This is a genomic window from Lachnoclostridium sp. An76 (assembly GCF_002161355.1).
In the GTDB taxonomy this organism is placed as follows: Bacteria; Bacillota; Clostridia; order Lachnospirales; family Lachnospiraceae; genus Mediterraneibacter; species Mediterraneibacter caccavium.
Genome location: NZ_NFHL01000010.1, coordinates 55,845 through 106,953, shown reverse-complemented (window position 1 = coordinate 106,953; position 51,109 = coordinate 55,845). Strand labels below are relative to the sequence as shown.

General features: G+C 52.0%; 51 protein-coding genes and 1 riboswitch (1 of these 52 running past the window's edge). Of the genes, 10 read left to right on the top strand and 41 right to left on the bottom strand.

The window, feature by feature from the left end; translation table 11 throughout:
* Positions 1-227: 227 nt before the first annotated feature.
* Positions 228-1,340: an alanine dehydrogenase gene (gene ald / locus B5G27_RS14340; protein WP_087179524.1), complete on the bottom strand. Its 1,113-nt coding sequence runs from the start codon at positions 1,338-1,340 to the stop codon at positions 228-230.
* Between the two features lie 208 nt (positions 1,341-1,548).
* Here ald and B5G27_RS14335 point away from each other — a divergent pair, with 208 nt between their 5' ends.
* From B5G27_RS14335 to B5G27_RS14315, 5 genes are read left to right on the top strand one after another with little or no spacing between them, the layout of a single operon-like run.
* Positions 1,549-1,893, top strand: a complete 345-nt coding sequence (locus tag B5G27_RS14335; protein WP_087179523.1) for a DRTGG domain-containing protein — start codon at positions 1,549-1,551, stop codon at positions 1,891-1,893.
* Positions 1,894-2,316 carry an ATP-binding protein gene (locus B5G27_RS14330; protein WP_087179522.1) on the top strand — a complete coding sequence of 141 codons (423 nt, stop codon included), beginning with the start codon at positions 1,894-1,896 and terminating at the stop codon, positions 2,314-2,316.
* A 48-nt stretch (positions 2,317-2,364) separates the two neighbouring features.
* Positions 2,365-3,759 (top strand): [Fe-Fe] hydrogenase large subunit C-terminal domain-containing protein, encoded by a 1,395-nt coding sequence (locus B5G27_RS14325; protein ID WP_087179540.1) that lies wholly within the window; start codon positions 2,365-2,367, stop codon positions 3,757-3,759.
* Between the two features lies 1 nt (position 3,760).
* Positions 3,761-4,093: a hypothetical protein gene (locus B5G27_RS14320; RefSeq protein WP_087179521.1), complete on the top strand. Its 333-nt coding sequence runs from the start codon at positions 3,761-3,763 to the stop codon at positions 4,091-4,093.
* Positions 4,090-4,851 carry a PHP domain-containing protein gene (locus B5G27_RS14315; RefSeq protein ID WP_087179520.1) on the top strand — a complete coding sequence of 254 codons (762 nt, stop codon included), beginning with the start codon at positions 4,090-4,092 and terminating at the stop codon, positions 4,849-4,851. Before B5G27_RS14320 ends, B5G27_RS14315 begins: the two co-directional genes overlap by 4 nt.
* A gap of 96 nt (positions 4,852-4,947) precedes the next feature.
* On the opposite strand, the gene B5G27_RS14310 is transcribed toward B5G27_RS14315, so the two are convergent.
* The 38 genes from B5G27_RS14310 to ybaK form a co-directional block, all read right to left on the bottom strand.
* Positions 4,948-6,819: a tetratricopeptide repeat protein gene (locus tag B5G27_RS14310; protein WP_087179519.1), complete on the bottom strand. Its 1,872-nt coding sequence runs from the start codon at positions 6,817-6,819 to the stop codon at positions 4,948-4,950.
* Between the two features lie 104 nt (positions 6,820-6,923).
* Positions 6,924-7,394, bottom strand: a complete 471-nt coding sequence (locus B5G27_RS14305; RefSeq protein WP_242958330.1) for a precorrin-2 dehydrogenase/sirohydrochlorin ferrochelatase family protein — start codon at positions 7,392-7,394, stop codon at positions 6,924-6,926.
* 42 nt (positions 7,395-7,436) lie between these two features.
* Positions 7,437-8,090, bottom strand: a complete 654-nt coding sequence (locus tag B5G27_RS14300) for a precorrin-8X methylmutase (RefSeq protein ID WP_087179517.1) — start codon at positions 8,088-8,090, stop codon at positions 7,437-7,439.
* Complete coding sequence (locus tag B5G27_RS14295) at positions 8,087-9,082, bottom strand: bifunctional adenosylcobinamide kinase/adenosylcobinamide-phosphate guanylyltransferase (RefSeq protein WP_087179516.1); 996 nt, start codon at positions 9,080-9,082, stop codon at positions 8,087-8,089. The genes B5G27_RS14300 and B5G27_RS14295 overlap by 4 nt, the downstream gene beginning before the upstream one ends.
* 67 nt (positions 9,083-9,149) lie before the next feature.
* A complete protein-coding gene (locus tag B5G27_RS14290) occupies positions 9,150-10,793 on the bottom strand; it encodes a peptide ABC transporter substrate-binding protein (RefSeq protein ID WP_087179515.1) in 1,644 nt (547 codons plus the stop codon).
* Between the two features lie 31 nt (positions 10,794-10,824).
* Positions 10,825-12,627, bottom strand: coding sequence for an ABC transporter ATP-binding protein (locus B5G27_RS14285; RefSeq protein ID WP_087179514.1), 1,803 nt, complete (start codon positions 12,625-12,627; stop codon positions 10,825-10,827).
* Positions 12,624-13,463 (bottom strand): ABC transporter permease, encoded by an 840-nt coding sequence (locus tag B5G27_RS14280; RefSeq protein WP_242958329.1) that lies wholly within the window; start codon positions 13,461-13,463, stop codon positions 12,624-12,626. Before B5G27_RS14280 ends, B5G27_RS14285 begins: the two co-directional genes overlap by 4 nt.
* Positions 13,464-13,567: 104 nt before the next feature.
* A complete protein-coding gene (locus tag B5G27_RS14275; RefSeq protein WP_087179538.1) occupies positions 13,568-14,494 on the bottom strand; it encodes an ABC transporter permease in 927 nt (308 codons plus the stop codon).
* Between the two features lie 36 nt (positions 14,495-14,530).
* The gene (gene cobA, locus B5G27_RS14270) at positions 14,531-16,090 is read right to left on the bottom strand and encodes a uroporphyrinogen-III C-methyltransferase (protein WP_087179513.1); all 1,560 of its coding nucleotides are present in this window, start codon (positions 16,088-16,090) and stop codon (positions 14,531-14,533) included.
* Between the two features lie 23 nt (positions 16,091-16,113).
* On the bottom strand, positions 16,114-16,995 hold the full coding sequence (gene hemC / locus B5G27_RS14265; RefSeq protein ID WP_087179512.1) for a hydroxymethylbilane synthase: 882 nt from the start codon (positions 16,993-16,995) through the stop codon (positions 16,114-16,116).
* On the bottom strand, positions 16,983-18,584 hold the full coding sequence (locus B5G27_RS14260) for a cobyric acid synthase (RefSeq protein ID WP_087179511.1): 1,602 nt from the start codon (positions 18,582-18,584) through the stop codon (positions 16,983-16,985). The genes hemC and B5G27_RS14260 overlap by 13 nt, the downstream gene beginning before the upstream one ends.
* A gap of 30 nt (positions 18,585-18,614) precedes the next feature.
* Complete coding sequence (locus B5G27_RS14255) at positions 18,615-19,718, bottom strand: pyridoxal phosphate-dependent aminotransferase (RefSeq protein WP_164488456.1); 1,104 nt, start codon at positions 19,716-19,718, stop codon at positions 18,615-18,617.
* Between the two features lie 148 nt (positions 19,719-19,866).
* Positions 19,867-20,826 (bottom strand): adenosylcobinamide-phosphate synthase CbiB, encoded by a 960-nt coding sequence (cbiB, locus tag B5G27_RS14250; protein ID WP_087179537.1) that lies wholly within the window; start codon positions 20,824-20,826, stop codon positions 19,867-19,869.
* A 38-nt stretch (positions 20,827-20,864) separates the two neighbouring features.
* Entirely contained in the window at positions 20,865-21,476 is a 612-nt protein-coding gene (locus B5G27_RS14245; protein WP_087179510.1) for a histidine phosphatase family protein, read from the bottom strand.
* Positions 21,467-22,237 carry an adenosylcobinamide-GDP ribazoletransferase gene (gene cobS / locus B5G27_RS14240; protein ID WP_087179509.1) on the bottom strand — a complete coding sequence of 257 codons (771 nt, stop codon included), beginning with the start codon at positions 22,235-22,237 and terminating at the stop codon, positions 21,467-21,469. Before cobS ends, B5G27_RS14245 begins: the two co-directional genes overlap by 10 nt.
* Positions 22,238-22,275: 38 nt before the next feature.
* Positions 22,276-23,334 carry a nicotinate-nucleotide--dimethylbenzimidazole phosphoribosyltransferase gene (gene cobT, locus B5G27_RS14235; RefSeq protein ID WP_087179508.1) on the bottom strand — a complete coding sequence of 353 codons (1,059 nt, stop codon included), beginning with the start codon at positions 23,332-23,334 and terminating at the stop codon, positions 22,276-22,278.
* Between the two features lies 1 nt (position 23,335).
* Positions 23,336-24,781 (bottom strand): cobyrinate a,c-diamide synthase, encoded by a 1,446-nt coding sequence (locus B5G27_RS14230; RefSeq protein ID WP_087179507.1) that lies wholly within the window; start codon positions 24,779-24,781, stop codon positions 23,336-23,338.
* On the bottom strand, positions 24,781-26,025 hold the full coding sequence (gene cbiE, locus B5G27_RS14225; protein ID WP_087179506.1) for a precorrin-6y C5,15-methyltransferase (decarboxylating) subunit CbiE: 1,245 nt from the start codon (positions 26,023-26,025) through the stop codon (positions 24,781-24,783). The genes B5G27_RS14230 and cbiE overlap by 1 nt, the downstream gene beginning before the upstream one ends.
* Positions 26,018-26,749, bottom strand: a complete 732-nt coding sequence (cobJ, locus tag B5G27_RS14220) for a precorrin-3B C(17)-methyltransferase (protein ID WP_087179505.1) — start codon at positions 26,747-26,749, stop codon at positions 26,018-26,020. Before cobJ ends, cbiE begins: the two co-directional genes overlap by 8 nt.
* Positions 26,746-27,537 carry a precorrin-4 C(11)-methyltransferase gene (cobM, locus tag B5G27_RS14215; RefSeq protein ID WP_087179504.1) on the bottom strand — a complete coding sequence of 264 codons (792 nt, stop codon included), beginning with the start codon at positions 27,535-27,537 and terminating at the stop codon, positions 26,746-26,748. The genes cobJ and cobM overlap by 4 nt, the downstream gene beginning before the upstream one ends.
* The gene (cobI, locus tag B5G27_RS14210; RefSeq protein ID WP_087179536.1) at positions 27,534-28,304 is read right to left on the bottom strand and encodes a precorrin-2 C(20)-methyltransferase; all 771 of its coding nucleotides are present in this window, start codon (positions 28,302-28,304) and stop codon (positions 27,534-27,536) included. The genes cobM and cobI overlap by 4 nt, the downstream gene beginning before the upstream one ends.
* A 67-nt stretch (positions 28,305-28,371) precedes the next feature.
* Complete coding sequence (gene cbiD, locus B5G27_RS14205; protein WP_087179535.1) at positions 28,372-29,649, bottom strand: cobalt-precorrin-5B (C(1))-methyltransferase CbiD; 1,278 nt, start codon at positions 29,647-29,649, stop codon at positions 28,372-28,374.
* A 94-nt stretch (positions 29,650-29,743) separates the two neighbouring features.
* Positions 29,744-30,514 carry a sirohydrochlorin cobaltochelatase gene (locus tag B5G27_RS14200; RefSeq protein ID WP_087179503.1) on the bottom strand — a complete coding sequence of 257 codons (771 nt, stop codon included), beginning with the start codon at positions 30,512-30,514 and terminating at the stop codon, positions 29,744-29,746.
* The gene (locus B5G27_RS14195; protein ID WP_087179502.1) at positions 30,511-31,371 is read right to left on the bottom strand and encodes an energy-coupling factor ABC transporter ATP-binding protein; all 861 of its coding nucleotides are present in this window, start codon (positions 31,369-31,371) and stop codon (positions 30,511-30,513) included. Before B5G27_RS14195 ends, B5G27_RS14200 begins: the two co-directional genes overlap by 4 nt.
* Positions 31,353-32,126, bottom strand: a complete 774-nt coding sequence (cbiQ, locus tag B5G27_RS14190; RefSeq protein WP_087179501.1) for a cobalt ECF transporter T component CbiQ — start codon at positions 32,124-32,126, stop codon at positions 31,353-31,355. The genes B5G27_RS14195 and cbiQ overlap by 19 nt, the downstream gene beginning before the upstream one ends.
* A complete protein-coding gene (locus B5G27_RS14185; protein WP_087179500.1) occupies positions 32,123-32,467 on the bottom strand; it encodes an energy-coupling factor ABC transporter substrate-binding protein in 345 nt (114 codons plus the stop codon). Before B5G27_RS14185 ends, cbiQ begins: the two co-directional genes overlap by 4 nt.
* A 1-nt stretch (position 32,468) precedes the next feature.
* Positions 32,469-33,224, bottom strand: a complete 756-nt coding sequence (locus B5G27_RS14180; protein ID WP_087179534.1) for an energy-coupling factor ABC transporter permease — start codon at positions 33,222-33,224, stop codon at positions 32,469-32,471.
* Positions 33,225-33,323: 99 nt separating this feature from the next.
* A riboswitch (cobalamin riboswitch) is annotated at positions 33,324-33,510 on the bottom strand.
* 79 nt (positions 33,511-33,589) lie between these two features.
* Entirely contained in the window at positions 33,590-34,117 is a 528-nt protein-coding gene (locus B5G27_RS14175) for a cob(I)yrinic acid a,c-diamide adenosyltransferase (protein ID WP_087179499.1), read from the bottom strand.
* Between the two features lie 482 nt (positions 34,118-34,599).
* The gene (locus B5G27_RS14170) at positions 34,600-35,319 is read right to left on the bottom strand and encodes a TatD family hydrolase (RefSeq protein WP_087179498.1); all 720 of its coding nucleotides are present in this window, start codon (positions 35,317-35,319) and stop codon (positions 34,600-34,602) included.
* A complete protein-coding gene (qatC, locus tag B5G27_RS14165) occupies positions 35,303-36,688 on the bottom strand; it encodes a Qat anti-phage system QueC-like protein QatC (protein WP_087179497.1) in 1,386 nt (461 codons plus the stop codon). The genes B5G27_RS14170 and qatC overlap by 17 nt, the downstream gene beginning before the upstream one ends.
* A 2-nt stretch (positions 36,689-36,690) precedes the next feature.
* Positions 36,691-37,374, bottom strand: a complete 684-nt coding sequence (locus tag B5G27_RS14160) for a hypothetical protein (protein ID WP_087179496.1) — start codon at positions 37,372-37,374, stop codon at positions 36,691-36,693.
* Position 37,375: 1 nt separating this feature from the next.
* Complete coding sequence (locus tag B5G27_RS14155; protein ID WP_087179495.1) at positions 37,376-39,211, bottom strand: KAP family P-loop NTPase fold protein; 1,836 nt, start codon at positions 39,209-39,211, stop codon at positions 37,376-37,378.
* A gap of 15 nt (positions 39,212-39,226) precedes the next feature.
* Positions 39,227-40,144, bottom strand: coding sequence for a BsuBI/PstI family type II restriction endonuclease (locus B5G27_RS14150; RefSeq protein ID WP_087179494.1), 918 nt, complete (start codon positions 40,142-40,144; stop codon positions 39,227-39,229).
* Positions 40,137-41,624, bottom strand: a complete 1,488-nt coding sequence (locus B5G27_RS14145) for an Eco57I restriction-modification methylase domain-containing protein (protein ID WP_087179493.1) — start codon at positions 41,622-41,624, stop codon at positions 40,137-40,139. Before B5G27_RS14145 ends, B5G27_RS14150 begins: the two co-directional genes overlap by 8 nt.
* 106 nt (positions 41,625-41,730) lie before the next feature.
* On the bottom strand, positions 41,731-43,707 hold the full coding sequence (locus B5G27_RS16820) for a precorrin-6A/cobalt-precorrin-6A reductase (protein ID WP_330399080.1): 1,977 nt from the start codon (positions 43,705-43,707) through the stop codon (positions 41,731-41,733).
* A gap of 53 nt (positions 43,708-43,760) precedes the next feature.
* Positions 43,761-44,942, bottom strand: a complete 1,182-nt coding sequence (locus tag B5G27_RS14135; RefSeq protein WP_143449742.1) for a hypothetical protein — start codon at positions 44,940-44,942, stop codon at positions 43,761-43,763.
* Positions 44,878-45,645, bottom strand: coding sequence for an EFR1 family ferrodoxin (locus B5G27_RS14130; protein WP_087179491.1), 768 nt, complete (start codon positions 45,643-45,645; stop codon positions 44,878-44,880). Before B5G27_RS14130 ends, B5G27_RS14135 begins: the two co-directional genes overlap by 65 nt.
* A gap of 38 nt (positions 45,646-45,683) precedes the next feature.
* Positions 45,684-46,163 (bottom strand): Cys-tRNA(Pro) deacylase, encoded by a 480-nt coding sequence (gene ybaK / locus B5G27_RS14125; protein WP_087179490.1) that lies wholly within the window; start codon positions 46,161-46,163, stop codon positions 45,684-45,686.
* 207 nt (positions 46,164-46,370) lie between these two features.
* On the opposite strand from ybaK, the gene B5G27_RS14120 reads away from it, so the two are divergent.
* The 3 genes from B5G27_RS14120 to B5G27_RS14110 are packed head-to-tail and all read left to right on the top strand — an operon-like array spanning position 46,371 to position 48,696.
* Positions 46,371-47,171, top strand: coding sequence for a MerR family transcriptional regulator (locus tag B5G27_RS14120; protein WP_087179489.1), 801 nt, complete (start codon positions 46,371-46,373; stop codon positions 47,169-47,171).
* The gene (locus tag B5G27_RS14115; protein ID WP_087179488.1) at positions 47,168-47,983 is read left to right on the top strand and encodes an ABC transporter ATP-binding protein; all 816 of its coding nucleotides are present in this window, start codon (positions 47,168-47,170) and stop codon (positions 47,981-47,983) included. Before B5G27_RS14120 ends, B5G27_RS14115 begins: the two co-directional genes overlap by 4 nt.
* A complete protein-coding gene (locus B5G27_RS14110; protein ID WP_087179487.1) occupies positions 47,980-48,696 on the top strand; it encodes an ABC transporter permease in 717 nt (238 codons plus the stop codon). Before B5G27_RS14115 ends, B5G27_RS14110 begins: the two co-directional genes overlap by 4 nt.
* Before the next feature lie 26 nt (positions 48,697-48,722).
* On the opposite strand, the gene B5G27_RS16955 is transcribed toward B5G27_RS14110, so the two are convergent.
* Positions 48,723-49,343, bottom strand: coding sequence for a sugar O-acetyltransferase (locus B5G27_RS16955; RefSeq protein WP_087179486.1), 621 nt, complete (start codon positions 49,341-49,343; stop codon positions 48,723-48,725).
* 170 nt (positions 49,344-49,513) lie between these two features.
* On the opposite strand from B5G27_RS16955, the gene B5G27_RS14100 reads away from it, so the two are divergent.
* Together B5G27_RS14100 and B5G27_RS14095 are read left to right on the top strand one after the other, a co-directional pair.
* The gene (locus B5G27_RS14100; protein ID WP_087179485.1) at positions 49,514-49,768 is read left to right on the top strand and encodes a hypothetical protein; all 255 of its coding nucleotides are present in this window, start codon (positions 49,514-49,516) and stop codon (positions 49,766-49,768) included.
* Positions 49,769-49,777: 9 nt separating this feature from the next.
* Positions 49,778-50,194 carry a hypothetical protein gene (locus B5G27_RS14095; RefSeq protein ID WP_087179484.1) on the top strand — a complete coding sequence of 139 codons (417 nt, stop codon included), beginning with the start codon at positions 49,778-49,780 and terminating at the stop codon, positions 50,192-50,194.
* Positions 50,195-50,345: 151 nt separating this feature from the next.
* On the opposite strand, the gene B5G27_RS14090 is transcribed toward B5G27_RS14095, so the two are convergent.
* A protein-coding gene (locus tag B5G27_RS14090) for a hypothetical protein (RefSeq protein ID WP_143449741.1) crosses the window boundary here: on the bottom strand, positions 50,346-51,109 show its 3' portion. The gene runs 280 nt beyond the window's last position; 764 of the gene's 1,044 nt are visible here — the last part of the coding sequence; its start codon lies off the right edge, out of view; its stop codon occupies positions 50,346-50,348.

The following is a 51,109-nucleotide window of genomic DNA, read 5'->3' as shown; positions in this document are numbered from 1 at the left end:
GGAAGTGGGGATTTTCTCTGCTTCCCTTTTTATTTAGGAATAATTCCTATTTTTGCCAATAATAATTATACACTAACATTATGAATTTTTTGTATACTTTCACCATACCGTTTCCAGATTTCGGTCTCCTTACCTGATTGAAATATATAAAAAGACTGAAACCTCAGTCATTCAGGTTTCAGTCTTCTACATTTATGACAAATCCTCGCATACAGCTCCAAGGCCATTCAGACCAGTGTCCTGATATCCGTATATTCTCTGCCGAAGCTGTCCGCAACATTCCTGCATGTCAGCTTTCCTCCGTAAGTGTTGACTGCTGAGTAGATCACATCATTTTCCCGGCAGGCATCCTCCAGCCCTTTGTCCGCGATCTGAAGCCCGTACTTCAACGTCGCGTTCGTCAGGGCGATCGTCGATGTCCTCGGCACAGCTCCCGGCATATTGCCCACGCAGTAGTGCACGACCCCGTCCACCGTATATACCGGATCGTCATGGTATGTCGCTTTTGTCGTCTCACAGCATCCGCCCTGGTCCACGGCGACGTCTACGATCACGCTTCCCGGCTTCATATTTTTGAGATATTCTTTTTTCATAAGCTTTGGCGCTGATTTCCCGGGGATGAGCACTGCCCCGACCACCAGGTCCGCGTCAGATACTTCTTTTTCGATGGCAGCGTCCGTGCTGTACAGCGTCTGGATCCGTGCCCCGAAGATGTCGTCCAGATAAGCAAGCCGCTCCAGGTTCACGTCCAGTATTGTCACGTCCGCTCCCATGCCGACTGCTGTCCTGCACGCGTTTGTCCCTACGCCCCCCGCTCCCAGGATCACGACTTTTGCCTTCGGAGTGCCCGGCACTCCCGAGAGCAGGACTCCCCTTCCGCCGAAGGGTTTCTCCAGATATTTTGCCCCTTCCTGGATACTGAGCCGCCCTGCGATCTGGCTCATCGGCGCGAGCAGCGGGATCGACCCGTTCTTCTCGATCAGCGTCTCGTAAGCCACGCTCTTCACTCCCGCGTCAAGGAGCGCGTCCGTGAGCTTCTCGTCTGCCGCGAGATGGAAATATGTGTACAAAACAAGCCCTTCCCTGAAATATCCATATTCTTCCGGGAGAGGTTCTTTGACTTTGATGACCATATCAGACTTTTCCCACACTTCCCCCGGGTCTGCGCACAGCAGCGCGCCCGCTGCGCTGTACTCGCTGTCCTCAAAACCGGATCCTTCCCCGGCCCCGGCCTCAATATATACCGTATGCCCGGCATTCACATAACTTTTCACATTGTCCGGAGTCATCCCGACACGGTACTCCTGCTTTTTGATCTCTTTTACACATCCTACTTTCATGCTGCGTTCCCTCCTGCTGCGCTCCATGTCGTGCCGTAGCCGCCACGTCGCGCTGTTTTCTGATAGTTTATCCCCATTCTAATCGAATTCCTTCAAAAAAGCAATTCATTGCTTTTTGAATATGCAAATGTTATACTGGCAGTACATATCGCAGCGTTTCTGCTGCATGGACCAGTATATCATCTACTATCTTTTTCAGGAGGTTTTTATGACGATCAGAGAAATGAAGGAAGCCCTTGACGCAAAATTCCTGTACGGGGAAGAACTGGCGGATCTTGACGCCCAGTTCGTCTTTTCCGCTGACATGATGAGCGATGTGCTCGCATACTGCGGCAAATGTTCCGTGCTCATCACCGGGCTGTGCAATCCCCAGGTCGTGCGCACTGCCGAGATGCTGGACATTGTGTGCATCATCTTTGTCCGGGGGAAACTGCCGGACGAAAACATGCTCGCCCTCGCCCGGGGGAAAAGCATCGCTGTGCTCGCCACTGACCACTATATGTTTACCACATGCGGCATATTATACGAGCATGGGCTCCGGGGAGGTGCTTAAATGAGCGAACAGCTTACATTTACCTACACCATCGACGGCGACGATTTCACCCGGGCCGGGGAAGCCAGCAGTTCCGTAAAAAATAAGCTCAAAATGCTGGGAGTCAGCAGCGACGCCATCCGCAAAGTCGCCATCGCAATGTACGAAGGGGAGATCAATATGGTGATCCACGCGGAAGGCGGGACGATCAGCGTATCCGTCTCCGACGATGCGGTGACCATGGTGCTGGCGGACCGGGGACCGGGGATCCCTGACATTGACAAAGCCATGCAGGAGGGGTATTCCACCGCGCGCGAAGACGTCCGTTCCCTGGGGTTCGGAGCCGGCATGGGCCTGCCGAACATGAAGCGGTTTACGGATGAAATGCAGATCGACACTGTGATCGGGGAAGGCACAACGATCACCATGAAGGTATACCTCTGAGCCTGACAGATAAGAAGGGAGGCATGTCCTTTGGATAAGAATAAATTCATGCGCTCGGTCCGGCTGAAGGAATCCGCCTGCCAGGGCTGCATCAACTGCATCAAGCACTGCCCGACCCAGGCGATCCGCGTACATAACGGGAAGGCGCATATCATCGACAAATTCTGTATCGACTGCGGCAGATGCATCCAGTCCTGCCCGCACCACGCGAAGATCGCGGTCTATGACCCGCTGTCCGTGATCAATAATTTCAAATACACGGTTGCGCTGCCCGCTCCGTCCCTGTATGCGCAGTACAATAACCTGACCAATGTGGATATCGTGCTCAACGCTCTCCTCAGGCTGGGCTTTGATGACGTGTATGAGGTCAGCGCCGCTGCGGAACTGGTATCCGAGGCATCGCGGGAATATATCAAAGAGCACAGGGATGAAGCTCCGTTCATCAGTTCAGCCTGTCCCTCAGTGATCCGGCTGATCCGTGTGAAATTCCCGTCCCTGATCTCCCGTCTCCTGCCGATCAAAGCGCCTGTGGAAGTCGCTGCCGAGATCGCAAGGGCCAGGGCAATGGAGAAGACCGGGCTGAAACCGGAGGAGATCGGGATCATCTTTATCTCCCCCTGCCCGTCCAAAGTCTCTTATGCGAAATCTCCCTTAGGGATCGAGAAGAGCAGCATTGACAATGTGGTGGCGATCAAAGATATCTATCCTCTGCTCCTGCCCCACATGCGGCATGACGAGAGCCAGCTCTCCCATCTGTCCCACTCCGGCAGGATCGGCATCGGCTGGAGCAGCGCAGGCGGAGAATCTGCCGGGCTCTTCTCGGACAACTACCTGGCAGCGGACGGCATCGTCAACATCCTCCGCGTCCTGGAAGAACTGGAGGACGAGAAGCTGCACGGGCTCATCTTTGTGGAGCTGAACGCCTGCGACGGCGGCTGCGTGGGAGGCACGCTCACTGTGGAAAACGCCTACATCGCCGCCACCAAGACAAAACGGCTCGTCAAGTATCAGCCGGTATCCAAAAACCACCTGGCAGACAACCCGGAACTGAAGAATGTCTACTGGGCGGACGATGTGGAGTACGAACCTGTATTCCGCCTTGGCAGCACATTTAAGGAGAGCCTGAAGATGATGAACGATGTGGAAAGCCTGACCGCCAGGTTCCCGGGACTTGACTGCGGATCCTGCGGGGCGCCCACCTGCCAGACGCTGGCAGAGGATATCGTGCGCGGCGACGCCACTCCGAATGACTGCATCTATGTACTCAGGGCAAATATCGCAGACCTGTCCCGTAAGATCGAAGATCTGACCGTAAACAGAAAAGGGAAGGACAGCCTGACAGAAGAGGAGTCGCAGCTTCTCGACTCCTATATACGGACACTGACCGCGGATCTCGCCTCCTTCGGCGTGCCGTCCCGGTCCGGAAAGGGGGACACAGAGTAATATGAAACTGAAAGACATTTTCGCAGTCCCGGAATGCCGGGTCCTGGCAGAAGGAGACCCGCAGCGGGAGATCTCCCGCATCTTCTGCTGTGACCTTTTGAGCATTGCCATGGGGAAGGCGCCTGCGGACGGGGTCTGGGTGACTGTAATGGGGAACAGGAATACCCTGGCCGTAGCATCTCTTACGGATACTGCCTGTATCGTACTCGCTGAGGGGGTCTCTCTCGATGAAGGGACGCTTGCCAAGGCAGGGGACGAAGGGATCGCTGTGGTTGCCACAGAGCTGCCTGCCTTTGACATCGCGCTTGAGATCTATCAGGCGGGGCTGGAATGATCCCTCTGTATTATGATCTCCACATCCATTCCTGCCTTTCCCCATGCGGGGATGATGATATGACTCCGGCAAACCTTGTAGGCATGGCTGCCGTAAAGGGGCTGGATGTGATCGCGCTGACAGACCATAATTCCTGCGCCAACTGCCCTGCCGCCATGTATCACGGCGAAAACTACGGGGTCACCGTGATCCCGGGCATGGAGCTGACCACAGAGGAAGAGGTCCATGTGATCTGCCTGTTTGCCCGCCTTGAGGACGCGCTCGCTTTTGACCGGCTTGTCTATGAGCGCCTTATGCCCGTGCCCAACCGGGAGGAAATCTTCGGGAAGCAGCAGGTCATGAACGAAAAGGACGAGGTCACCGGCACAAAAGAGTATCTCCTCATCAATGCGGCTTCCATCTCCTTTGACGAAGTCTTCCCACTGGTCCGGTCTTACGGCGGTATCGCTTATCCGGCGCATGTGGACAAGAGCTCCACGAGCCTGCTCTCGAACCTGGGCTCCGTCCCGCCGGAGAGCACGTTTGCCTGCGCGGAATTCCATGATTTTAAGAACCTGCACCGGATCCGCAGGGAGCACCCGTATTTTGAAGGATGCAATGTGATCTGCTGCTCGGATGCGCATTATCTGGAGGATATCCACGAGCCGGAATATCAGATCTACGCCAGGTCGAGGGGAGCTGCGGATGTGCTGGATGCGTTGGAGAACAGGATGAGTGATGCGGACGGACCGGCCAGCGTAAGCGGCGGCATGAAGTAAGCCCGCCGCAGCGGCATAGTCCAGACGCCGGGCCTTCTTCAAAGCGGCATAAAAACTGCAGCAAAACAGACATCTTCTGCCTGCTTTGCTGCATTCTTATTTTTGTTCAAGCTCTTTTATCTCTTTAGCTTTCTGCTCATCCGCCTCGGCTTTTTCTGCGTCTCCGAGTTTGCGGTATGTTTTGGCTCTGTTTTGATAATATAAGGCTTCTCCCGGATTAATTTGGATCGCCTGAGTATAATCTGCTATTGCTTTCTCGTAGTCTCCCATCGAATCGTATGTATTGCCACGGTTATTGTATGCATATTCATATTTCGGGTCCAATTCCAACGCTTTACTATAATCAGCCAACGCTTCTTCATATTTGCCCACAGCCTGATATGCATTTCCCCGGTTATAATAGCCAATTACATACTCAGGATCCAACCCTATCGCTTTATCATAATCTGACACCGCTTTCTCATATTCGCCCAGTGCCTGATATGTATTTCCTCTTCCGTTATATACATATACAGATTCTGGATCCAGCTCCAGCGCTCTATCATAATCTGACACCGCTTTCTCATATTCGCCCAGTGCCTTATATGCATTCCCTCTTCCGTTATATGCATTTACATGTTCCGGATCCAGCTCCAACGCTTTGGCATATGCTTCCAGCGCCTTTTCGTATTCTCCCATTCTCTGATGCGCATTCCCGCATCCAAGGTACGCGCCTGCCTGGCTGCTGTTGATCCCAGCTGCCCTTTTATAAGCTTCCAGCGCTTTCTCATATTCCTTATTATTAAAACATGCATTTCCCTCTCTGATATAATCCCACTCAGTCAGGCTTGTGTTTTTCTTTCTCTCCTCCCTGTCCTTCTCCTCATTTTTCGAGAATTCTTTCACCTCTGATTTCAGTTCTTTACTGTCTGCTTTTGCCTCGCTCAGTTTCTGATACTGTTCATTATAACGGCTGATCCTTTCCTCCGTACGCTTTCTCAGATAAGTTTCCGTGGCATTTGTGCTGATCTTTGAGAAGAACATCTTCCCACCCATTGTCAGCATGATATGGTCAAATCCGTCTGTCCTGACAAAAAAGCCTTCATTTTTCTTTCTGATCAGGTCCCTTATCCTTTCATCCGGAAGACCGTATCTGTTTACATAACACCAGTATATCTTTGGGATCAGATTCTGTTCCCGGAGCAGGAACTCCATAAAGCTCCGATCCCCGCCGCCGTATCCGATCACAACAGGGATATACCTGTAGAAAATCTGTCTTAAAATATCTTCCCAGTCCCCGCTTAATCCTGTCGTGTCCGCCGGGTTATTAAAGGGTTTGAAAAAAAGCCCTCTGTGCAGCTTCGCTATGATCGGTCTGCGGATACTCTGATCCCGGATGAACCCCGCCTCAAATTCATGATTAATGATCAGCGGTTTTTTCCCGGTGTATAAAAACAGCGCATCCTCTGCCAGACTGTCAAAGTTTGTAGTGATCACCAGGTTATTATTGTATTCATCTGTCAAAAGCTGTGCCAGCGTGTGATAGCCGAAGCTTGGTTCCGCTGATTCCATTATATTTTCCAGATATCTGTCCCCGTTCAGTTCATCCCCGTAGAACCGAAGCTTATAAATATCAAAATAATACTCACTGGGGAGTGTATTGCGCCCCGCTTTCCGCGCCTTCTTCCACTCTTCGACGACTTCATTAAAATCATACTGCAGCTCATCCGAAAGATTTTCCGCACATTCCAATGTCTCTCCACGGTCTTTTGCCGGTGTCTCCCGGTCACTCTCCTCTCCCATCAGGCAGTTCATCCATCTGTACTCCAGTGTGCCGCCCATGGGGATCCCTGATTCCACAGAAGCGCCTGACCCCAGGATGAAGCAGTATCTCTGACCGTTGATACATCCCTCTTTATAGATTTCCGTAAATTTCCCTGCGGATAAGATCCGCTTTCTGGGGAATTCTTTCTCTTTTGTCTCTGCCATTTTCTATTACCCCTTGGCTGTCGTTGTCGTATATGCAGAAGTATAGCACGTCTGTCCTCTGAGGGCAATATGCTCTAAACTTTCCGGCCGTATGTCCTGTGCCACTACTCGTACCACCCACGCTCTCCCAGCGTCTCCTCGATCTTACGCCTCAGCTCTTTTGTTCTCCCCGGATCTTCTCCCCCGGAGCTGATCCCGATGACCGCATCCTCTGTCATCACCACAGACGGGAAATAAAAATCGCAGAGTTCCCGGTTATCCGATACGTTGACCGGGATCCCTTTTTCCCGGCAGTCGCCCCAGATCTGCCGGTTCACCTCCCGGCTGTCCGTGGCAGCCAGCACAAACGATACCCCCTCAAGATCTCCCGTCTCATATGCTCTGTGCACAGCGCAGATCTGCCCGCTCCTCTCCATCTCTGCAAGTTCAGGACAGAGTTCAGGCGCAGCCACGCGGACCTGCGCCCCGAACCGAAGCATAGTCCTCACCCTGCGAAGCGCGATCCTGCCGCCCCCTGCCACCAGGACGGACTTGTCTGTCATATCGATAAACATGGGAAAATACGGTCTCTCCATCTCTGCCGCCTCCTCTCTTCTCCTGCCCCTTTGCTTCATCTGTTACATCATATACAAGAGGGCATTGCAGATGCATGCTGCGATATTGCTCCCGCCTTTTCTTCCTCTTGCCACAATATAAGGCGTATCCTTAAGATCCAGGATCATCTCCTTGGACTGCACAACATTGACAAACCCCACGGGCACGCCGATGATCAGCTCCGGGGCGAGCCTTCCTTCCCTGATCAGCTCATAAAGGCGGATGAGGGCCGTCGGTGCATTGCCGATGGCGAAGATCAGGCCCGGAGTTTCATCTCCCGGAGCTTCCTGGTACAATCCCGCAGCCTTCTCCATGCTGGCGGCTGCCCGCGTAGTCCCATTTTCCCGCGCTGCCTCCGCCACATCCTCATCCGACATAAAGCAGTACACCTGACCGCCGTACTGCGCCAGTTTCTTTTTATTGATGCCAGCCTTTGCCATCTGGGTGTCCGTGACAATGGACGCGCCTCTTCTGAGCGCTCCCAAAGCCTTTTCTACTACCTTCTCGGAAAAGACCAGGTTCTCGGCATAGTCGAAATCCGCGCTTGTGTGGATACAGCGCTTTACGATAGGCTCTGTGCCCGGGACGAATACCCTTTCCCCGAGTTCTTCTGTTATGATCTCAAAGCTCCTCTTCTCGATCTGGGCGGGGAGCACCTGTTCAAGTTCTGTGTTCATTTTATCCTCCTTCCGATGCCGCACACGACCCGGTCCACCCGCTCCGCCTGCTCTGCCAGTGCGTTCATGACCCTGCCCGTGCTCTCCCGGTATTCCCTCTCAAAAGCATCCACCGGCACAAGCCCGCATCCGATCTCATCACAGATCAGGATCAGGTCTCTGTTTTCCTCCAGCATAAGGGATGCCAGTTCTTCCCAGCTTTTCCCCTGCTCAAGCCACCGTTTTACAAACTCGTGGAAACCGTATACCGCCCGGCATGTGCGGATCTCATCCAGGGCGCATCTGCCACCGTCTGTCCATTCCACACCGGGATACAGCTTCTCTGCAAAAGCGCGCTTCCCCTGGAACGCCCCTCCTGTTATGATCCTCATGCCGCCATCACCTTCCTTTTCCTCTTCTGTCTCCCTGCCGGTTTCCGGCTTTACCGTACAGGGGATGCCGCAGACCACCTCAGTCACCCGGTCCGCCGCTTCCGCCAGAGCGCAGTTGATCCTGCCCAGTGTTTCCTTATAGATCCTCATCTCAGGGGAATCCTCCGCGGACTCGCTGAATACATCGTTGGTCACCACGACCAGATTCCTGCACCTGTCCCTCAGGCAAAGGATCCCGCGGATGACTGCGTCAGCCGTGTTTTTCCCGGCTCCGCCTTCCATATACATCTCATTGGCAGTCAGGTTGGAAAGACACTCCACGAGGATATCCGCGCCTTCCATACCGGGGCAGTCTGCACGCTCCAACCTCTCTTCAAAGTCTGTGTACCATTCCAGCGTACAGAATCCTTTTCCGGCACGCATGGCGCGGTGCTTTGCAATCTTTTTCTCCGTCTCTTTATCCCATGACGGCATTGTTGCGATATAATACCTCTGTCCGTCCTGCTGCGTGCCGGTTTCGTTCCCCTGCCCTCTGTCCGGGAAAGAGGCCGGGCCGCACAGTGCCTCTTCCGCGTAGGCGGACTTCCCGCTTCCGCTCCCCCCTGTGACAAGCTCCATCATAGCTGCCCACATCCTTCCTGTAATGTCAAGCCTTCTTTATACTCTTTCTATGCTTCTCTTTCTATGCTCATCCAATATCCGCATAACGATATTCCAAAGCCCCGCTCGCCGGGATCTGCCGAAGCCCTGTGATCTCCGGGTTGACCAGGTTGACGCTCTTCATGGCATACAGGGGGATAATGTAAAACTGCTCACCCACTGCCCTCTGCTCCGCCTGGTGCAGCAGGACGGACCGCGCCGCCGGATCCTGCTCGCTGCCGGATGCCTCCACGATCGCGTCATACTCCTCATCATGGATCCCGCTGCAATTGTAGGTGCTGTTGGACAGCAGCATGGACAGGTAGGTATACGGGTCGGCAAAGTCAGCGGTCCAGTTCATCCTGCACAGATCGAAATCCCCCGCATGACGGCTGCTGTAATTTGCCTGCAGCTCCTGCGCCTTCAGCTCAATGTCTATATTCAGATTCTTTTTGAGCTGCTCCCTGATGACTTGGGCTGTGTCTGAGTCCATTTCCAGTGTCGGGTAACTGTATGTGATCTCCGGGAACCCTTCCCCGTCCGGATATCCCGCCTCGGCAAGGAGCTCCCGCGCCCGCTCTGCATTTTCCCCAAAAGGCTGCTCCGCCTCATCCACGAAGCGCATGCCCGTGTTTTTATCAATCATATATTTTGCCACCAGGTTATAGGTAGGTTCTGTGTCCTCTCCCAGGATCCGGCACAGTTCTTCCCGGTCGATCGCAAGGTTGAACGCCTCCCTTACCCTGACATCGTCAAAAGGCTCCACATCCAGGTTAAAATAAATATACCGCGTGGCGATCTGTTCTGTCACCAGGAGATCGTCCCTGCCCTCATAGAGCTCCATCACCGATGAGGGGAGCGATACCGCCACATCCACCTCTCCGGTCTCATAGGCGGCTGCCATTGCCTGGGTATCGTCAAAAAACCGGTAAATGATCCGGTCCAGACGGACTGCGTCTTGATTCCAGTAGGACTCATTTTTCTCCAGCACGAAATACTGATCCGGTACATATTCCGCAAGCATGAACGGACCGTTCGCCAGGCTTGTCTCCGGGTCCTTGTCCCACCCGCTGTCCACAGAATCCGCATACTTCGCGCAGGACGGCGTGTATACGGGCAGACGCAGCAGGTCCAGGAAATAGACGCATGGCTCTTCCAGCCGGAATACAAGGGTGTGGTCATCCGGCGTATCCACGCCCAGGGTATCCATGGACGCTTCCTGATCATAGATCTCTTCCGCATTTTCAATGGGGAAGAGATAGACCGCATACCCGCTCCCTGACGCCGGGTCCAGGGCCCGGCGGATCGTGTTCAGGAAATCTTCCGCTGTCACCGGGGTGCCGTCGGACCAGAGAGCGTCTTCCCTGAGATGGAAGGTCCAGACCGTGGAATCTTCATTCACCTCATAAGATTCCGCCGCCCGGTACTCGATCTCTCCGTTTTCGTCATATGTGAGCAGCTCGTCCAGAGCAGTCACAGAGTACGACAGATAAGTCAGGGCAATGGAACCTGCCGGATCCAGGGTCCCGGTCTCACTGTTCACTGCCACTGTGATCTCTTTTTCCCCTGACGCTCCATTCCCGGTGTCCGCGCCTTTTTCCTCTCCCGCGCACCCGGACAGGGATGCCGCCGAAAATACGGCAGCTGCCAGGGCGGCTGCCAGCCATCTTCCTGTCAAATGTCCTCTTTTCATGTGTTTCTCTCCTTTGCCTGTCTGCTGTAACTCAGATCTGTGATGTCATTGTATAGCCTTCCGCCCGTTTCCCAGTATGCTTCTCTGAATACAGGAAACATGCAGTCTCCCTGCTGCCGAAACGGTATGGTCCCGGCGTCTCTTCAAAACAGCATTTCATGGCATACCCGCAGGACGCTGCGAAAGGGCAGCCCTTCCCGCTGTCTGTCCCCTGCGTCCCCTCTTCCGCAAAGACAGGGCGGACTTTGCCCGCTTTCAGAGGGTCCGGCGGAAGGACGGAGTTTAAGAGCATCTTTGTATAAGGATGCCAGGGATCCGAACAGACATCCTTTGTCTCCCCGCTCTCTGCCAGCCGCCCCTGGCAGAGGACGCTGATCCTGCTGCTGACCTGACGGATCAGGGCCAGGTCATGGGAGATGAACAGGCATGCGATCTTCTTTTCCTTCTGGATGGACAGGAGCAGGTCAAGGACCTGTTTCCTTGTGGAAGCATCCAGCGCGGAAAACGCCTCATCACAGATCAGAAGCTCCGGCTCCGGGATCAGTGCTCTGGCGATCCCGATCCGCTGCCGCTCTCCCCCGGAAAACTCGTCCGGGTACCGGTCTGCATCCTCCGGGGAAAGCCCTGCCATACAGAGCATTTCCTCCACTCTCCTTCGCCTCTCTGCGGGCGTCAATCTGTCTTGCCCGCCCTGCGCCCGCAGAGCCTCGCTAAGAGCCTGCCCCACTGTCAGGCAGGGATTGAGGGAACCATATGCATCCTGGAACACCATCTGGATCTTTCCGTTCCATGCACTCTTTCCGTTCCATGCCCGCTTCCCTTTCCCTGCATCCAGACATTCTCCTCTGTACAGGATCTTCCCGTCATCCGGCGCCAGGAGCCCGGTCAGGAGCCTTGCCAGAGTTGTCTTCCCGCTGCCGCTCTCCCCGGCAAGGGCATAGACCTCCCCGGCCCGGATCTCCATAGAGACGTCCCGGATCCCCTCGTCTGTGCCGAACACCTTTGTCACGTGCTCCAGGCGGAGAAGAGGCGGCTGCGGTTTCCCCCGCAAATGAGCCTCCTGCGGATGGGTTGGAATAGGCTTATGCCCTTTCGTGTCCCTTAAGAGCTTTTTCGTATATTCATGGACCGGGGCATAGAAGATTTCTTCCGCGGATCCCGCCTCAATGATCCGTCCCGTCTTCATCACATACACCCTGCTGCAAAGCGCCGCGATGACTCCCATGTCATGGCTGACCACAAGGAGAGAGGTGCCCGTATCCTCCACGATCCGCTTCAGGAGATGGAGGATCTGGACCTGGACCGCCGCGTCCAGGGCGGTAGTCGGCTCATCTGCGATGATCACCCGGGGCTCGCAGGCAAGGGCAATGGCGATGGCCACTCTCTGGCGCATCCCTCCGGATAGTTCAAACGGATACTGCCCCATCCGAAGCTTCGGTGAGCGGATCCCTGCCATATCCAGCAGCTCTTCCGCCCGCTCCTTTGCCTCCCGCCTTGTGCATTTTCTGTGGATCCGGACCGTCTCTGTGATCTGCCGTCCGATCTTTACCGCAGGGTTCAGGCAGTTCAGGGAATCCTGGAGGATCATGGCGATATCACGGCCGGGTTGCACCGGTCTTTCGCAGACCGTGATCCCATCTGAGGAAACCTCCGCGCTGTCCCCGAGGAGTCCCATCACTGCAAGCATTGCCGTGCTCTTCCCCGAGCCGGACTCCCCCACGATGCCGACGGTCTCACCCTCGCCCACAGAAAAGCTGATCCCGTCCAGCGCCTGTCTGCTCTCCTGGCCCGTATGATATTGTACGCTTAAGTTCCTGACTTCTAAAATGCTCATCTGCCTTTTCCTCTCCTGAGCTGTCCCTCGGCCGCCGTGCCCACCGCATTGAATGCAAGCAGCATCACGCACAGCACGATAAGAGGGCATACCATCTGATACGGATACACGAGCATCTGGCTGCGCGCCTCCTGGATGATCGTCCCCAGACTGGCGGCCGGCGGCTCCAGTCCCAGCCCCAGAAAACTTAGAAATGCTTCCGTAAAGATGGCATGGGGGATCATAAATACCAGGTTTACCAGGATCGGTCCCGCCGCGTTCGGCAGCAGATGCCGCCACAGGATCCGGCTCCGGGAGATGCCTTCCATGCGTGCCGCCGCCGCGAAATCCGTCTCTTTCAGTCTCTGGATCTCGCCCCGGACGATCCGCGCCATATCGATCCAGCCTGCCACACACAGCCCGAGGATGATGCTCCCTGCCCCGGCTCCCGCCACGAGTGTGATCAGGATCACATACAGCATGGAAGGGATGGAAGCGATAATATCCGCGGCGCGCATCATGACCATATCTGTACGTCTGCCCGCGTATCCTGCCGCCGCCCCGAAGGCCACGCCCACACAGCCGTTGATCAGCGCGCTGGCAGTTCCGATCAGCAGGCTGATGCCTGCCCCGTACCAGACTCTGGAGAAAATATCCCTCCCGAACTTATCCGTCCCGAACAGATGGGCCAGGGACACTGCCTGGTTCCGGATCTCCGCATTCTGCTCCGAATAAGACCAGGGCCAGAAGAGGGGCACAAGGACGGCGAGCAGGATCCAGATACCGAGGATCACACAGCCTGCAAGCGCCTGCCGGTTCCCTCTGACCAGACGCGCTGTCTCTTTTCTTATATTCACGGATCCCGCCTCCTTTCCGCAGTCCATCTCTCTGTAGGTCCAATTCCGTTTTCCCGCTGTTTTCTTACATTTTTCTGATGCTTCTCATGTTTCTCGTGTTTTCTTCATTTCCCGCTGTATGACCGCCGCAGCTTCGGATCCAGCCATGCGCACACAAGGTCCGTCGCAAGATTCACCAGGATCACCACTGTGCCCATAAAAACCGTCAGTCCCAGGATCAGCGTGTAATCCCGGTTTGTGACCGAGCTTACGAACTCCCGCCCCAGCCCCGGGATGGTAAAGATACTCTCCACCACAAAGCTCCCGGTAAGGAGGAATGCCGACGCCGGGCCCACATAATTCAGCACCGGGACCCATGCGTTTTTCAAGGCATGGGTAAACATGATCCTGCCTCTCCCCAGCCCTTTCGCCCGGGCGAACAGCACATACTGCCTGTCCATCTCCGCCGCAAGGGCATTTCCGGTCAGGCGGGAAATGACCGCCATGGGATAGAGCATCAGTGCGGCCACCGGGAGCACATAGTGCGCCGGACTAAGGAGCCCCGCCGAGGGGAACCACTTAAGTTTCACGCTGAATACGAGGAGAAGAAGAATGGCAGCGGCGAAATTGGGGATCCCCGCAAGGAGCATCCCGCCCGCCGCAATGCCTTCCCGGACTGCTTTTTTCTTTGACACTGCCCGGAGGATCCCAAGCCCCGTACCCAGGATCACTGCCGTCAGCAGTGCCGTGATCCCCAGCGATGCGGTGACCGGCCAGGTCCTGCCGATGATCTCAGCTACCGATGTGTCCGGCTCCTGGTAAGAAATGCCCAGGTCTCCCCGTGCCAGATTCCCCATATACGCCGCATACTGGTCGAACAGAGGCTCATTGAGGCCGTACTCTTCTTCCACTGCCTCTACCACCTGGGAGGACACGCTCCCGCTCTGGAACGGGCTTCCCGGTATCAGGCGGACCAGGAAAAAGGTCACAGTGGCAAGGACGAACAGGGAGACCAGCCCTGCCGCCAGACGTTTGAAAGTATATGCGAGCATCTCCCCATCCTCCTTTCCTGTCAAACAACTGCTCTCTTACTGTCCGCTGTCCTTTCCGAACAGCTCCACGATCTTCCCGACCATCGCGTCCATGGACGCCTGGTCTGACACCTGGATCTGCATTCCGTATTTCGCTGCCTCCGCCGCGGTCTGCTCCCCGATACAGACTGCCCGGATCCCGGTATAGTCCGCGCATTCCACGGCTCCGGTGAACCCTCTGACCGTGGACGCGCTCGTAAATGTCACGGCGTCGATCCGGCCCTGCTCCAGCAGTTCCCGGATCCGGTCTTTCAGGAGAGGATGCGTCTCATACAGGGTACGGTACAGCGGGATGTCATCCACGTCAAGCCCTGCCTTAAGAAGAGGCGGCAGGAGTTCCTCCGAGCCTTTCTCCGCCCGCGCCACAGTGATGCGGCTTCCCTCTGCCGCTGTCTCCGCCAGAGCTTCTCCCAGAGCCGCCGCGCTGTACACCCGGGGCACAAGATCCGGGATCAGCCCTCGTTTCCCCAGGGCAGCGGCAGTCCCGGAGCCGATGGCAGCGATGCGCACTTCTGCGCCGCGGACAAGGAGGCTCCGCAGATCCATCCCCAGTTCCATAAGCTGGTCAAAAAAGAGGTCCGCCCCTGCAGGACTTGTAAAGACCAGCCACTCCTGATCCGCATGGGTCCCGAATGTTTCCAGCGCCTCTCTGAGCCTGCGGTTCGGACAGATGGGTTCTGTGCGGATAGCTGGCATCTCGATGACCTGCGCCCCCAGATCCCGCAGACGCTCTGCAAGAGAAGAACTGCTCTGTCTGGGCCTTGTAACAAGGAACTGCCTTCCGCCCAGCACACGGTCCTCCGCCCAGTGCATCTGAGAGGACAGGGCGCACACCTTGCCCACTACGATGATGGCAGGCGTTTTGATGCCGGCGCGGTCAGAAGCTTCCTTCAGCGTGCCCACGGTCGCGGTAACCCTTCTCTGCCCGGCGCAGGTCCCGTTTTCCAGCACAGCGGCAGGCGTATCCGGATCCATCCCCGCTTCTGTCAGCCCATTCAGGAGAAATTCCATGGCGGAAAGCCCCATCAGGAAGACCAGTGTGCCCTTCAGCCGGACCAGGGCAGGGAAGTCGAGATCCACTCTGCCCCCTTTCCGCGCGTGCCCGGTGATCACATGGAAGGAAGAGGCATAGTCCCGGTGGGTCACCGGGATTCCCGCATAGGCCGGGACCGCTGCCGCGCTCGTCACTCCGGGCACGATCTCAAAGGGGATCCCCGCCCGGATAAGCAGCTCCAGCTCTTCCCCGCCTCTTCCGAACACAAAGGGATCTCCCCCTTTCAGCCGGAGGACCTGCTTTCCCTTTTCCGCTTCCCGGACAAGGATCCGGTTGATCTCCTCCTGGGGGACCGGGTGATCCCCCGCATGCTTGCCCACATAGATCACTTCTTTTTTCTCCGGGATGCGGCTTAACGTCTCCGCGCTGATCAGGGCGTCATACACGATCACATCCGCCTTCTCGATCAGGCGCGCGGCTTTCAGCGTCAGAAGGGACGCATCCCCCGGGCCCGCCCCGGCGAGCCATACCTTCCCTTTTCTTTCTTTCTCCGTATGTTCCATCTCCAACATCCTCTCCCCGCTGTCTAAATAAGGCGCATCAGTTCCTTCGCCAGCTTCTCGCCGGCATGTGCCGCATGGCCAGTGTCCGCACACAGCGATCCTTTTATATACTGTCCGGTCTTCTCATCATAATACAGCCCGGACAGTTTCAGTTCATTCCCTTCCACTCTGGCATGGGCCGCGCACGGGGACGTGCATCCCCCGTCCACTGCCCGGATAAACTGCCGCTCCGCCAGAGCTGCTGCACGGCTCTCGGGACAGTCCAGGCGCTCCATCCACTCATACGCCTCTCCCCGCCTTCCCTGGACGGCAAGGATGCCCTGCCCTGCGGCGGGGATCATCTCCTCCACAGAGAAATACCTGCGGATCTCCTTCTCCATTCCCAGCCGCTTCAATCCTGCCGCAGCCAGGAGCGTTCCATCGTATCCTTCACTCTCCAGTTTTTTCATCCGGGTCTGGACATTTCCCCGGATCCCCCGGAAGGTGCATCCCGGATACAGCGCTTCCATCTGGAGACTGCGCCTGCGGCTGGAGGTGCCGATGACCGGGGTCTCCGGGAGATCGTCAAGTCCTTTCCGCAGAAGGAGCGCATCCCTCGGATCCTCTCTCCTGCTGTATGCCAGGAGGGGAAGTTCCTCTCTCTCCTCCATTGGCATATCCTTCAGGCTGTGCACAGCAAGATCGATCTTCCCTTCCAGGAGCGCACGGTCAAGCTCTTTGACAAACAAACCTTTGCCGCCGATCTTTGCCAGACTTTTGTCCAGGATCTTATCCCCTGTTGTCTTCATGGTGATGATCTCTGCCCTGACCGCCGGGTCTTCCCTCTCGATCAGTTCTTTTATGATCTCTGCCTGCTTTACTGCAAGAGCGCTCTCTCTGCTCCCGATCCGTATTACAGTATACATGGCGCATCATTTCCTTTCTCTATGATCCGATAGACTGCATCCATATCCACGTTCTGGCGGATGATGTCCGCAAGCCTGTCATACTGTTCCTCTTTGTATGACTTCCAGTCCCTTGCCCGGATCTCTGACGGGCCGCAGCCTTTTTTTTTGAGCAGCGCCGACAGGAAGCCCCCTGCTGCCTCGGGAGCGTCAAAGATCCCGTGGACATAGCATCCGTACACATTTCCGCGGCAGGCGCCGTCCGGGTGCGCCCTGCCTGTGCTGCCCTCCACGGGAACGCCGTCTACGGGAATGCCATCTCCGGGAATGAGGTCTCCGGGGATGCCGCTTTGTACGGTCTCCTCTGAGATCGATGCAAGCGCTCTGCCGCCCTCTGCAAGAGTGCTTTTCCCCATATGGATCTCATACCCGGCAAAAGGCGCCCCGGACAATTCTTTGAGCGCGCCTTCCAGGACAAGGAAATTTCCTTCCACCCTTGTCCTTCTCTTCTCCTGTTGGAATACGGTGCGCACAGGGAGAAGCCCCATGCCTGCCACTGTGCCCCTCTGCTCCGTACCGTCCGGGTCTGAGATCTCCTGTCCCAGCATCTGGTAGCCCCCGCAGATGCCGAACACCACCCCGCCCCGGTCCGCGAACTGGAGGACCTTCGCCTCCATACCGTTCTGGCGCATCCAGAGCAGGTCCCGGATCGTATTCTTGCTGCCCGGGATAAGCACAGCGTCCGGGCTTCCGAACTGGTCAGGGGATGTGATATACCGGACAGATACCTCTTCCAGCGACTCCAGCGGCGCGAAATCCGTAAAATTGGAGATCCTCGGCAGACGGACCACTGCGATGTCCACGAGCCCGGCATTTTTCTTCCTCCGGAACCGTTCGGTCAGGCTGTCCTCCTCATCGATATCCAGATAGAAATACGGCACCACGCCCAGCACCGGGATCCCGGTCCTCTCTTCCAGCATGGACAGCCCGGGCTTTAAGATGGAGACATCCCCCCGGAACTTATTGATAATGGTTCCCTTTATACGCCGCCGCTCCTCCTCTTCCAGGAGCATGACCGTCCCTGTGATCTGGGCGAACACCCCGCCCCGGTCGATATCTCCCGCGAGGAGCACCGGCGCGTCCGCCATCTCTGCCATGCCCATGTTCACGATATCATCCTGCTTCAGATTGATCTCCGCCGGGCTGCCTGCGCCTTCGATGACGATCACATCATACCGGGAGGCGAGTCTTGCGTAGGCTTCCATGACTGCCGGGACAAACTCCTTTTTGCGGCGGTAATATTCTACAGCGGACATCACGCCCTCCGGCCGTCCGTTTACGATCACCTGAGAACCCGTGTCATTGGTAGGCTTGAGCAGGATAGGATTCATGCATACATCCGGCTCGATCCCCGCTGCTTCCGCCTGCATGACCTGCGCCCGCCCCATCTCCAGCCCGTCCCGGGTGATATAAGAATTCAGGGCCATATTCTGGGACTTAAAAGGAGCCGCCTTCACGCCGTCCTGCCGGAGCACACGGCACAGTCCGCCTGCAAGGACGCTCTTCCCCACATTCGACATGGTTCCCTGTATCATGATCGGTCTTGCCATTCTATAACCTCCGTTCACTGCTCTCTTCTTTCATTGATTTCTTCTTTCACTGATCTCTTCTTTCGCTGATCTTTTCTTTCGCTGATCTCTTCCTTCGCTGATCTTCCCGAGCGCTTCCGCCAGCAGCCGGTTCTCCTCATGCAGCCTTACTGCTGTGCGATACCAGCCTTTTCCAAGTCCGCGGTAATTCCCGCAGTCACGGATCAGGATCCCCTGCTCTTTCAGTCCTTCCGCCAGATCTATACTGCTGTACATCAGGATAAAGTTCGCCTCCGAGGGGATCACCCGGAACCCCATCTCTCTCAGCTCTTGTTCCAGCCATTCCCTCTCTGCCCGGATCAGGATCCTCGTCTTCTCCACTTTAAGGTCTTCTGCTTCTGACAGGGCGGCGATCCCCGCCTCCTGGGCCGGGATAGAGACGCTCCACGGCTGACGCACTCTGCACAGCCGTTCCAGCAGCTCTGTGTCCGATGTGATCCCATATCCCAGGCGCAGTCCCGGGATGGCATGCATCTTGGTAAAAGCCCGTACTACAAAGAGCTGTGGGCAGTTTTCTGCCTCTCCCTCCGCGTAAAACGCTTTTTCCCGGTCGGCGAATTCGATAAAGCACTCATCCAACACGAGCCGGATCTTCTTCTCCCCGCACCGCCGGATGATCCTGCGCAGGAGATCCTCCGGGATCACCTGCCCCGCAGGGTTCGAAGGAGAGCAGAGGAACACCAGATCCAGATCTTCTGTCAGCTTCTCCAGGAACCGTTCTGTGAGCCGGAAATTTTCTTTCTCTTCTGTCTGATAATAACGGATCTGACAGTCCACAGTGCGCAGCGCCTGCTCATACTCCGAAAAGGCAGGGACCGGGATCAGCGCCTTTTTCGGTCTTTCCGCAGTCACAAGAGAGAAGAACAGATCCGCCGCCCCGTTTCCCGGCAGGATATATTCCTGTGGGACACCCAGTTTTGCCGCCAAAGCCTCCCTCAGGGCGCGGCACTGGCTGTCCGGGTAGGCGCAGCACTTATCGATCCCCCGCTTTGCCGCCTCGAGCACGGCTTCCGACGGCCCGAAAGGATTGACATTGACTGAGAAATCCAGCATGCCCTTATATGTATAGATATCTCCTCCGTGCCCGTATTCCATGTCTGTCTCCTTTCCGGCTCCTTTCTGTGTCCTTCCTCTCTCTTTCCTGCCCGGCTTGCCGCTGTCTCCTCAGCCGGCCCTTCCGTCTTTCTCAGCCTTTCCCAGCCTTTCATGGCTTTTCGCACGCTGCCTTTTTCGGGAGCACGGCTCAGGCCAGGACCAGGGCAAGCGCAAGCCGGATCCCGCCGCACAGGAGAAAGGTCAGCAATTCCGTGGCGTACATCAGCCTTCCCGTCCTCAGGATATCCTCCGGCTCGATCCCGCGTCTGGCGTCCCCGATGAATTCTTTTTTATAAACTTTCCCGAAATATACCGCATCTCCTGCAAGCTGCACACCCAGCGCGCCTGCGCACACGGACTCGGTCTGCGCCGCGTTGGGGCTGGCATGTTTCCGCCTGTCCCGGCGCCAGATCTTCCACGCGTTCTTCCCGTCCAGCCCGGTGAGGAATGCGGCTGCGGTCATAAGAAGCGCTGTGACCCGGGCGGGGATGTAGTTGAACACATCGTCCATCTTTGCCGGGAGCCTCCCGAACCGGATGTATCTGTCATTTTTATAGCCAAGCATGGAGTCCATGGTATTCACTGCCTTGTAAAGGAATCCCAGCGGGGCTCCGCCGATCAGCAGGTAAAAAAGCGGCGCGGTCACTCCGTCAGAAGTATTCTCAGCCACTGTCTCCACGGCGGCTTTCGTGACGCCTTCCTCTGTGAGATTTTCTGTGTCCCTTCCTACGATCATGGATACGGCTTTTCTCGCACCCGGAAGGTCTCCCTCCTTCAGCTTCCCGTACACCTTCCGGCTCTCGGCGGACAGGCATCTCGCCGCCAGGATCTGAAAGCACCAGAATGTCTCCAGCAGGAACCAGAGCACCGGATGGATATTCCCGGCAAGAAAGAGCAGGACAAACGGGACCAGAAACGCCAGCAGGGCAGTCGTCACCCAGAGCACGCCCCCCGCTGCCACGAGATGGGAGCCGCACACTTTCCTCAACTGCCGCTCCGCCCATGAGATCCAGTTCCCGATGAGCCGCACCGGATGGTACAGCCAGACCGGATCCCCGAACAGAAGATCCAAAAGTAAGCCTGCCCCGCAGGCTGCAAGTGACATCAGCATCTTTCCTTCTCCTCCATCCTGTTCTTCCTGTCCTTTCACCCGATCTGCCGGATGTGCCGCAGGACCTCTGTCCCGCTCTTCCATTCCTCTTCATCTGCCTCTGCAAGATATCCGCATCCATTCCCTGCCTGCCAGTCATAAAAGGAATGCTCTCCCTCTGCCATCCGGGAGAGTGCCGCCATGATCGTGCCGCCGTGGACCACAAATGCTGCCCGGTCCACCCCCTCTTCGATCCAGCGACGGATCCATTTCCTCACACCCAGTTCACACCGGGCACGGAAGTCCTCCTGGGACTCCCCTTCCGGGAATGCGGTCATGCCGCCGGATTCCATCCAGCGGATATAGTCAGGCTCGTCTTTCAGGTCTTCATAGGTCTTCCCCTCGAATCTCCCGAAATCACATTCCCTCAGCAGAGGATCCGTCTGCACCGTCACCTCCGGCCAGATCAGCTCCGCGGTCTGCTGACACCGCCTCATAGGGCTTGCCGCCAGGCATTGGATCCTGGGATAAGGCACTGCCGCCGGTCCGCCCTGCTGTTCCCGGAAGGCGCTGACCGCACAGCCAGACAGAGATTCGTCTGTTCTCCCGATGTACTGCCTCTTTTCATTCCCCGGCGTGGCCAGATGCCGGATCAAGATCACTTCCATAAGCATCCTCCTCCAAGGATCAGGGCTGCCAGTATGGCGAGCTCGCATATCTGGAGAAAATATCCCGCCAGATCCCCCGTGGTCCCTCCGAACTGCTTCCGGCTGAGGCAGAAATAATGCAGAAATACAAGGAGCGCCGCCCCAAGGGCAATGCCTCCCGGTATAGGAGCCAGACAGACCATCCCCGCGCCGCATGCCGCTGCCCAGAGGATCAGCACGATCCGCACCCTTCTCCTCTGCGCCCCGTCCTGAAAGGTGCGCAAAAGCCCGCTGTTCTTCGCCGCCCGGAAGCTCACCACAGAAATCCCGCTTAAAGATCTGGAGAGCGGAAACATCAGAGCCGCCGCCGGAAGGACAGAGAGATCCGCCTCGCTCCAGAGTGCGGCATTTATAAGGAAGTATGCGCACAGCCAGATCACGGCAAACGCCCCGGTGTGCGGATCCTTCAGGATCTCCAGCTTTTTCTCCCGGTCCCCGTAGGAACTGAGCGCATCCATGGTATCCGCGAATCCGTCCAGATGGATCCCGCCTGTCACCAGCACAGGGATCATGGTCATGACCGCAGCGAAAAAGAGACTGCCGCAGTCAGTCCAGGTCAGGAGCGCATATCCCGCGGCATACTCCAGAGCACCTGTCACCACGCCTGCCACCGGGAAAAAACACATCGCATACTTCATATTTTTTTCATTCCAGTCCACTGTGGGGACAGGGATTTTCGAATACATGGACAGTGCCACTGCCAGGGAACCAAAAAACCGCATCTTCCTTCTCCTGCCTTTCTGTGATCCTTCCTGCTCTGTCAGTTCAGCTCTTCGTACTGCTCTACCCGGATCTCTTCAAACGTACTCATCCGGTTATACACTTCCAACCCCATCTCAAGGAGCGGAAGCACTGCCACCGCGCCGCTCCCCTCGCCCAGGGACATGCCGCAGTCGATGAACGGGGAGAGTCCCAGCGCCTCCAGCACCATGCCGCCCGCCGGTTCATTGGAGCGGTGCGACGGCATCATGTAATCCCCACAATCCGGCGCTATGCGCGCCGCGCAGAGTGCTGCCGCCGAAGAGATAAAGCCGTCGATAACAATGGGGATATGGCAGACAGCGCCCCCGAGAAATACCCCGGCAAGCCCCGCGATATCCAGACCACCCACTTTTGCCAGTACGTCCACGGCATCCGCCGGATCCGGCGCATTAAACCGAACTGCCCTGCGGATGGCATCCACCTTCCGGCGCAGCCCCTCTGTGGTAAGTCCGGCGCCTCTCCCGGTCACTTCCTCCGGATCCCGCCCCAGGAGCACAGATACCACCGCACTGCTCGTGGTCGTATTCCCGATGCCCATCTCGCCGGTGGCAATGATATCATAGCCCTTCTCCGACAGCTCCTGCACTAGCCGGATCCCCGTCAGGATCGCCCGCTCCGCTTCTTCCCGGGTCATCGCAGGCTCCCGGGCCATGTTCTTCGTGCCATATGCCACCTTGTATTCGGGTCTGGTCACATGATCCACATCCCGGGCAACGCCGATGTCCACGGGGAAGAGGTCCACGCCCGCCACCTCTGACATGAAACAGACGCTTGCCGCCTTTTTCGTAAAATTCTCTGTCACAATGGCAGTCACTTCCTGCCCGGTCTGAGTCACTCCTTCTTCCACGACCCCATTGTCCGCGCACAGGATCACAAGCGCCTTTTTCTCCAGCGTATATGAGGAAGTCCCTTTGATCCCCGCCATGCGGATCACCGCGTCCTCCAGTCTGCCCAGGCTGAACAGAGGTTTCCCCACGGTCCTCCATCTGGCCCTGGCCTCTTCCATGCTTTTCCGGTCAGCGGGCCGGATCTTCTTCAATATTTCTTCCAGCTTCATCTTACCTTCCTCCTGCTGTACTGTCCTTTCTCCACTCTGCGCACCGCCTGACGAACCGCTCTGCAAAGACAGGCAGGGACGGCAGATACAGGTGGGGATATCCGGCAAAAAGATTCCCTTCCATGTGGATACATTCCCAGCTCCTGCGCCCGTCCGGCTTTACCGCCCGGCACGCATGTCCGCTGTCCGTACTGTCCCAGTAGTGGAACTCATGCCCACGGATCGTCTCTCCCGGCTGGAGATAGCTCCCGCTCTGAGCCTGCTGCCTGTCCGCCGCAGTCACATTGATGTACCCGAAGCGGACCAGCTTCCCGGCGGCAAACGCCCTGCCGGGAATGACGCCTGCCATAGGGTATGGATTCCCTTCTCCATCCTCCATCTCATCATGCAGGTACATAAATCCTCCGCACTCGGCAAGGCAGGGCATGCCGGACCGGACCGCCTCCCGGATCATTTCCCGCATCCTTCGGTTTTCGGATAGCTGCCTGGCATAAAGCTCCGGGTATCCTCCCCCTAAGATCAGCCCGTCCAGCCCTTCCGGGAGCGCCGGATCAGACAGCGGGCTGAAAGGGATGAGCCTGCACCCCATGTTTTCAAGCAGCTCCATGTTCTCTTTATAGTAAAAGCAGAACGCCCTGTCCCTTGCCACGCCGATGCGGACCACCCTGCCGGGGAAAGTCTTTGCTCCTGCCTTCTCTTTCTCTTCTCCGCCGGAAGCCGCCCCGCCTGATATGCCTGGGCCGGCCCCTTCTTCCGCAATACGGAGAACCAGATCCAGATCCACGGTCCGGGAAAGGATCTCCCCCGCCCGGCTGAGCTGTCCCTTCAGCCCTTCCATCTCCTGGGGCGTGACCAGCCCGAGGTGCCTGCTCTCCAGGACAAAGGCCTCATCTTCCGGCACATATCCCACCACCGGGATCTCATGCCCCATGGCCTTCAGCTCCCTTTCCAGCATCTCCTTCAGGCGCGGATAGAGCATCCCGGATACCCGGTTCAGAAGGATCCCCCGGATCCGGCTGTCCGGGCGGTATCCGATCATACCCTTTATGACCGCCGCAAGGGAGAGGGACGCTCCTCTGCCGGGAAGCACCAGGAGCACCGGGAGCCCCAGCGTCCGGGACACATCGTAGGAGCTTGCCGCATCCGAATCCATGGACATGCCGTCATAATATCCCATGACGCCCTCTGTCACGGCAAGGTCTGCGCCGGATAGGTGCGACTCATATCCTTCCCTAAGCTCATCCCCGGATGAAAAGAACAGATCCAGGTTCCGGGAGTCCACCCCCAGCACTTCCCTGTGGAACATGGGATCGATATAGTCAGGGCCGCACTTGCACGCCCTTACCGTAAGCCCTCTCTTCGTGAAAGCCGCCATGAGCGCGCATGCTGCCGCTGTCTTGCCGCTGCCGCTTGCCGGGGCGGCGATGAGTATTCCCGGGACATGCATCAGACGTCACTCCTTCCTCCTGCTGAGATGATATACACCGGATTCTGTCCGGTCATCATATGGTATCTGCCCAGTTTCCGCGAACGCGACGCCATGATCTGGGTGATCTGCGCGTCTCTGAGCAGCCCTTCCTCCGCCGCCTCCATGGCCTCGCTCACTGTCTCCAGAGAGATGGCATTGACGACGATCCGGACCTTCGGTGATCTTTCAAGAACGGTCCGCAGGATGTCCTTGAGATTTCCCGAACTTCCTCCGATGAACACATGGGTGGGCGCTTCCAGATCTTCCAGCGCCTCCGGCGCCTTTCCACTCACGATGCGGATCCCGTCTGTTCGGAATTTCTTCCGGTTCTGGCAGATCAGGGAGACTGCCTCCGGGTTCTTTTCCACCGCGTAGACCCGGATGCCTGTCCCTGACAGCGCTGCCTCCACGGACACAGAACCCGTGCCTGCCCCGATGTCATAGACCACCGCATTCTCCGTAAGTCTCAGCGCGGCGATACTGACCGCCCGCACTTCCTCTTTTGTCATGGGTACATTTCCCCGGATAAACTCCTCGTCAGGCACATGACAGCAGGCGGAGAGATCCGGGGAAGGATTTTCCGCCAGGACTACGCTCAGCCCGTCCAGATCTGTCTCCCCAAACTCCTGTACCGCGCCTGAAATGACCCGCTCATCCGGGTAGGAAAGCCGGGTGCCCACATGGAGAATAATCTCATCCATCCCGTACTCTCTCAGACGCTCCAGCGCCCGTCTCCCCGCGTCTTTCCCGCCCAGAAGGAGAAAGGTCTTCCGGTTCCGGCTGACCGTCTGTATGAAATCTTCTTCTCTTCCGTGAAGGCTGACAAGCGCCGCATCCTCCCAGGTCGTCTTAAATCTCGCCGCCAGGTATACTGCGGAAGCGATCCCGGGCACCATCTGTACCTCACATCCCGGCATCTCCTTCCCCAGCAGATCCGACAGACCCTTTGCCCCGCTGTGGAATCCCGTGTCCCCGGAGAAGAGCACCGCGACATTCCTGTACTCGGGGTGCAGCCGGAGATGTGAAAGGATCTGATCTCCCCGGTACTCAGCAAGCATGGGCTTCCCTTCCGCTGCCTCCATCCCCCGGACCGCATCCAGCATCCGTTCTGCGCCGATGAGGCAGTCCGCATTCCCGACCGCTTCCTCAGCCTGGGCGGTCATTGTCATCTTTGTCCCCATTCCGATCCCTACGAGAGAGAGCTTCTGTCTTTTTTCACACATCTTTATATCCTCTCGGCGTGACCATGCGCCCGTTTAACTCCATGGTCTTTGAATTCCCGATAAAAACTGTGGAAAACATGTCCACCTTCGTATCTTTTAACTGCTCCAGTGTCAGGATCCGGCAGGACTCGCCGTCCCGCCCGATATTGCGGGCGATGCCGCACACGGTCTTCGGGTCTCTTGACTCCAGGATCATGCCGCACGCCTTCTCCAGATAATCCGATCGCTTCCTGCTGGACGGATTGTACAGGCAGATGACAAAATCCGCCTCCGCCGCCGCGCGCAGACGCTTCTCGATGGTCTCCCATGGCGTCAGCAGGTCGCTCAAACTGATCACCGCGAAATCATGCATCAGAGGCGCTCCCAGGATCGCCGCCCCGCCGGACGCCGCTGTGATCCCGGGCACGATCTCGATCTCCACCTGGGGATAGTCCTTCCCGATCTCGCAGATCAGCCCGGCCATGCCGTAGACGCCTGCGTCCCCGCTGCACACCATTGCCACGTCCTGTCCTTTTTCTGCCTCTTCAAAAGCCATGCGGCACCGGTCCGCCTCCCTGCGCATGGGAGTGCTTAAGTACTGCTTGTCCGGGAACTGGTCCCGGATCAGGTCAATATACACCGTATACCCGATGATCACCGGGCAGTGCTCCAGCACGTCCCTGGCGCGGATCGTCATCTGGTCTTTTGCCCCCGGCCCCAGCCCGGTCACATAAATCTTGCTCATTGCTGTCCTTCCTTTCTCTGATCCCCGTCCGGGACTGCCGACGCCTGGCGGAACTCTGTCGTAAAAGCCGGATCATAGAGCTTCGAGCGCTCATACTCTCCTTCCAGGATCCGCCCCACCACGATCAGGGCGGTCTTTGTCACGCCTTCCTCCCGGGCAGTCTCCTCAAGCGTCTCCACCGTACACCGCAGCACCTTCTCCTCAGGCCAGGTTGCCTTGTACACGATGGCAGCCGGAGTGTCCGCCGGATAACCTCCCCGGATCAGTTCTGCCGAAAGTTCTTTTAACATTCCGGTGCTTAAGAAGACTACCATGGTCGCCTGATGTGCGGCGAAAGATGCGATAGACTCTTTCTCCGGCACCGGGGTGCGGCCTGCCATCCTGGTGATCACCACAGACTGGGAGATCCCGGGAAGCGTGTACTCCGCCCCCAGCGCTGCCGCCGCGCCGCAGAAGGAGCTCACCCCCGGGCAGACTTCATACGGGATCCCCTGTGCTTCCAGCGCGTCCATCTGCTCCCGGATAGCTCCATAGAGACAGGGGTCCCCCGTATGCAGACGGACGACCCGCTTTCTCTCCCGTTCTCCTTCGGTCATCACGTCCAGCACTTCCTCCAGTGTCATCTTCGCGCTGTTGTACACCTGACAGTCTTCCCTGCAAAGAGAGAGAAGCCCGGGATTCACCAGCGATCCCGCATATACAACGATATCCGCGTCCTGTAAAAGCCGCTGTCCCCGCACGGTGATCAGGTCCTCCGCCCCGGGACCCGCGCCCACAAATGTGATCATCTCTTTTCTCCTCCTTTTCCCTCTTTCACGATAAGCAGTGAGTAATACCCCGCCTGCTCCGGGATCTCTTCCGAACTGTTAAATATCTGCTCATCTTCCATGCCGCAGTTCTGGACCATCTTTGCGTCCATCTTTCTCTCCACAAGGATCTTCTTAACTTCCGGCATCTTTCTCCCTGCTTTCATGAGGATCTTCGTCCCCGGGAGGCGCAGGCTTTCCTCGATCCCGTAGGAAGCAGGCAGGATATGGATCTCCTCCCTGTTCTCCGCCAGCGGCATGTCGAGCCGCGCCGCCGCCGCGCAGAACGACGGTATCCCCGGCACGAGCGCTGTTGGATACCCGGCCCGCGCAAGCCTTTTATGTACATACATACAGGTGGAATATACGGTCGGGTCCCCCAGGGTCAGGAACACGATATTCCTTCCCTCATCTAAGAGCTCTGCCGCTGCCGAGGCGTCCCTGTCATGGATCTCTTTCAGGACCGCCTTGTCCTTGATCATCGGCATGGGGAGAAAAAGCTTTGGCTTTGACGCAAGTTCAGGGACCGCCCGGAGCGCGATCTGGTATGCGGCACATTTTTCCAGATAAGCCGCACAGGAGCTGTCAGATGATAAACGCTCAGCCTCCTCACAGACCGGACCTGTCAGGCCCGGATCCGATACCGGCACTGCCGCCACATGGCACTCCCGGATCAGCCTTACCGCCTTTAATGTCAGCAGTTCCGGATCTCCCGGTCCCACTCCGATTCCCGTAAATGTTCCACGCATGATTTCCATTCCTTTCCTGTGTGATCTTGTCACAGTCTCACTGTATCTGTCTCTTTTGATGCTCTTTTCACGCTTCCGGGCGCGTTTTCTGCCGCGTTTCTGAGCACGCTTTCTGTCTCGTTTCTGAGCGCCCGCGGCGGATCTGTTCCAGCAGTACATCTGCCTCTTCCGTCTTTCCCAGGATCCCGTCTTCTGTTGAGAACATGACCGCTCCCACAGACAGTTCTTTCCCTGCCCGTCCTGTGAGCACATCCCGGATCCTCTGCATCACGGTATCCATGACCGGTGACAGGAGATTTCTCTCTTTTAGGATCCGGACCGCCTCTGTAGTATTGATGCATCCCATGATCTGTGTCACGGTATCCCGGTCCGCCCCTGCCATCGCCGCGTGGGATGCCAGAACTTCCATCCGGCAGTCCGCCTGCCGGGAGTGGGTATTCATCACCCCTGCCGCCAGCTTCACCAGTTTCCCCACATGCCCGACCAGCAGGATCCCCTTCATGCCCAGCATGGACGCATCATCAATGGTCTCTCCGATGTAATTGCTGCATTTCACTGCCAGGGACAGATCCATGTCCATCTTCTCCTTAAGGAAAGCGCTCCCATAATTTCCCGGAGTCACGATGCAGTAGTCGTGCCCGTTCTCCTTTAACACCTGCATTTCCAGACAGATCGTATCTGTCAGCGCCTTCTCGCTCATTGGTTCCACGATCCCTGTGGTCCCCAGGATGGACAGGCCTCCCAGGATCCCAAGCCTCGGGTTAAAAGTCTTTTCCGCGACCCGATCCCCGCCGGGAATGGTGAGCGTCACATGGACGCCCCCGCTGTATCCGTATTTATCGCAGATCTCCCGGACCGCTTCCCGGATCATCTGTCTGGGGATCTTATTTACCGCGGCTGCTCCCACCGGCTGCTCCAGCCCCGGGCGGGTAACGCGTCCTATTCCCTCGCCGCCGCTGATGCGGATCCTGTCTTCCTGTTCTGATCCTGAGAGCGCCTGGGACAGCTCTTCCGGCCCTTCTTTCTTTACTTCCGCGCAGACGAGCAGTCTGTCCGTCACGTCCGGGTCATCCCCACTGTACTTCCTCACCCCGCAGCGCACAGATCCGGGACCCCGGCGGATCTCCTCCACGTCGAGATACAGCTCGATCCCCTTCGGGGTCATCAGGCGCACCTGCCGGACCTCATCGCCGGAAAGGAGCATCTGCACCCCCGCCTTTGCCGCTGCCGCTGCGCAGCTCCCGGTCGTGAACCCCAGCCTCAGCCCGGAACGTGTCCTCCCGATCTCATATTCTTTTCGCCTGCCGGGCGTCCTGCCCTGATCTTCCGCTGTTTCTTTTCCCATGCTCTCACTCCGCTGTCCGTGGATCTTTCTCACTGTCTTTGAACCTTTTACTGTCTGTAGATTTTCTTCGCTGTCCGGGAGCTTTCCTGCTGTTCTATGCAAGTACCTCCCGGATATGTTCCTCAAAGATCCTGCGGATCCCTTTCAGTTCTCCCAGCCCTTTCAGGATCACGCGCACTTCATACCCTGCATTCTCCATCTCGCTCTTCCAGGAGTCTTCCTCGCCCGCCATATCATTTTTCGCATGGTCTCCGGCGACCATCATAAAGGGCATGAGGGCCACCTTCCGCGCGCCGCAGATCCTGAGCTTTGTCATCACATTGCTCAGGTCCGGGAAGTTTTCCACTGTCCCCACAAGCACCCTGCTGTACCCCAGCGCGTGGAAAGTATACTCCAGCATGGGATATGCCGCATTGGCATGGTGGTCCGTCCCGTGCCCCATCAGGGCAAGGACTTCATCTGACGCCAGCTCTGTCTCAGCCATCACCGCATGCGCTGCTTTTTTGTAGTCATCCGCGCTGCTCAGGAGAGGTTTTCCCACGCGGATCCATTCAAAACGTCCTTCCAGCTTTTTGATCTCATCCAGCATCCGGTCATTTTCGATCCCGTTGATGATGTGAGTGGGCTGGATGACCACGCGCCGGATTCCGTCTGCCGCCATCCGCTCCAGAGCCTCTTCCACTGTGTCGATCGCGATGCCTTCTTCCTTTTTCAGTTTCCGAAGGATCATCCGGCTCGTAAACGCGCGGTAAACTTTATATTCCGGGAATGCTTCCGCGATCCCTTCTTCCATTGCCTGTATGGTCTTTTCCATGGTATCCAGATGGCTGGTCCCAAAACTGACCACAAGAATCCCTTTTTTCATCCTGAAATCCTCCTCTCCAGATCTTCTATCGTCTTCGGCGGCTCTCCCGCCGGATCAATGACGCCCTTCTGCACCAGCCCCCGGTACAGGCGCATCACCGCAGGCTGTTCCAGATTTGCCTGTTCCATGGCTTCTGCATCCCCGCAGACTTCCCGGGGCGTCCCCTGCCGGAGCACTTTCCCCTCATGAAGGAGCACGATCTCATCCGCCCACGCAAAGGCATAGTCCACATCGTGGGTGGCCATGAGTATGGTCATCCCGCCCTCTGAGAGCTGTCCGATGATGGAACGCACCAGTTTTCGGTGTTTCGGGTCCAGGGACGATGCCGGCTCATCCAGGATCAGTACCTCCGGGTGCATGACAAGGATGTCCGCAATGGACACCAGCTTCTTCTGTCCTCCGCTCAGGGCATGCGCCGGACGGTCGCGGAAGGAAGTGATCCCCAGCTTTTCGATCACTTCCTCCACCTCTTTCCTGGCGCTCTCCTCGTCCACCCCAAGGTTCAGTATCCCGAAAGAGATCTCCTGGAACACGCTTGCCGAAAAGAGCTGGTCGTCCGGCTCCTGGAAGACGATCCCCACTTTCCGCCTAACATCCAGAAGACCTTTTCTCGTATATTCCACAGGTCTTCCGCTGATCAGCATCCTCCCCTCCTGGGGCTTAAGGATCCCGTTCATGCAGAGAAACAGGGTAGACTTTCCCGACCCATTGCCTCCCATGAAGGCGATCTTCCTGCCCCTGCCAAGCTTCAGGCTGATCCCGTCAAGCGCCTTCTTTTCATTTCCTTCATAGGTGTAGGAGAGCTGTTCTGCCTCCACGACCCATTCTTTCTCTTCCATCATCTTATCCAGCTCCATATTACCATTCCCAGCAGGACCGCCTCATATCCCGCGATACAGAGGATCTCCTTTTTCTCTGCCGGGCGTTCTTCTGAAAGTACCTTAAGCTCCCCGTCATAGCACCTCGCCTCCATGGCATCGTACAGAACTCCTGACCTTTTTATCGAACGGACAAGGAGCGCGCTCCCCATGCTCCCAAAGGACCGGAGCCTTGTCCGGTAATCCCGGCTGCCCAGCCGTGAATTCTGTGAAGTAATGATCGCGGACGCCGTCTCCATCAGAAGGAAGATAAACCGGTAGATCAGCATCATCAACTCTATGACAAGTCCCGGGATATGCAGCTTTTTCAACACTCCCAGGATATCTGTCATGACCGTGGTCAGTGACAGAAAATACAGACAGGTCACCGCTGCAAACGCCTTGCCGCAGAGCCGGAGCGCCTCCCGTACAGAGGCAGAACTCCCTGTAAGATACCATTCTCCCAGCGGAAACGCGAATGCATCCAGTGGAGTTCTGGACAGGTTCACCACCAGCGCGATCGTGCTTACCAGCAGAAACGCGGCCGGGATCAGGAGCAGCTTTCCATACCGGGCAAAAGGGATCCCCCCTTTTGCCACGGTCAGCCAGACATTGACAAAAAACACCACAGCCGCTGTCAATACAGAGCGGCTGATCACGCACAGGATCAGAGTAAGAACGGCATACACGAACTTCTCTGACGCGTTTACATATCTGAATTTTGACTGGTAACAAAGTTTGTCAATAACGATCATTGCTTTCCTTTCCTGTCGTCTGCGTTTTCCAGTCCGGTGGCTTTCTGCCACTTCCTGCGCTCGGTAAAGCGCCCCATGAAAAACGCGATGATCCCCACTCCGATACCGGTCTGTATACAGAAGATCAGACTCTCCACCTCTCCTGGGAGTTCCCCGCCCAGAGCTGTCTCCAGGACCGGTGTGAACCATGGAGTATATTCGCCTTCGATCTCCTCGATCATCACGCTGCCCGCGTCATCCGAGCCCCCAAACTCAGCGTCCTTTAAGGCAAACAGCGGGATCGCCGCGATCAGCACCGCGATCACCAGGAGAACGATAACAGTCTTCGTATTTTTCGACATCTTACTCCGCCTCCTTTCCCTTCAGGAAGCCGATGTTCCTCAGCTCCGGCACGGCATAAGTCTCAAGCCCGATCACGATCACCACCGTAAGTATCCCTTCGATCACCGCAAGAGGTAACTGCGTCGGAGCGAACACGCCGAGGAACTTCACCGCGGACGCTGCCGTCCCTCCTACCTCTGACGGGTACGCAAGCGCGAGCTGGACTGATGTGACGCAATATGTAAAAATATCGCCCAGGAACGCTGCCAGAAATACGGAAACTCTGCGGTTTACATTCAGCTTCCCGCACAGCTTATAAATGCCGAACGCCACAAGGGGTCCTGCCACTGCCATGGAAAACGTATTTGCCCCCAGTGTAGTCAGACCTCCGTGCGCCAGCAGCACCGCCTGGAAGATCAGCACAATGATCCCCAGCACGCTGACAGCCGCCGGGCCGAATAATATCGCCCCAAGGCCTGTCCCCGTCATGTGGGAGCAGCTCCCGGTGACGGACGGGATCTTCAGCGATGAGATCACAAAGATAAACGCTCCTGACATTGCGATCAGTGTCAGGTTCCTCCGGTTTGTTTTTATTTTGTTCTTCAGGGAAATAAAGCCCGCGACCAGAAACGGCAGGCAGACGATCCCCCACGCAACACAGTAGGCTGCGGGCAGGTATCCCTCCATGATGTGCATCGCGTTTACTGTGGGCGCGATGGCAAACAGCAAGGCAAACACGATAGCTGCCTTTAACAGAATTTTTTCTCGCTTTGTCATATTCTCTCCTCTCCTTTTTACAGCTTTTCTGAAATATTTCCAGGCGCCGCAAAACAGGAAAGCAGTCTGCAGCATACACCCGGTCATATCCCCGTAACCTTCCAGATCCATTTAAAAGCGAATATTCTGGCTCAGGCATCAGCGCGTACACTCCGCCTTCCCACGGATCGCTCCGCAGTGGCCTCTGTCCCCGGGACAGAATGGAATGCCGCTCCGCCAATACAGCAACGGGTATTGCGCAGGATTCTCACCTGACTTCCTCGTACCTTCTAAATGTATGCCGGATCTGGATATCTATGTGAAATGCCCCTGACCGGCGCTTTCTCCGCCGCGGCGCATGACACATCATATAACGCAATATGATCTTAATATTCGATCCCCTTTCTCGCCAGGATGCCCTGGTCAAAGGGATGCTTCACTTTTCGTATCTCTGATACATAGTCAGCCAGAGCTGTCAGCTCCGGTGCCGGATCTCTTCCGGTCAGGACCACTTCCAGCGCTTCCGGCTTCCCTTCCAGGAATCCGAGCGCGTCTTCCCTGCCGATCAGGCCGTAGCGGTATGCTGCCATAAACTCGTCGATGACAAGCACCCGGAACTCTCCGCCAGCGATCCGCTCCTTAATGCGGTCCCACAGTTCTCCGTACATCTGCCGGACCTCTTCTTTCTCTTTCTCTGTCAGAGTGTTGAAAAAGCCGTATGACCGCTCCAGATGGAGAACCTCGATCTCAGGCACGGAATCCAGGACTTTCAGCTCCCCGGAGTCTTCATTCTTAAGGAAGCGGGCGAACAGAACCTTCATCCCGCAACCCGCCGCGCGAACGGCAAGCCCGATGGCTGCTGTGGTCTTCCCTTTTCCGTCTCCGCAGTAAATGTGGATCATTCCCTGCTCCATGCCGTCCTCCCTTTCTGCCTGTCCGTACCGCCGCCGGACCAGGCAGCCGCCCTGATTTGCCGACGCTTCTTCTCCAACTGATTTTTTATTTTATCACAGGCTCTCCCTGCGCACAATCTATTCTGAGATTTTTACCTATTCTTTTTTGTAATAATTTTGGATTTCTTTAATAAAATACAGGTTTTCAGCCGATTTCCACTCTGCCCCCTCAGCGCATAGATTGAACTGCTTCTTTCTATGATTTTTGTTGATTCTATTATTCTCATTTTTCAAAATTTCTTTTCATATTTGCAACAAATAGAGCCAACCTGAAATACTGGCTACGATTCTTTCGTTTTTTCTAAATCGCTAATATCATCTGTTTAATATCAACTGCTCTTTTCTTCTAAAAATACTAATTCTTAAACCAAACTCTTTGCCTCTTAGCAATACTTTCATTAGTATTTTCATTTCTTTTTCAAAATAAGCGGTTTAGCATAAATTTATTTTGTGAGCAACAGGTTTTTGAAATTATCAAATATAACTCGTATCAATTCTGGTTCATTAAGTGATTTTGCTATAAGTTCATATTCTTCCAATAATAATGTGGGGAAAAATCTTTTCCCATTTACCTTTGAATAGGGTCCATCACTTTCTATCAACAGTCTATCTTTCGGAATTACGCTCAAAATATTCATATTTTTTACCATACTAGCATTTACCGAAAAGTAGCATCCCAAACTAATAAATCCCTTTTGAAATTCAACATTTCCGGTATACCAATGTACTATACATCTCCTCGGACAATATTGACCTATAATTTTTAAGGCGATCTCTTCTGCTCCCCTTATGTGAACTGACATAATTTTATTCTCTTTAGAGCAAGTCTCAACAATTTTTTCGAACCACTTTATCTGCTGTTCTTTTTTTATCCCAGTTCTTTTTGTAAAATCTAATCCAATCTCGCCAACATATTCTGTCCATGAGAGCATCTTCATAAAATCTCTCAGATCTTTCTCTTTTAAATTCGAATTAAGTGGATGGAAACCCAATGCGAACTTAACATACTTGCTATCACCAAATATATTCTTACAGCTCAAATATACACCCGGAGAATTAGTCATGCACAATGTATACTGTTTTTCTGCAACAATCTTTTTATAAATCTCATTATAATTTTTATACATGTCCAAATGAAAATGAGTATCAATCAGTCCCTGCACAACTTTCTCCTATGAATTTCTTTATTGCATCATCTTCTGACAATAGCTCTATCAGATCTACCATTGTTGATTTATAAACTCTCAAAAACTTCTGAACTGATTCTTCATCCAGTTTTCCAGAACACCTTATCATATTTTTTAAGTCTTCATCATGGCTTTTTTTATATCTGTATAAGGTACTAATCACAGCACGCAAATCATTTGCCCTTTGATTGTTGGAATTATTCTTCAGGAATTCTGATACACCCTCAGTGTACCAATATCGAAAATCTTTTATGTCAAGCAAGGAACTTTTACGTATTAAACACGGATAACAATAGCCGCAATTTATAGGATAATCTGAATTTCGCTTTTTATCATATCGAGCTAAACACGGATGAGAACATGAGATTGTATCCATATAATGGTTTTTAAATGCTTCCGTATTTTTTACTCCATTAACAATTTCTCTCTTTGTTGAATAGGCATAAAAGTTCTGAATTGGATTATTTATTCCAACCATATGTAGAATATCCAAAAAAAGTCCCAAAAAATACGGATGAGTAGTTCTCGTACTGCAAGTTCCCTTCCTACTATTAGTCAATGGGATATTTAATCCGATAAATCCATTTTCTGGTATATAAACCGGCATATCATTGCCCAAAATACCAGCTATTGATAACGCTGCACATAAAAATAACAACGACCTTCCCCGGGATGTATCTTCATGTTTTTCTAAACGTTCCCCATTCATTGTAATAGGGGCACGTGAATTCGCAGAAAATCCAACAAATCGCACTTTTTGATTTGAATATATTTTCTGAAATGTCAATGCAAAATTTTCCTGTTTACTCCTCAATTTAGGATATTCATTATGACCTACTAAGCAAGGCGATTTTTCTTCCTCCAATAATTTTATTGCCCCACAAAATGAGTCTAAACCTCCAGAGAATAAACAAATACAATCACATCCCTTAATGTCAAGATGAATCCGATTTGGATATTTACGTTTGCTGTACATTTTTTCGCACTGTCGAAAATGGACATCCCATTTGTCACCCGTAAGAAATCCTAATGTTCGATTCCAGTATTCTTCTGTTCCACTCCATTTACGCATTTGTAACACCGGGATTGATACGCTAAGTTCTCTTGTCCAACAGTCTGGAAATAACCTCCTCGAAACTCTTTTATCTATCGCAAATACACTAATTCCTATGACAAATAAATCCTCGTAAATTTCTGGTAAAGCCATACAGTCCATTCTATACCATATATCGGTAATTCCCGAAAAAATAGTACTATATTTTTTTCTCGTCAATGTAAAAATATAGGAATCATTCCATTCAGCATTTGGGTACATTTCATTTTCTTTATCTATCCATACTCTCATCTTTATGCCTCTCTATAAAACAACTCAAATACCTGATACGCATCTTCAAGTGACCTTTTTACTATTTCTGAAGCTTGCATGTGTTCAAAGTCTATAGTCTTTATATCTTCCAGCTTCAAGTTATTATGTAATTCGTTGGAAATATACTTTCCCATCTCTTCTAATAAGCGCTCAGTTTCTTCTGGATTCCTTTTCATGCGTATCTTTTCCTCATATCGAAATGCAAAGCTAAATTTAATGTACTCAATTAGCATTTCTTTCAATAAAACATCTGGCGCAACGACTTTTAAATCTTCCAAATCTGTTATGTTCAACTCTTTCAAAGCTGCTCTAATAGCTTCTGCTGATAAATAATCTTCCGTTGTATTTCCATAATTTGTAAATTCCTGAACAAGTTCATTATATATTTCATCTGATGATTTTCCTATCAAATCATTACGATTAAACTCATGTAACGCATTATTTATTCCAGCATGCGATACCGCCTGAGCAAATGATAAAATACTTCCTGCTGCTTTTGTAAACTGTTCTGAAGATGCTAAATCATGATGCATTGCTGATGCAAATTTGCTGACTGCCTTAGCTCTAGACTCCATATTCCCATTTTTAATATAAGAAGTCACTGCACGTTTTGCTTGCGACCACTGCGGAGTTGTCGGCGCAATATATCCCTTTGATGTTCCCATACTAATCTCCTGGTTTCATAATTCTTTCTTTAATCTCTTGTTTTACATTTTTCAATTCGTCAAGCAAATGCTCTATTGCATCTTGATCTTCTAAATACATTGCCCTAAATGGCGGAAGATCTCCTGCTTCTAATGATTTCCCCGCCTTTTTTATTGCCTCGATTATTTCCCCACGATAATCAGAGAAATTTACGAATAGCAAGCTGTAAACATTTGATTCAACATCTCCAGATTCTATCTTTTTGATCAGAACTTTCATAACATCTTCTAAGTCAGATGGGCACAACTCTTTCATATCTTTCATTATTCCATCAGCCAATCCTGGATTAAACTTACCAATTCTCTCCAATAATTTTCTGCTTTCTTCACTCAATTCAGACTCAATGTCATCTTGCTTTTTCAATATTTCTCTCGTCAAATAAAAGTACTTGTCCAAATTCTTTTTTTCCAATTCAACTGGAGGACATTCTACCCATGCTTTAATTCGTGATTTATGCCATTTTGCAAATTCAGCATCTGGATTATCATCATCTAGGCTCTGCCTCATACGCTTAAACTGTTCATTTTCCGTGTCATAATTCGCATTCCACTCATTTAATTTATTAAATAAATCGGGATTTAATTTGTGCAAGGCAAGCAATTTCGCCATAACTCCCATATCAAGTTCATCACCATAATATAACTTTGATAACTGTCTCTTTGTAATAAATGTATTAAGGAATCTTTTTGCTTGCCGTGGATTTCCTTTAAGCGTATAGGCAACAATAGCACGAATCTGAAGAATCACATTTATAACCTCATCACATTCATTTTTCATCCCATTTTTATAAATATCGGATTCATTATTTACAATTTCTTTTATTTGCTCATAATTAATTGCACTTTCTCCTATCATCAATTTCTTCTCTTCTATTGTTTTTATCAGTACATCGAAACTATCTGGCTTCATATACTTCTGCATTACTAACAATAATAAATAGTTTTGAATGTCTTTAGATGACAACTCCGGTATATATACTGGAAGTTGTATCATTTTTTCAATATATTCTTTATCCAATTCAACATCAAAATTATCTACTTTTGGATATTTTTTCTTTATTGCATACTGTATTACATTTTCATCCGCAGCTATAATAAAAGAAGTTTTGTTCACAGACAAAAATAGTTTAATCACCTCTAGTGTTTCAATAATTCGTTCTGGTTGGCACCTATCCAAATCATCAATTAATACAACAACTCTTTTAATCTTGTCTGTATTTATCGCATCCTGAAACTCATTCTTAAACTTCCTTACATTATTTACTACACTATCATTAGTAGTGTTATCATCCTTAATATACTCATCTTTAATATGCTGAACTGAATCAGATATATTTTTTATCACATCTCCAATATCTTTAGCATTTTGAGGAACACTAAATAGCAGAGGCAATGGTGTTCCAGAAGCAATACTTGCAACTACAGGTGCCGCAGAAGATACAACTTTTGTTCCCAATTTAAAATAATCAATCTTTTTCAATAAGGTCCGAAACTTTTTCTTAGTCTCTTCTACTGGCATTCTTTCTTCCAGTTCTCTTAAAAGAGCTTCCATAATTGCAGCCTTTGCATCTTCATAACTTTCAAACATCCATGCATTAATCATTACACAGATAATATCATCTTTTCCTTCATAGTGCTGCTCAATCAAATTAAGCAACGTGGACTTTCCTGCTCCCCATAGACCTAATACGCCTATTGTCAATGGGTCTATATCTGTTTCTACAGCAATTTGAGAAACTATCTCAGCATATGGTTTATAAAACAACATATCTATTTTTGATGCATTATCTGTCCACATATCGTATCAACCTTTCTACCTCGGCCCTAAAAATTTATCCCCATCCAAATGGATCATATGTTCCGGCATCTCAGCGATCCATACTTCGGTCTCCCATGCCAGCTTCTCCGAAAATTTTTTATAAGTCTTAAAATCCGGGAAAGCTGTTACGAAAATTTTCCCTGCTGTCACATCTTTTGTCATTTCTGTGATCTCAAGGATACGTTTCGGATCCATCGGGCCTACCGAAGTCACCGATTCCACAAAATACAGCCAGTCCTTATCTTCACGATACAACACCACATCCGGCATCTTATCGTGAAGTGTAATTTCAAATCCCAATTTGGTCAGCTTCTCAACATTTTTCACCAGATCTTTTTCTATGGTATCACCCACATACAGACATTCTGAATCTGGCGCAAATCTCGGTGCAAATTCTTCAATAATTGCTTTCTGCAGCTCATTATGCTTTCCCGGTGAAAAACTGAAATCCTGTCCATTTATCTTAACAGGCATCATGATCATTTTCCTTTTAGAAGCATACGTTTCAACCAAACTCGGATGATAATGCTGAAATCTTCTCAAAGAAACCTCCCACTCTATTGTATCTCTAACTCTTAACAATTGAAACGTTTCTTTGGTCAGCCTGTACCGATAATTCGGACTATTTGTAGCCTTTCCATTATCTTCCACCAATGCTGCTGTACGGAAATGATGTAATGCCTGTTTTCTGAATGTTTCCCGGCTATTTTCAGCATATGTAGTTCCATAATACGAATTTGCGAACTGGATAATATCATGTATACGGATCCATTCGTTTGTAGCCTCTTTCCACTGCATATCCGGCTTTATTCCAGCCATAGCCAATATCACATAGCAGCAAATATCAGCCTGCTGTGCTTTGGGCATCCCTATTTGATCCAGAAATTCTCTTGTTTCTTCAATTTTATCCACAGTATCCCTCCAAAATTAAATCACAATTATTTTCCGACAGGTCTTTACTCCTCATCAGCTTTCTTCCCATCTCCTGTATACATTCCAGATCCGGCACCGGCATAGCATTGATCTCTGTTGAATTCACCTGTGTTGAGCCGTTTAATATACGGTAATATTTGTCATACAGTGTGGAATTGAAAAGGACGTACAAGCCATATACCAGACACTCCGACATTTCATAAAGTAATCCATCAATAAAATTGATTTTATTCTGTGTACTGATTTTCGAATACTGCGGATAGTTTTTCGCCAAATATACACCGCACTGCAGTCTCCGGTGTTCCTCCTTTGCCGTAAAACGCTTTACAAATAAGTAATTCCTGTTTTCCTGCATTAATCCCTTCTGATCTGTCACTACATATTCATGCTCTTTTTGAATTGGGAACTGTACTTTTCCCTGCTTTATATGCTGTGCATAAAACAAAGGAATTGCTCCTTCTTCTTCTGTATCTCGCAGGATATCCCGATTGCGGAAATCTACTGTCAAACCTGTTTTCATCTTTACGCCAATATCCGGCAGCGTTTTATCAAATTTATGAAGCTGCTCCAATACCTGAACTTCTTCCTCATTCGTCACCAGATATACGTAATGATCTTTGCCCGAGACCACCAGATCATATGGCACGGTCAGAGACATCAGATCACCAAAATCGTTATTAGACTTTGAAGATGTGATCGTAATACTTTGAGGAACTTTTTCCGTTTTCCGCACTTTAATAATCATTGTCTCCTGCAATACATCTTCTTTGTCAAATACCTTACTCCGACTAACAAATAAATGAATATGCTCAAGTTTCCCCTGCGTCAGAAAATATTCTCTGAATCGTCTAAAATAAGCGCCTGAAGTCCATGAACGTGGAATGATATACACCATTTGCCCTGCATCACGCAGGTTGAAAAGTCCCATAGAGGCAAATATAAAATAAAGATTCGGCGCTCCATAGCAGACTCCCGGCATGGCTATAGCCTCTGGTGCGCTTTTGGGGATCTTCATATATGGCGGATTCCCAATAACAAAGTCATATTTCTCAGGATTTGGATTTCCTCCGATCGTATAGTTAAAATCTAAATACTGACTTAAAATATAATTTCCCCGTATAATAAAAAAGGATACTTTCTTTGCAGAGTTCTCCTGACAATATCTCAGATTGTCTTCTAACAGCTGCAAAACATTTTCATCATTCTCATAGCAGGTTACCTCTATTTCTTCTACAAAAGGCAGCCTTTCCACTCGTTCTAAAAAAGCGCATGCTAAAATGCCGGAGCCAGCTCCGGCATCCAGTACACTGATCTTTGTCATATCAGGAGTAATATCATATAGACTTGCCATAAAACGAGCTGTTTCCATACTTGTAAAAAACTGCCCGTATTTTTTACGCTCTTTTTTGGGCATTGTATCAATATAACCATTTGTCGATTCTATAACTTTATCCAGCATAATTTCACCTGCTTTGTATATATCTGTGGCTTGATTATACTATATGTGGTGTTCTTTTTCAATCGCCTTTTTAGAACAAATGTTCTTTTTTGATCGATCATTTTTTTCATATCCCCAACTGTTCCAGCAGAATCTCCTTCGTCCTCTCCAGGCTCTCTCCTGCCTCCCGCGGCCTCCCGATGACCACGGGCACAGCTCCCGCCTGCCGGGCCGCTTCCAGCTTTTCCTCAAAACCTCCTGCCTTCCCTGATTCCTTTGTGACGAAATACGCCGCGTCCGCATACCGGAGCAGGGCCAGGTTCATTTCCCTGGAAAATGGTCCCTGCATGGCGATCAGATGCCTTCCCTGAAAGCCCAGTTTTGCGCTCTCTTCCACTGCTTCCGGCGTGGAAAGCACTCTGGCGAAACACCGGTCCTGGTAACCATCGATCTCTGTGTACAGCCGGAGCTCTTTGCTTCCGGTAGCGATCAGGATATTGCCCTGCGTAGTTTTCAGATAGTTCACTGCCTGCCTGACAGAATCCACCACGATCATCTCACCGTATCCGTCCGCTCCTGTCCGTTTCTGCTCCCCCTGCCTGTCCCCGGATCCTTCCACACTCACGTATGTTCCGGGATTTCCGGCCTCCTCCCGCAGGCACCTCACATACCGCACTCCTGTCCCGGTGCATGCGGCGCGGATATTTTCTGTGGCAGCAATGGCAAAGGGATGGGTCGCATCGATCACCAGACGGATGTCCTTCTCCTTCAGGAAGCCCTCGATCTGCTCCTGATCCATCCTCCCGGACAACACACGGATCCCCGGATGCTCCCCCAGGATTTCTTTCCCGTATTCCGTGGCGGTGCTGACATAACAGCCCATACCGATCTCCGCCGCATACTCCGCAAGCAGCCGCCCTTCGGTGGTCCCGGCAAAGATCAGGACGTCCGGTGCCTCTTTTTTCCTCTCAGCCTCTGGACCGAAATCCAGGATCACCGGCATCCTGACCAGTGCGCTGGTCATAGACTCTCCGATCCGCTTCCCCTGGATCAGCGTTCCGCCTTTTCCACACAGAAGGGCGGCCCTCTCGCATACATTGTCCACGCCTGCGGTGCGCTCTACAAAATCCGACCGGGACGTGACTTCCCGGATCTCTCTCAGCTCTTCCGCTGTGTAGACGGCGAGCGGGATCCTGTACTTTTCCGCCAGTGCGAGCAGAGCAGGTTCCTCCTTTTTCAGGTCAATGCTTGCCAGCGCCTGCACCTGTCCCATCACAAGCCCATGCTCTGCAAGCGCACTCTTAAGCCCTGACTCCAAAAGTTCCTTTGAGATTCCCCTGCGGCATCCGATACCTGCTGTCACATTCTTCGGGCGCAAAAGGAGCGTCCCCTCTTCCGGCTTCCTGGCGCTGTCCGCCACAAGGATCCTGTGCGGGAAGGATGCAGCCTCCTCCCAGTTCCCGCACAGGCAGATTTCCTGCGGAACCTTCCCTTTTACCTGACATTCCGGGGATTCCGTGAAGAGAGCGATCCGCTCTCCCTCCAGCACTGCCGCTGAGATGGCGCGGGCTTCTTCCCTGTCTTCCAGGTACAGCCCATTTTCTTCTGCGAACACATCCACCGCGAATTTTCCCTGCACATCCGTGGCTGTCGTGATGACGGCTTCAGCTCCCGTCTCTTCCGCCAGTTCCCGGGCAAGCCGCACTGCCCCGCCCACATGCCCGGACAACACCGGGATCACATACTGTCCCCTCTCATCCATCACAAGGACCGCCGGATCCGTAAATTTGTCCCTGACCCACGGGGCAATGTACCGCATCGCGATCCCTGCCGCCCCGATGAAGAGAAGGTCATACCTCCCCCAGTCTTCCCCGGCAAAAGCCCTGATATCCTCCGGCAGAGGTCCAGTCTCTCCGTCCGCATACTTTTTCACAGCATAGCCGGCGCACGTCTTTCCCATGCGCCGGAGTATCCTGCATATCTTTTTGTTCAATTCTGTCCCGGTGCGGGTGAAACTGAACACCCGCATTTTCTGTTCACACTCTCCCATATTTTTCTCCGTACTGTCTTTTTCCATACCGTCTTTTTCCATACCTTTTTTCATACTGTCCGTTTTCCACACTGCCTCTCCATACTGTTCTGTCTGGTACTGTTATTTTACGGGCAGTGTACCAGATCCGCCTGTATCTGAAAGTCTTTCTCCTTCTTTATGTGAAATACAGCTCTCCACTCCGCCCGGTCCACAGGTCCGAACCGCAGAGATGAATATGCAGACCTCACATTTGGGCTTTTCCCGCCTTCCATCGCATACATCGGGACAAGCACAGTACTAACTGCATGGACCGAAGGATCTGCATCGTTATCCCCCGCCCCTTTCCTGCGGGGCTGGTCCTCTCTCTCGCAGTCCTGTATGGTCAGTTCCTCCGGCGTAATATCCGGCTCCACTGTGTAAGTGATCTCCTGATAACAGGCAGGATATTCCAGATCCTTGCCCGGACCTCCCCAGTCCCCTTCGTGCTGTCCTGCTTCGCAGGAGAGGATCGTAAGAGTATATGTATCACCGGACAGAGGGTGGACCAACTGTATTTTTCTTGCCTGCTTTTTTCCGTCTCCCATTTCGTCTGATACGTCCCCCGTTCCGTCCGATATGTCTGTCACAAAATGCGCCGCAGTCACGGGCTGTTTTCGGGGAACAAGGATACATTCCAGCTTCCCGGGCTTCAGGACCGGAGTCCCGTCCCATTCAAAACAATTTCTGTGGAAGACCCATCCGTATTCCCTGCTGCATCCGTATGCTTCCATCAGGGTCTCTGTCTCCGGATCCATATCCCCATCCGGCAGCAGCGGATTCCATACAGTGCCGCACCCGAATGTACCTTTCAGTCGTGCTCCATCCATTGATAATAAAACGTCAAAATGTCCGCCAAACGGAGACTCGTTCTCCGCCTGCTCCAGCTCTTCATCCGACAGATCCTGATATCCCCTGTCTTTCCATTTTTCCATATATTCTGAAATATCCGGCAGAGGCACGCATATGCACAGATCAAGGACAGCCCCTTCCTGTCCTACATATACTGCGGGGATACGCACTTTTTTATTCTCCCATGCCAGCATATCCCCTTCCGCAGACCCATGCACAGGGATCTTGGCCAGGGGTGCTCCCGTCTTCCTGTCATCCCAGAAATTCGTTCCAAAATATACTTCCATGAAACATTCCACCTCCGTCCTTCCTGTCCTGTCAGGCCTTCCTGCCATGGCAGGCCTTTCTGTCTTCTCAGAAGAGACCTTCTGCCTTCTCATGGCACAGATATCTTCTCTTTCCAACTGTACGTTTCCCATACTCTACCGCCTCTTCGGGACAGACCGATATGCACGCCATGCAGTGGGTACACTTTTTCCCCCATTCCGGTCTTCCGTCTACAAGGCGGATATTGTTCAGCACACAGCTCTTCACACATTTCCCGCAGGAGATACACGCATCCGTGGCATAAAACTTTTTTGACTTCACAAGAAAACCATAGAACCCTGCATTTAGCAGCCCGCTGCTCTTGACCCTGTCCAGGACTCCTGGTTTTACCTCGGGGAAATCTGCCCCTTCACGGATATATCTGACACTGTCTTTTATCTTCCGTGCGGCATCCGCTGTCAGCCGGCGGCACTCTGCTTCCTCCGGCACCGAAAACAATGCCACATAATTTTCCGGCATGACGACTTCCAGCATTCCCTTGTAACGGAATCCTTTTTCTCTGCAGAATGCGGCGATCTTCTCTCCCGCATTTCCTGTCTCCCCGCCGCACGTAAGGATAAAATAGGCATCCCGCGTCCCGGAGAATCTGGACTTCCTGATAAACTCAGCGAACAGCCTCGGCAGCTGCCAGCAGTACGTGGGGCTTACAAATACCCATGGTCTCTGTGAAGAAAAATCGCCTCTTTTGCCCTCTTTGATGTAAGCACCTGCGTCCCGGATCTCATCCGCTGTCTCTGAAGCCGCCACCTCTGCCGCATAGCGGCTGTTCCCTGTGCCTGAAAAATAGATCACCATATCATTATCCCTCCGCGTCCTTTTTTCACAATTACGATTTATTCAGCTACATCCTCCAGCTGGAAGCGGATCACTTTCTCCAGGTCTTTTAACGTCAGCTCTACCTGATACCCGATCTTCCCTCCGCTGAAAATGATCCTCTCCTGCTTTTGAGCGCTCTTGTCGATGACTGTCCTAAACTGCTTCTTCATCCCGATGGGAGAGCAGCCGCCGTGGATATACCCGGTCAGGGGAAGGAGCTCTTTTGACCTGATCATCTCGATGCTCTTTTCCCCTACGCTCTGCGCGGCTTTTTTTAAGTTCAGCTCTTTATTCACCGGTACGACAAACACATAATTTGTCTTTGACTTTCCTACCGTGACCAGTGTCTTAAATACCATGTCAGGGTCCTCCCCGAGCGCTTCCGCGACTTCCGTACCGCTGACTGCCCCGGTATTGAGATAATTGTGGCTGGTATAGGGAATCTTTTTCTGGTCCAATATGCGCATGACATTCGTCTTGTCATTATTCTTTGACATAAAAATCCATCCTTTCAATGGCATTATAAAATTCTTCTTTTCCTCATTGTTCACAGATATATATGCGAATATATTATAACGGAGGATTTTTCAACGGACAAGTGCATTTACACGGGCGTTCAGCCTGATGGATAAACTGATACATAAAAAGGTCTTGTTTGTGACGCCGCGTAATGATCTATAATAGGTGTCAGGAGGTAAAGAGTTATGGCAAAATACAGAGCAATCCCGCAAGGGTTTATGACAGTTGGCGAAGTAGCAAAGAAAATGGGAGTTACCGTCCGCACTCTGCAATACTACGATAAAGAAGGACTGCTTTCTCCATCGGCAGAAAGTGAAGGCGGACGCAGGCTTTATACCGATAAAGACCTGATCACACTTCATCAGATCCTGTCTCTGAAATCGCTGGGCTTTTCTCTGGTTGATATAAAAGAGCGGCTGACCTCTATGGAAACACCGGCTGATGTTGCAAATGCCCTTACAGAGCAGGCAGATGATATCCGCCGGAAAATAGAACAGCTTCAGGCTTCGTTGTCAGCGATAGAACAGTTAAAAGCAGAAGTGTTACAGATGCAGACGGTCAACTTTAAGAAGTATGCCGATATTATTGTCAACATGCAGATGAAAAATGAGTTTTATCCTCTTATCAAGCGTTTCGACGATGATACGCTCGACCATATACGCAGTCAATTTGATAAGGAAAGCGGCTTGGATTTTATGGACAGGTTTAACCGCCTGAGTGATGAAATCGTACAGCTTCAAAAAGAAAATCTGCCGCCTGAAAGCGAAAAATGCCAGAAAGTTATTAAAGAATATTGGGGCCTGATCGTGGAGTTTACAAACGGCGACATGAGTATGCTTCCGAAATTGATGGAAGTCGGTAACATTGATACTGCCACAAATGCCTGGGAAGAAAGGCAGAAAATCGTTAATGATTATGTGGGTCCGGCTTTGCAAGTCTACTTTTCAAGACTTGGGACAGATCCCTTTGAGGGGGTGAAACCGTGAAAGACGCAATACAAGTTCGCGGATTAAAGAAAAGTTACGGCAGTCATACGGTTCTTAAAGGACTTGATCTCCAGATTGAAAAAGGAGAAATTTTCGCTCTGCTCGGCGTAAACGGAGCAGGTAAAACAACAGCGCTTGAATGCATCGAAGGCCTGAGAAAATATGACAGCGGTGCGGTCACTGTAAACGGGGAAACGGGGATCCAGCTGCAGTCATCATCTTTGCCCGCCCACATCAGGCCGCTGGAGGCTGTAAAGCTGTTTGCAAAATGGAAGAAAACAAAAATCGATGATACCATGCTTAATGATCTTGGTATCAAAGAAATGGAAAAAAAACAGTATATCCAATTATCCACAGGGCAGAAAAGACGGCTGCATCTTGCTCTTGCACTTATCGGCGATCCCGATATCATTTTTCTCGATGAGCCGACTGCGGGACTTGATGTTGAGGGAAGACTGTCACTCCACAGACAGATCCGGGATCTCAGATCACACGGAAAAACAATCGTCCTGGCAAGTCATGATATGGCGGAAGTAGAAACTCTATGTGACCGCATTGCCATTTTGAATAACGGAAATATTGTTTTTTGCGGTACAGCCTCGGAGCTGACCGACAGGGTCGGGAGAAAATATTTTATCCATATCAGGACGCAGCAGGGAGACAGCACTTTTGAAACAGACAATATCGAAGACACTTTGATTTCCTTACTGGGCGAATTAAAGCAGAAAAAGATCCATGTATCAGATATTAGAGTTGATCGCGGCACGCTGGAACAGCATTTTATCGAAATTGCAGGGAGGAAAACAGAATGAACGGTTTTTTATATGGCATAGCATTACAGTGGAAGTTGGATATCCGCAGCAGATCTTTGCTTGTGACCTGCTATATCGTTCCGCTGATCTTCTTTCTTCTTATGGGCGGTATTTTCACTTCGGTTATGCCTGAAATGAGGAGCACGCTGATACAATCTATGATCGTGATGAACGTTTCCATGGGAGCGTTTATCGGGCTGCCGCCATCGTTGATCGAAACTTATGGAAGTGATGTAAAAAAGTGTTATAAAGCAAATGGAGTACCTTTATATTCAGGTCTTGTTACAATGTTCCTTTCTGCATTTGTGCATTTGACGATCAGCTGCGCCATTATACTGCTGCTTGCCCCGATACTGTTTGAGGCGGCTTTGCCGAAACAGCTTCCGTTTTTCTTTCTTGCACTTGCCATATACATCATTGTGTCGCTGAGTATTGGAAGTATCTTAGGGTTGGCTGTAAAAAGTCAGGCAAAGCTGACAATGACAGCACAGCTTGTGTTTTTACCCTCGATCATGCTTTCGGGGATTATGTTCCCTGCCGGCTTGCTGCCCGGTTTTCTTAAAGCATTAGGGCGTATTTTCCCCGCTTCCTGGGGATACCGGTTGATGTCAGATCATGGTTTTTGCCTTGAAAATCTATGGTACTTAATCCTTGTATTCTGTGCGGCAGCAATAATATGTGCAATACTTTTGAACAGACAAAAATCCAAATAGGGCGGAAGACAAAGGTTTTGGAAAGATCACTCCCCGCGGATATCCTCATCCGCAAAATACTCTTCCGCCTGCTGCGTCCAGTATTCCCGGTCCTCTTCCGTGATCTTCCTGATCACTCTGCACGGGCATCCCGCAGCGATCACCTGATCCGGTATGTCCCTGGTCACCACTGACCCGGAGCCGATCACAACGTTATTTCCAATAGTCACTCCCGGATTGATCACGGTATTGCCGCCGATCCATACATCATTTCCAATGGTCACTCCCTTCGCATATTCCAGATCCATCCTGCGCACATCCGCATCGATCGGATGCCCTGCGGTATAGATGCATACTCTGGGCGCGATAAATACATGGTCCCCGATCCTTACATCCGCCTCGTCCAGGATGAGCAATCCTGTGTTTGCATAAAAATGCTTTCCGATATAAATCTGAGTCCCTTTATCACAGTAAAACGGCGGGACGATCACAGCATCTTCCTCCAGATGCCCGAATATTTCCCGCAAAAGCTGCATCCTCTCCTTCTCCTGATGCCATGGCATGGAGTTAAACTTTTCCAGCACTTCCCGGCTCTTCTCCCATGTATTGTCCCCGACCTTAAACGGGCAGTACAGTTTTCCTGAAAGCATCCGCTCTTTTTCTGTCATCTCCGATCCTCCTTTACGGTCTGTCTTTCTTTCCCACAGTGTACCATTTTCTCTCTTTCCATGTCTACAAGGCATCTTCTGATTTTCCTGCCTGCCTCAAACTATGGCTAAGTGGACGTCTTCCTTTTTACAGGATACCTCATTATGTGAAACGCCCAAAGAATACACCTATGGAGGCACTGATCTTAAAACTGACACAGCATCTTTCCTTCTCAGTAGGCGAGCTGATCGGGTTTGTAGATCCTTCCTCTTTACCAGAGCTTCCGGGTCTGACACCTATGCCGGTTTCTGCAGATGCTTACAGCATTGATGAAGCTGACAGTCCGGAATATATAGAACCGGCTGCTCTGAATCATGTCCACTATCCAGTTCTTGAAGGAATTGCGAACTTATACCTGAAGAAACAGATTATTTTTCAAAGATAAGGAGTTATTATGCCAAAACCATTATTTTCAAAGCTGGTTGCAGTTGCTGCAATCGGCTTTCTTTGTTTACTGGGCGGAAGTATCTATGGTCTGACCAATGGAGACCGTATTCTTCTGATGCTGAGTATCCTCATTGGTGCCTGCAGCCTGATCCGTTTCTTGCTCCTGTTAAAAGATATCAGATCCGGATCTTATTATGTCCTTTCCGGGATATGTAAAAAAAGAGCGCCTTCCCTTTTTAAGAAGAGTCAGCAGATTACATTTAAGTCAGATGAGGGGAAAGAATATCATTTCACATTTGAGAAAAGTATAAAGCTGCTGGAAGGTCATCGTTATAAACTATATTTTCGCAAGAATTCCAGTGGTACTGAAGCGATGGACACATCAACATCGAATTTGTTAGGATTTGAAGAGATCGTATCATAGGCAGAAAATCAAATAAAAATCAATAATATTGAAAGGAAATGGGTGCTAGCTGCATATGAAACAAATCCCTCAAGAATAAATAATTAATCTATTCACATTTTAAATAAAAACGGAGCAAGTCAATTTGCAAATATGACCTGCTTCGTCTTTATTACTTTTTCATAATATGTATTACATGTATTACGCTTGAATATAACACTATTGTAATGATAGCTATAATTATTTGTATTCTAAAACCCGAAAAAAAGATATTTTGTAAAATCATATATAATAATATTGATGCCGTACAAAAAAAGGTTGCTGCTATTCCACTTCCTATTAATCGATGTTCCATTATCAATGCATTAAATCTTCTTGGAATCGCCCAAGATAAAATTGCTGCAAATATTGGTATTGCAATAATATATATATCAAAACCAAAATCGATCACGCCAAAGTTTCGGGAGAAAATCCTTTTCAAATTGTATACTAATTCTGTTTGCATTAAAAAAATTAGTAAAAGGGCTATTCCCCCTAAAGCTGCTCCATATGGTACTTTAAAATCTGATTTTGTTTTCTTAGTCTTCTCCATGCTTCCAGTTACTTCATGACACGAAAGATCACACATAGCACAAGAGAACTCCAGTGGATTTTTAGGATTTTCACTCATAAAAAAGCTAGCTCGTAGTTTCTGTTTTGAATTAATCAACGATGCTGATATTTTGCAAGAATACTCATTTTCCGATTCTATCTTCCAAATAAATCCTTTGGGAACATTTTCTATTTCTAAAGGAATCATTTCAATTTCTTCATTATTACTGATGAGAATAGGTGGGTTTTCTATACCTTTATTCCCAGTATTTGTAATCTCTAAAAAAACTAAACATGGATTGGGCAAGACGGCCCCATTATACATTATTTTAATCTCTTTTAATG

Bases quoted from the DNA above. Each gene is read 5' to 3' on its own strand.
- B5G27_RS14155 (WP_087179495.1), bottom strand. From the start codon at position 39,211: ATGTGGACAGATAATGCATCAAAAATAGATATGTTGTTTTATAAACCA.
- cobA (WP_087179513.1), bottom strand. From the start codon at position 16,090: ATGGAACATACGGAGAAAGAAAGAAAAGGGAAGGTATGGCTCGCCGGG.
- B5G27_RS16820 (WP_330399080.1), bottom strand. From the start codon at position 43,707: ATGAAAAAAGGTATGGAAAAAGACGGTATGGAAAAAGACAGTACGGAG.
- B5G27_RS14255 (WP_164488456.1), bottom strand. From the start codon at position 19,718: ATGGAATACGGGCACGGAGGAGATATCTATACATATAAGGGCATGCTG.
- B5G27_RS14135 (WP_143449742.1), bottom strand. From the start codon at position 44,942: ATGGGAAACGTACAGTTGGAAAGAGAAGATATCTGTGCCATGAGAAGG.
- hemC (WP_087179512.1), bottom strand. From the start codon at position 16,995: ATGTATACTGTAATACGGATCGGGAGCAGAGAGAGCGCTCTTGCAGTA.
- cbiQ (WP_087179501.1), bottom strand. From the start codon at position 32,126: ATGATCGTTATTGACAAACTTTGTTACCAGTCAAAATTCAGATATGTA.
- B5G27_RS14295 (WP_087179516.1), bottom strand. From the start codon at position 9,082: ATGATGGAGCTTGTCACAGGGGGGAGCGGAAGCGGGAAGTCCGCCTAC.
- B5G27_RS14230 (WP_087179507.1), bottom strand. From the start codon at position 24,781: ATGCATGTCCCGGGAATACTCATCGCCGCCCCGGCAAGCGGCAGCGGC.
- B5G27_RS14310 (WP_087179519.1), bottom strand. From the start codon at position 6,819: ATGGCAGAGACAAAAGAGAAAGAATTCCCCAGAAAGCGGATCTTATCC.
- B5G27_RS14285 (WP_087179514.1), bottom strand. From the start codon at position 12,627: ATGAGCATTTTAGAAGTCAGGAACTTAAGCGTACAATATCATACGGGC.
- cbiE (WP_087179506.1), bottom strand. From the start codon at position 26,025: ATGTGTGAAAAAAGACAGAAGCTCTCTCTCGTAGGGATCGGAATGGGG.
- B5G27_RS14145 (WP_087179493.1), bottom strand. From the start codon at position 41,624: ATGCTGGATAAAGTTATAGAATCGACAAATGGTTATATTGATACAATG.
- B5G27_RS16955 (WP_087179486.1), bottom strand. From the start codon at position 49,343: ATGACAGAAAAAGAGCGGATGCTTTCAGGAAAACTGTACTGCCCGTTT.
- B5G27_RS14195 (WP_087179502.1), bottom strand. From the start codon at position 31,371: ATGGAGCTGGATAAGATGATGGAAGAGAAAGAATGGGTCGTGGAGGCA.
- B5G27_RS14315 (WP_087179520.1), top strand. From the start codon at position 4,090: ATGATCCCTCTGTATTATGATCTCCACATCCATTCCTGCCTTTCCCCA.
- ybaK (WP_087179490.1), bottom strand. From the start codon at position 46,163: ATGTCAAAGAATAATGACAAGACGAATGTCATGCGCATATTGGACCAG.
- qatC (WP_087179497.1), bottom strand. From the start codon at position 36,688: ATGAGAGTATGGATAGATAAAGAAAATGAAATGTACCCAAATGCTGAA.
- cobM (WP_087179504.1), bottom strand. From the start codon at position 27,537: ATGATCACATTTGTGGGCGCGGGTCCCGGGGCGGAGGACCTGATCACC.
- B5G27_RS14130 (WP_087179491.1), bottom strand. From the start codon at position 45,645: ATGGTGATCTATTTTTCAGGCACAGGGAACAGCCGCTATGCGGCAGAG.
- B5G27_RS14335 (WP_087179523.1), top strand. From the start codon at position 1,549: ATGACGATCAGAGAAATGAAGGAAGCCCTTGACGCAAAATTCCTGTAC.
- B5G27_RS14300 (WP_087179517.1), bottom strand. From the start codon at position 8,090: ATGAACACAGAACTTGAACAGGTGCTCCCCGCCCAGATCGAGAAGAGG.
- B5G27_RS14110 (WP_087179487.1), top strand. From the start codon at position 47,980: ATGAACGGTTTTTTATATGGCATAGCATTACAGTGGAAGTTGGATATC.
- cobS (WP_087179509.1), bottom strand. From the start codon at position 22,237: ATGCGGTTTTTTGGTTCCCTGGCAGTGGCACTGTCCATGTATTCGAAA.
- B5G27_RS14260 (WP_087179511.1), bottom strand. From the start codon at position 18,584: ATGGCAAGACCGATCATGATACAGGGAACCATGTCGAATGTGGGGAAG.
- B5G27_RS14175 (WP_087179499.1), bottom strand. From the start codon at position 34,117: ATGGAGCAGGGAATGATCCACATTTACTGCGGAGACGGAAAAGGGAAG.
- B5G27_RS14200 (WP_087179503.1), bottom strand. From the start codon at position 30,514: ATGAAAAAAGGGATTCTTGTGGTCAGTTTTGGGACCAGCCATCTGGAT.
- B5G27_RS14275 (WP_087179538.1), bottom strand. From the start codon at position 14,494: ATGCTCGCATATACTTTCAAACGTCTGGCGGCAGGGCTGGTCTCCCTG.
- ald (WP_087179524.1), bottom strand. From the start codon at position 1,340: ATGAAAGTAGGATGTGTAAAAGAGATCAAAAAGCAGGAGTACCGTGTC.
- cbiD (WP_087179535.1), bottom strand. From the start codon at position 29,649: ATGGGAAAAGAAACAGCGGAAGATCAGGGCAGGACGCCCGGCAGGCGA.
- B5G27_RS14305 (WP_242958330.1), bottom strand. From the start codon at position 7,394: ATGGAGAGACCGTATTTTCCCATGTTTATCGATATGACAGACAAGTCC.
- B5G27_RS14330 (WP_087179522.1), top strand. From the start codon at position 1,894: ATGAGCGAACAGCTTACATTTACCTACACCATCGACGGCGACGATTTC.
- B5G27_RS14120 (WP_087179489.1), top strand. From the start codon at position 46,371: ATGGCAAAATACAGAGCAATCCCGCAAGGGTTTATGACAGTTGGCGAA.
- B5G27_RS14180 (WP_087179534.1), bottom strand. From the start codon at position 33,224: ATGACAAAGCGAGAAAAAATTCTGTTAAAGGCAGCTATCGTGTTTGCC.
- cobT (WP_087179508.1), bottom strand. From the start codon at position 23,334: ATGAAGCTGGAAGAAATATTGAAGAAGATCCGGCCCGCTGACCGGAAA.
- cobJ (WP_087179505.1), bottom strand. From the start codon at position 26,749: ATGAGCAAGATTTATGTGACCGGGCTGGGGCCGGGGGCAAAAGACCAG.
- B5G27_RS14290 (WP_087179515.1), bottom strand. From the start codon at position 10,793: ATGAAAAGAGGACATTTGACAGGAAGATGGCTGGCAGCCGCCCTGGCA.
- B5G27_RS14095 (WP_087179484.1), top strand. From the start codon at position 49,778: ATGCCAAAACCATTATTTTCAAAGCTGGTTGCAGTTGCTGCAATCGGC.
- B5G27_RS14320 (WP_087179521.1), top strand. From the start codon at position 3,761: ATGAAACTGAAAGACATTTTCGCAGTCCCGGAATGCCGGGTCCTGGCA.
- cobI (WP_087179536.1), bottom strand. From the start codon at position 28,304: ATGCGTGGAACATTTACGGGAATCGGAGTGGGACCGGGAGATCCGGAA.
- B5G27_RS14185 (WP_087179500.1), bottom strand. From the start codon at position 32,467: ATGTCGAAAAATACGAAGACTGTTATCGTTCTCCTGGTGATCGCGGTG.
- B5G27_RS14100 (WP_087179485.1), top strand. From the start codon at position 49,514: ATGGAGGCACTGATCTTAAAACTGACACAGCATCTTTCCTTCTCAGTA.
- B5G27_RS14160 (WP_087179496.1), bottom strand. From the start codon at position 37,374: ATGGGAACATCAAAGGGATATATTGCGCCGACAACTCCGCAGTGGTCG.
- B5G27_RS14245 (WP_087179510.1), bottom strand. From the start codon at position 21,476: ATGGAAGTGATCTTGATCCGGCATCTGGCCACGCCGGGGAATGAAAAG.
- B5G27_RS14325 (WP_087179540.1), top strand. From the start codon at position 2,365: ATGCGCTCGGTCCGGCTGAAGGAATCCGCCTGCCAGGGCTGCATCAAC.